Source organism: Monashia sp. NPDC004114, assembly GCF_053603855.1.
In genome coordinates, this window is sequence record NZ_JBSGGK010000015.1 from 1 (window position 1) to 56421 (window position 56421).

Below are 56421 nucleotides of genomic sequence, written 5' to 3' on the forward strand. Positions count from 1 at the left end.
ACCACCCACCGCGACCCCGACATCGGCACCCTCACCTGGACCACCGCCGCCGGACGCACCTACACCACCCACCCCAAAGACTGGCTCGAACACCAACGGGCGACGCACTCAGCTGCCGATCCCGACCTGAGCGACGCGAGTGGAGATCCGGCGCGCGACCCTGCGGTCAAACGGTCATCAAGCCCGCCGGGCGGGCGCCCAGGGAGCGAGCGCCCGCATCACAGTCGAGCGCGCGACGAACCGCCGCCGTTTTAGCCGGGCAGGCCCGCAGGGAGCGAGCCCCAGCATCACAGTCGAGCGCACGACGAACCGCCGCCGTTCTAGCCGCTCCAAGCCGTCCAAGGCGCTCCAAGCCGTTCAAGGCCCGTCCAACACCGTCCAACGCCCGTCCAAGGCCCGGTCCAAGCCGTCCTGGCTCTTGTTCCGAACCTGCCCGTCTGACAACGTCGTCGTCATGGACACCGGCAGCGCCGACCTGCACGGCCGCACAGTTCTCGTCACAGGCGCGACCGGTGGGATCGGCCTCGCCACTGCAACCGGGCTCGCCGCACTCGGCGCGCGGGTCGGGATCGTCGGAAGGTCGTCGACGCGGCTGAGTGACGCCGTCGAATCCATCTCTCGCACAGCGCCATCCGCTCAAGTGGACATCTTCGAGGCCGACCTCTCAGCCCAGTCGGAAGTCCGCGCGCTGGCGGCTCAGGTGCGAGCGGCATACCCCCGACTCGACGTCCTGGTGAACAACGTCGGCGGCTACTGGGCCCACCGGCACGTCACCGCCGACGGTCTGGAGCACACCTTCGCGCTGAACCACCTCGCGCCCTTCCTGCTCACCGACGAGCTGCGCGACCTGCTCGTCGCGAGCGCCCCCTCGCGAGTCGTGAACGTGGCGTCGGCAGCCCAGGCCCTCGGCCGGATCAACTTCGACGACCTGCAGAGCGAGCGCTCCTACCGGGGTCAGCGTGTCTACAACCAGAGCAAGCTGGCCAACGTCCTGTTCACCTACGAGCTCGCCCGCCACCTCGAAGGCACCGGCGTCACGGCGAACGCCCTGCACCCAGGCGTCGTGGCCAGCGGCTACGGACGTGAGGACTCGGGTGTCGTCATGAAGTACCTTCAGCCCCTCGGCGCCCGGTTCCTCAAGTCGCCCGAGCAGGGCGCCGAGACCCCGATCTACCTGGCCAGCTCACCCGAGGTCCAAGGCATCAGCGGACTCTACTTCGTCAACCGCCGGCCGAAGCGGTCCTCCAAGGCCAGCTACGACCGTGACCTCGCGCGCCGGCTCTGGGACGTCAGCACCCAGCTCACGGCTGCTCACCCGTAGCCGCCGATGCCCGGCCAGCCCTTCGTGCTGATGTACCAGACCGCCGACGTCAGGACGACCACGACGAGCAGCGAGAACAACAGCCCGCCCGCGACCGGGAGGAACCACCCCGGGGCTCGCCGCGACCGCACCGCGACCACCTTGACGACGACCGCCCCGAAGACCGCGCAACCGAGCACCCCGTGGACCATGGTCCGCAGAGGAACCGGCGTGCCGTTGTGGAACGAACCCGTCTCCAGACCGAGCGCCCACAGGCAGTCGTAGGCCACGAGGATCGCCAGGACCACGGTGATGGTCCCGATGACGCGATGGGTCGGGCCGACCCACCCCGGCGCCGTGATCCCGAGCTTGCCGTACATGAGCAGAGCGCCGAGGAGCTGCAGCAGCACAAGCACCCCGATCACGCTGGTGAGCACGACCTTCATGTCGATGACGCTGCCGAATCCCAGCGTGATGGCGCCGTCGAGCTTCGGGTTGTGCACCTTCCCGAAGACCCCGAGCAGCAGGGCGAAGACCGCCCCGACCGCAAACGCCGTCAGCGGGACAGCCACGCTCCTGGGCGCATCCGTGTCCGCCATGGGTCCAGGATCCTCCGTGCCGGTTCCGCTCGGAGCCGTTTCGGAACTGGTCGCCGGACTACTCTGGTCAGACATGACCGATATGCCCCCTTCGGAGACCACGAACCTGGACCGCTACGGCGACCCGCCGCTGGACTGGGCCCGCGCCAAGGAGGCGATGTCGGGGCTCGCCTCCCCCGACTTCACCTACTTCCTCGGCACGTCACGGCGTGACGGCACGCCGCACGCGGCAGGCATCGGCGCCCAGTGGCTGGACGGCGACCTGTACTTCACGAGCAACCTGTCCGCCCGCAAGGCCCGCGACATCGCGGAGCGTGCCGAGTGCACGATCTCGGTTCGCCTCCCCGGGATCGACCTCGTGCTCGACGGCGTTGCCGCGCGCGTCGACGACCCGGAGACCCTCGAGCGGGTCGCGGCATGCTTCCGCGAGGGCGGGTGGCCGGCCCAGGTCGAGGCGGACGCCCTGACCGCGCCGTTCAGCGCACCGAGCGCCGGGCCTGCGCCGTGGCACCTCTTCCGGTTCACCTTCCACCAGGTCGTCGGGGTCGCAACCACCGAGCCGTATGGCGCGACGAGATGGCGGTTCCAGCGCTGAGGCCACGGGGCCCGAAGAGCCAGACCGCTCAGACGTCGATCCTCAGGTGCACCGTGACCGAGTCGTCGAGCTCGAGTCGCTCGGCTCGCCGCACGGCATCCTTCACCGGCACGAGAAACCTCCCGTCCTTGGGAAAGAGCGACGTGGTGAACTGCGTCGACCCGATGCGCGCCGTCACCGGGATGACCCCCCACCCGTAGGTCACCAGAGCCTTGAGGTCCTCGATCTGTTCCGACTCCGCATCCGGCACCGCGACGAAATGAAACGGTGACGGCCCCTTCCAGAAGAAGACGTCTCCGTCGAACTCGAAGTCCATCGGCTCAGAATAGGGACCGCGCCACGCCACGTCTCGCCCGATTCCTCGGCCCACGACACCCGCATTACCTACGCTGTGACCATGCTGCGTGGTGCGAGGCGCGCTCGCCCGGTGCGATGAACGCCGGCACGTCGGACACCTCGGGTCGGCCTCGCCTGCGCTCACACCTGCTCGCCCCGCCACCGGGCAGCCCCGGCGTCCCCACGACGCGAGCGCCGGCGGCATACCTGCGGCTCCTGGTCCTGGTCGCGGCCGCCTACTACCTCGGTGCCAGGCTGGGCCTCAACCTCTCGCTCGTCGACCGGAACGTGACGCCGCTGTGGCCGCCTACCGGGGTCGCCGTCGCCGCCTTCCTCATCTTCGGCCGGTCGCTCTGGCCTGCAGTGACTGTCGCTGCCTTCGCGATCAACCTTCCGATCAGCACGAGTGTCCTCGCGGCACTCGTCACGGCCGGAGGCAACACCGCCGCCCCGCTGGTCGCGGTGCTGCTGCTGCACCGTGTCGGCTTCCGGCGGCAGCTCGACACCCTGCGCGACGCCTTGGCGATCGTGTTCCTCGGAGCCCTTGTCAGCATGCTCGTGAGTGCCTCCGTCGGGGCGGCCACGCTGGCCGTGTCCGGCGGGATCGCCACCTCCGCGCTGCCGAGCGCCTTCGCCGTGTGGTGGACCGGCGACGCGATGGGCGTCCTCGTCGTCGCGCCGTTCCTGCTGTCGATCCCGCTGTTCTGGGAGGAGCAGCGCTGGACCATGTCGACCTGGCTCGAGGCCGGAGCCATCCTGGTCATCACGACAGGCGCGAGCCTCTGGGCGGCGACGTCGCATATGACGATCCTCTTCCTCGTCCTGCCCGTCGTCGGCTGGGCCTCGTGGCGGCTCCAGCTGCGCGGCGCGGCCCCCGCCGCCCTCATCGCCTCGCTCGTCGCGACCTGGGCGGCCGCCCACAAGCACGGGCCGTTCGCGGGGCGCACTCTCCTGGAGGAGATGTTCACGCTCCAGGCGTTCAACGCCTGCGTGGCCCTGACCTCGTTCCTCTTCGCTGCACTGGTCAGCCAGCGCATGCGTGCCGCCGCAGACCTCGCCGTGGCAGCGGCAGAGCTGGAGCAGCGCGTCACCGAGCGCACGGCCGAGCTGTCCGCGCTCAACGAGCTCCTGGTGCGTGAGATCAAGGAGCGGTCCGAGGCACAGCATCAGCTGACCCAGGAGGAGGCCCGCGCGCAGCGCGAGCACCAGATAGCCGAGACCCTCCAGCGCAGCCTGCTTCCCGAGCGGATCCCCCGTATGCCGGGTGTCGCCCTCGCGGCCAGGTACGTCCCAGCCTCGGCAGACGTGCAGGTCGGAGGTGACTGGTACGACATCGTGCAGCTGCCCGGGGGTCTCATCGGCCTCGCCATCGGCGACGTGGCCGGCCACGGTCTGGCTGCGGCCGCAACGATGGGTCAGCTCCGGATGGCGCTGCGGGCCTATGCGCTCCAGGACCCGGCGCCGGCGTCGGTCATGAGCGGCGTGCACCAGCTCGCCAGCCAGCTGCCGATGCCCGAGATGGCGACGCTGCTCTACCTCCTCTACGACCCGACCACCCGTCAGCTCCGTTACACGAACGCCGGCCACCCCCCTGCCCTCGTCTTCGACGCGAAGCGCAGCACCTTCCTCAGACGGGCCCTCGGGCCGCCGATCGGGGTCACGGCCGACCCCAGCTATCTGGAGGCCACCTACGACCTGCCCCCCGGCGCGACGGTGCTGCTGTACACCGATGGCCTCGTCGAACGGCGCGGAAAATCCATCTGGGCGGGACTGGCGCGCCTACGCAGCGAGGTCGAACCCACCGCTGCCCCGCAGGACGTCGACGTGCAGGACGCGACGGACCTCGACGCGCTCTGCGACCGGCTGCTCTCGACCATCCTCGACCAGCACCACGTCGCGGACGACGTCGCCCTCGTGGCGATGCGGCCACAGTCGTCCATCGGCGGTCCGTTGCACATCAACCTCCCCGCCGAGGCGCGCATGCTCGCTCACATGCGCGTTGCCATACGACGATGGCTTCGTGAGCTCGACGTCGCCGGATCCGACGTGAACGACATCCTGGTGGCGTGCAGCGAGGCGTGCTCGAACGTCGTCCAGCACGCCTACGGCCCCAAGCCCGGCGACATGGACGTGTCGGCCAGCCTCGACGGCGGGTCGCTCGAGCTGGTCGTGCGCGACACGGGCCGCTGGCGCCCGGCGGCCGGGCGAGGCGGCGGGTGGGGCCTGCAGCTCATGCGGGCCCTGATGGACTCGGTCGAGGTGGAGCAGGCACCCGAAGGCACCGAAGTGAGGATGCGGCGCCGCGTCCAGATCGGAGAGGGCACATGAACGACCTGGCCAGTGTCGAGGCACGCGACGTCGTCGGCGCGCGCCTCGTCCAGATCATCGGCGAGATCGACCTGTCGAACGCCGCCGACGTGATGGATGCCGTCACCCGAGCCATCCCCGACGACACACCGTTGGTCGTACTCGACCTCAGCGGCACCACCTACCTCGACAGCACCGGGATCGAGATGATCTTCCGGCTGGCCGACCGGCTGCGCCTGCGCCGGCAGGACCTGCGCCTCGTCGTGCCACCCCGTGCCCCGATCCGTGCGGTCCTCGAGCTGACCAAGGTCGACCATGCCATCCCCATCCAGGACTCGATCGTCACCTCGACGGACGACTGAGCGCCAAAGCAACCGCCGGATCCGCGGGGTTCAGGCCGCCGACCGTCCGGAACACGCCCTAGCGTGGCGTCATGACCACTACCGAGATCCCGTGGGAACCGCCCGTCGCAGCCACCGAGGCCGAGCAGCTCATCGGCTCGCTCGACCGGCTCCGGACCACCTTCCGCTTCAAGGCCGACGGGCTCGACTCGGCCGGCCTCAACACGACCCTCGCCACGTCGACGTTGACGCTCGGCGGCCTGCTCAAGCACCTCGCCGCGATGGAGGACTACGCCACCACGCACAAGCTGGCGGGCGAGCCGCTCGGAGCGCCGTGGGACGCCTTCGGCTGGGACGGGTCCAACGACTGGGAGTTCGAGTCGGCCGCGGACGACACCCCGCAGCAGCTCTACGAGCTCTACGACGGAGCGGTCGACCGCGCTCGGGCGCGGATGGCCGCGGCCCTGGCCGACGGCGGGCTCGACCACGTCGTCCACGCCTCCGATGACCGGGGGCACGCGAACTTGCGCCGGCTCGTCCTCGATCTGATCGAGGAGTACGGGCGCCACACCGGTCACGCAGATCTCATCCGCGAGGCCGTCGACGGCCGGGTCGGCGAGGACCCTGACCCGGGCTGGCGCCCCCGGTCAGGCCACTTCCGGTTCCACGCCTGACGGCGCCCCGCCCTCCCACACCACAACACGCCGGACCACGCGGCACCACGCCGCACCACACTGCAACACACCGGGCAGTCGCAAACGACGACGGCAACAACCGTCATGGTTGACGGCTACCCGGTGTGTTGTGAGGCAGGCGTGGGACGATGAGGCGGCCACAGCGGCATACCGACGGAGCGAGCACATGGCACAGGACCCGATCGCCCACGGCTTCCTCACCGAGCCGGAGATCACGCCCGAGATCCAGGCGTCCTACGACAGCGACGTGACCGACCACGGCTACGTCATGAACCTCACCCGGGTGTGGGCCCATTCGCCGACCGCGCACGACAAGCTGTTCGGCCTGGTCGCCGACGCGGTCGAGCTCGGCGGCCTGACGTTCCGACAGCGGGGCGTCCTCATCGCCGCGATGGCCTCGACGGTCGGCGACTCCTACTGCTCGCTGGCGTGGGGCAACCGCCTGGCCACGGCCGCCGGCGAGGACGTCGCCGGCGCGGTGCTACGCCACGAGGACGAGCCCCTCGACCCCGCAGACCGCGCCCTTGCGGTGTGGGCTCGCACCGTCGCCCGCGACGCGAACGACACGACCGCCGCCGACCTCGATCCGCTGCGCGAGGCCGGGTTCGACGACCAGCAGATCTTCGCGATCACGCTCTTCGTCGCGCTGCGCCGGGCCTTCTCCATGGTCAACGACGCCCTCGGGCCGCAGCCCGACCGGCAGCTGCGCGACGCCGCCTCCGCGCCCGTCAACGACGGGGTCACCTTCGGGCGGCCGGCCGCCGACACGCTGTCCTGAGGTGGTTCGGCGCGCGTCGCGCCTGGACTGACGAGCGAAGCGAGCGCCAGCGAGCGAGTCGAGGAGGGAAGGCGTGACGTGAAGGCGCGCCGAACCCGGCGAGCGGAGCGAGCCCGTGTAATGGCCGCAGGCTAGATCGTCTGGGTCGCGACGCCTCGCAGCAGGGCGAGGTAGTCGTCGGTGGCGCGCGCACCCGACAGCGCGGCATACCCGTTGGCCAGGACGAACGGTGTCGCCGTGACGCCCATCGACCGCGCGACCTCCTCGTCGGTGCGCACGTCGTCGGCGTACTCGTCCGATGCCAGGACCGCTGCAACCCGCCGCTCGTCGAGCCCGCACTCGGCGCCAAGGCGCTGCAGCACCTCGTGGTCGTCGATGGGCAGCCCCTCGCGGAAGTGCGCCGCGAGGAACCGCTCGGTCGCGGCGGAGCGAAGGTGCGGACCTCCCAGCTCGGCCGCGAGTGCACACAGCCGGTGCGCGTCGAACGTGTTGGCCCGGACCGCCCGGTCCCAGTCGAAGACGATGTCGTCGGCCACCGCCACCTCGCTCGCGTGGGAGTTCATCAGCCGCCCGGCGTCCGCGTCGCCGCCGTGCTTGGCGCCGAGGTGGTCGGCCACCGGCACCGAGCCGCCCACGGGCAGGTCGGGGTCGAGCTCGAACGAGCGCAGCCGCACCGTGACGTCGTGCGGGCGCTCGAACGCGGCGATCGCGTGCTCGACGCGGCGCTTGGCGATCCACGACCACGGGCACACGAGGTCTGCCCAGAACTCCAGCTCGACGAGTGTCGTGGACTCGGCTGCAGGCTGGTCGGTCATCAGATCAGTCAACCACGGCGGCTGGGGAGCCGCCGGACCGCGCCGGCCCGAAAAGCACTGCGCCCCCACCGTTCCCGGTGAGGGCGTGAGCGCATGTGGAGGGGGAGATCAGAATCGGCCGTACCCGGACGGCGTCGTCCAGATGGAGTGGTTGCCGATCGTGGTGCCGGAGTGCTGCGCGTCGATCATGCGGCCCGGGCTCACGTAGATGCCCACGTGGTATGCCGGGTAGCCGAAGAAGACGAGGTCGCCCGGCTGCGGGTTGCTCACCCGGGTGGCGGCGGCCTGCTGCTGCGAGGCGGTGCGGGGGATCGAGATGCCGGCCTGGCGGTAGACGTACGACGTGAAGCCGGAGCAGTCGAAGCCCGACGGGCTCGAGCCGCCGTAGACGTAGGGGATGCCGAAGAGCGACTGCGCGATCCCGACGATGCCGGAAGCGCTCTGCGTCGGGTTGGACAGGGCGGTGCGGGCCGTCGAGCGGCTCGCACGAGCAGCTTCGGCGCGGCGCTCGGCGGCGACCTTGGCGGCCTTCTCGTCAGCGCGGGCCTGCTTGACCTGGATGTCCTCGATGACGACGGGCCTCACGTTGGCCGGCTTGACGCTGACCTTGGCAAAACCGATGGAGGACAAGGCATTCGACGCCGTCAACGTGCCGGTCTGCGGACCGACGGCCGAGGGCGCTGCGACGACACTGCTCGCACCGTCGGCTGCGTTCGCAGGGTTCGCGAACGTTGCGACGAGGCCACCCGAGGCCGCCACGATCGCGGCACCCTTCACGGCGGGCTGAGCAGACTCCTTGGCGATCATCTTGAGCTCGGAGATCGCGTTGAATCGACCGGGTGCGCGGTGGCGACCGGGAACGTTCTGAGCCACGTTTGACCTCTCGACGCCTGCGAGGTGAGCTGTCGGGTTCGGGCTGGAGGTACTGCCCGGCCTTCGCTCGGACCGGTTGGTCCGTTGGAGGGCTTCACCCCAAGGACGTCTCACGACGCCCGGGTAGGTGGGTCCCCCGCTCCTGCCATGCGGTTTCGTGCTGAGCCCCGGATCGATGGCAGGACTAGGCGGTTCGACCCAAGACACTTGCCCGACGGGGAGAGCAAGCGACGCCCACCGTACCCAAGTCCGGAGGGCTTGTCACCCTGTGGCTCACCAAAGTCAAAAGATTTACGAACTGATGCGGACGACACAGCCCAGGACGGCACAATTCACCCGCAGTGATCCGGACATAACATGACGACACCGCCACGGACCGAGGACCCGGGGAATACACCCCCGGACGGCCCGGCACACGGCCCCGCGCTCAGGCGGCCTGGCAGTAGACGTGGACCGCGACGTCCTCAGGCAGCGACACGGCCGTCTCGGCCTCGCTGCCCTCCCGGACGGCCACGACGCGGCCTCCCTCGCGGACCACCTCGACCCGAGCGCCCGGCACCACCCCGGCGCTCGTGAGCAGTGCGAGCGCCTCCGGATCGACCTGCACCGGCTCGCCGATGCGGCGGATCGTCACGATCGCCGGCCGGTCCGTGACCACCAGGGTCAGGGCAGTGAGGCCCGTGAGGAAGTCCTCGTCCTGCTGGAGGCCGAGCTCCTCGAGTCCGGGGATCGGGTTGCCGTAGGGCGACTCCAGGCCCTCGCCGATGAGGCCGAGGATCTTGCGCTCGACCTTCTCGGACATGACGTGCTCCCAGCGACAGGCCTCGTCGTGGGCGTACTCCCACTCGAGCCCGATGACGTCCACGAGCAGCCGCTCGGCCAACCGGTGCTTGCGCATGACCCGCGTGGCGAGCAGCCGGCCGTGGTCGGACAGCTCAAGGTGGCGGTCTCCCGACACGGCCACGAGGCCGTCACGCTCCATCCGGGCCACGGTCTGCGACACCGTGGGGCCGGAGTGGCCGAGGCGCTCAGCGATCCGGGCCCGGAGCGGGACGATGCCCTCCTCCTCGAGCTCGTAGATCGTCCGGAGATACATCTCGGTGGTGTCGATCAGGTCCGTCACGGTCATACCTTCTCAGAATCGTCAGGCGTCAGGGAGCACCCGCAACGGGGCTCCGGGTCGGGTCGTGCCGAGGGACCCACACACGCAGCCACCCTGCCCCGACGAACGCTCCGAGGCCGAGGACGACCGACGAAGCGCCGAGGGACATGATGGCGGTCAGTGCTGACAACGTCAGCGGCCCCGCCGCCCTTCCCAGGTCGGCGAAGAGCCGCCAGCCCCCGAGGAACTGGGACCGTCCCTGGACCGGCGACGCGTCGGCTCCGAGCGTCATGATCAGGCCCGCCCCGAGCCCGTTGCCGATGCCGAGGACGGTGGCGACCGCCGTCACCGCCACCAGCGTCGTCGCGAGCGGCAGCAGGAGCATTCCGGCCCCCAGCACGACCATGCTCGGCACCGCCGCGGCCACTCGGCCGAAGCGGTCCATGAGCCATCCGGACGGGTAGAACAGCACCATGTCGAGAGCGCCGGCGACGCCGAAGACGAGTGACGTCTGGGCGGGTGACAACCCGACCGACTCGGCCCACAGCGGCACGACGGCCTCCCTGATCGCGCGAGCCCCGGCCACCGCCATGGCGCCGGTCCCGAGCGTGAGCAGGACGTGCCGGTGTTCGAGCAGGACCGACATGACCGAGCGGTGCGTCTGCCCCACGGGCAGCCGGTGGGAACCCGACGTGATGTCGGGTGCCACGAGCACGAGGACGAACGCCGCGATGCTCGCAAAACCACCCACGACGTATGCCGCCTCGATCCCCCACCGCGCCACGACGAACGACCCGGCGAACGGGCCGAGGAACGAGCCGATCCGGCTCACGCCGCCGAGAGTCGACAGCGCACGGGCCCGCATCGCGACCGGGACCGCCTCGGTGAGGTAGGTCTGCCGGGCGAGGCCGAAGAGGGACCCGGCCAGGCCGATGATGAGCACGCCGGCGAAGAGCATCGCCAGTCCCCCGGCCAGCGCCGCGACGAGCATGCCGACGGCCTCGACCACTGCCGCGACGAGCAGGGCGCGGCGCTCGCCGATGCGGGCCGCGAGGGCCCCGGACGGGAGGTCGCCGACCAGCTGTCCCACTCCCAGGGCCGCGACGAGCAGGGCCGCGAGGCCGACCGAGGCTCCCAGCCCGCGCGCCGACACCGCGATGATCGGTGCGACCGCGCCGGCTCCGATGGACCCGAGCAGGGTCGGCCCGTACGCCGAGAGGGCGACCGCGCGCAGGCTCTGGCGTCGGTCGCCGGCGCCCGTGCCTCCCCGAATCTCGGTCACGCCACAGGACCCTAACGATTGGGTTTCTGCGGTGGCTGCCCCGACCAGCCGACGAAACCATGGGCACGTGACCTGGATCCAGCGGGCGAGCAGACCGCGGGCGGTGGAGGTGGCGGTGGCAGCAGATGCCCCCGCGACCACCTTCCGGCTGCTCTCCGGGGTCACCGCTCGGCTGCGCGCCGGAGCGGCGCCGATGAGCGGTCAGGAGACCCTCGGACCAGACCATGAGGACGGCTCCGTCGATGGTGCCGACCGCCCACGGACCCTGGCCCTGCTCATGCTGGGCGTGGCGGCCGCGGCCCTGCTGATCTCCCTCGGTGCGCCGATCCCCACCGTCGTCATCGGGTTGGTCCTCTTCGGCGTCCTGCACAGCTTCCTCGAGATCCGCTACCTCACCGGGCGGTTCTCCAGCATCCTCAGCCGGTCCTTCCTCGAGCTGCTTGCGGCCCTCGTGACGTGCGTCGTCATCTGCCGCCTGCTCGTCCCGGTCCTCGGCCGGCCCGCCGAGCTCGCCGAGATCGCGCTCGGCTACACGGTCCTCGCGGTCGGCGCCCAGCGCGGGCTCTCGGGCGGTCGCAAGGTGGCGGTCTGGGTGGCGCTCGTCCCAGCGGCCGTCGCGTCACTGGTCTGGCCGGCATACCACGTCGTCGTCCTTGCCCAGCTGCACGGCCTCGTGCCCCTCGTCTTCCTCTGGGAGTGGGCCACCCGCATCCGGTCGGTGACGCGGCGCCGCCTGTTCCGGGCGGCGCAGGTCGTGTGGGCCGTCGGGGTGCCGCTGGTGATCCTGCTCGGCGCGTTCGACGGCTGGCTGTCGGCCGACCCCGGCATCGTGCGCAGCCTCGTCGGCGACGGCGCCCACGTGGTTGCCGCAACTGCGCCGCCGGGCGAGGTGGGCACGCTCGTGGGCCTGCGACTCGTCACGGTCTTCGCCTTCCTGCAGACGATGCAGTACGTCGTCTGGGTCGCCTTCATGCCGCGCTACGCGCAGGACGCGTCGGCGGCCTTCGAGGCGCGCGTGCCATGGCTCACGGGGGCTCGGCTGTGGGCGGTCGGTTTCATCGTCGCTGCGCTGTTCGCCGTGATCTTCGTCCTCGACTACACCCAGGGACGCACGCTGTATGCCGCCCTGGCGAGCTACAGCGGGTACCTCGAGTTCCCGGTGCTGCTCGCTCTCCTCGTCGGTGGCTACCGGCTGGGCGACGCGGCTGCGAGCGGGGGCGGCGGAAAAGGCCTTGCCGCCCCGTTCGGACTCGACGTACGGTCGAGGGACTGAGCCAAGAAGGGAGGTGGTCCGAGAAGTGATTTCTTCCGGGACGTGTGAGGTGGCCACGCGCTAGTCGCGTCCACCACCCTCACCCAAGGATGAGGCAGGGCAGTCCGGTCTAGAACGGGCTGCCCTGTTCCCTTGCCCACCTCTTTCTGCGAACCGCGCGCAGCGTCCGCGCCCGGTTGGGGTCAGGGCTGCAGGCGTGACCGCGTCCAGGCAGCGGCCTCGGCCAGGTCCCCGTCGCCTGTCCGGCGGAACACGATCCGGTCGTGCAGCCGGTTGGCGCGCCCGGCCCAGAACTCGACCTCGTCGCAGACGACCCGCCATCCTCCCCAGAAGTCCGGCACGGGCACGTCGTCGGCGGACCCCGTGTCCGGGAACCGCGCCATCGCCTCGGCCCACTTGCGCTCGAGCTCAGCCCGGTCCGCCGCCGGCCGCGACTGGTCCGACGCCCACGCGGACAGGCGGGCGCCGTAGGGCCGAGTGGCGAAGTACGCCTCGACCTCGTCGCGCCCGACCGGCACGGCGGCGCCGCGGAAGCGGATCGCGCGGTAGAGCGCCGGCCAGGTCAGCGACGCGGCGATGCGCGGGTTGGCTCGGAGCTCGAGGCTCTTGCTCGACTCCAGGTTCGTGACGAAACCCGGCCCGCGCTCGTCGAAGAAGCGCATGAGCACGGTGCGGACGTTCGGCGCGCCGGAGGCATCGGCCGTGGCCACCGACAACGCCGTCGGCTCGGCCACGTCGTCTCGCTGGGCGGCCTCGGCGATCGCGGTGTCGACCCAGGCCCTCGCCTGGAGGTACGGAGACGCAGCGACCTCCGACTCGGCCAGGCCGTCGCCCGCGTAGTCGTGTCGGGGCAGCAGGGGTCTTCCGGGAGCCGTTCCGTCCATGCGTTCAGACTAGGGTGGAGGCAGCCCGGACGGACGCGGGCCTTAAGGAGTACGACGGATGGCAGGCAAGGGCAAGGCCGCGGTGACGGTCGTCAAGCTCGGCGTCAAGTACGGCCCCCAGATCTGGATCGCCACCCAGGCGCTGCACGGGCCGGCGAAGGAAGCCGTCAACAAGGCCGTCTCGAGCGAGCGCGCCCGGCGCCAGGCGATGGCGCACGCGACGTCGCTGGCCGACGGCAGCATCCTCAAGGTCTACAAGGGCGACCAGGCGCTGTGGGTCGTCTTCAGCGGCGACGAGACCGTCACCGTCTACCCACCCACGGACATGCCGCTCAGCGTTCTCATCGAGCGGGCCGACCTGACCAAGCGGATCCGTCCCGAGGACAAGCTCAAGGCGCGGGACCGCGCCAAGGATGCCGCGACCGCCGCGCTGCGGCGCGCCAAGCCGAACCAGATCAACTGACCTCGCGACCCCCCGGCTAGTCCGCGATCGCAATCCCGAACTCGGCGGCGAGTGCGTCGGCGAGGTCGATGACCTGCGGCCGGCTCAGGGTCGCGCCCTTGAGCCCGGCCAGGCCACGCGGCGCCCGCAGCGTGGCCCCCGACAGGTCCAGACCGGCATACTTCCCTCGGCCGAAGGTGGGCTCGACGAGGGTGCAGCCCTCGAAGGTCAGCCCGGCGACCGTGGCCTCGGTGAGGTCGAGCTCGACCACGACGCAGTCGACGAAGGCGACGTCCTTGAGGCTTGCGCCGCGCAGGTTGAGGAAGTCCACCTTCCCCCCGCGAACGGTGACGTCGCGCCAGGTCGAGGCCCAGGCGGACACGGCGGCCAGGCGGCAGCCGTCGAGGGTCGTCTCGACGAGACTGGCGTCGGACAAGGCCACCCCGACCCCGTGGACGCGCTCCCACTCGCACTCGGACCAGCGCGACCCCTCCAGATGAGCGTCGTCCAGCCGGCAGCCGACCAGCGAGCACTCGAGGAACGCCGCGTTCTCGGCATGTGCTCCGGCGAAGTCGGTCTCCTCGAAGCGGATCGAGTCGTGGTGCTGGTGGCGCGAGGCGTACACCGGCTCGGTGAACGCGGTCTGGTCGGCGGCGGACGGCATACGCCAGAGTCTGTCAGCCGCCGCCGACGCGGCGGGATCACCCGGATGCGACTCCTCGAAGCGACGCACCCAGGTCTTGGCGTCGCTCGCGGCCGGGCGGTCGACGAGTCCAGGCCCGAGTGACGCCGATGAGATGACGCGCGAGATGTGGTTGTCCACACATCGAGCAGCGGTGTCCAAGGGGTGGGCATCTGAGGTTCAATGGGCGCGGTGACAACGGCGTCATCCGCCATCAACACGCCTGCCACATGCTCGTAACGTGGCCGCATTCCCCAAGGTGAAACCCCGTGACCGAAGTCCCGACCGCCACCGTGTCGACGCCCATCACCATCCCCGCTGACCTGCTGCCGGCCGACGGCCGGTTCGGCTCCGGACCCTCGAAGGTCCGGCCCGAGCAGGTCGACTACCTCAGCTCGCTGGGACGCACGGTCCTGGGCACCTCCCACCGCCAGGCCCCCGTCAAGAACCTCGTCGGCGAGGTGCGCAGCGGCCTGCGCGACCTGTTCAGCCTGCCGTCCGACTACGAGATCATCCTCGGCAACGGCGGCTCGACGGCCTTCTGGGACATCGCCGCGTTCGGACTCGTGCGCGACCGCGCCCAGCACCTCGCATTCGGCGAGTTCTCGAGCAAGTTCGGCAACGTCACGAAGGCGGCGCCGTTCCTCGGCGAGCCGACCATCATCAAGGCAGAGCCGGGCACGCTGGCGACGCCGCAGGCCGAGGCAGGCGTCGACGTCTACGCCTGGCCGCACAACGAGACCTCGACGGGTGTCATGGCCCCGGTCAAGCGGGTCGAGGGCGCCGACGACGACGCGCTGGTCCTCGTCGACGCGACGTCCGGCGCCGGCGGCATCCCGGTGGACATCACCGAAGCCGACGTCTACTACTTCGCCCCGCAAAAGTGCTTCGCGTCCGACGGCGGGCTCTGGCTCGCTGCTTTCTCCCCCGCCGCGCTGGCTCGCGTCGAGGAGATCGCCGCGACCGGCCGCTGGGTGCCCGACTTCTTCAGCCTGCCGACCGCGATCGACAACTCGCTGAAGAACCAGACGTACAACACGCCGGCCATCTCGACGCTGGCGCTGCTCAACGCGCAGCTCAGGTGGATCCTCGCCAACGGCGGCCTCGACTGGGCCACGGCACGCACCAAGGACTCCAGCACGCGGCTCTACACGTGGGCCGAGCAGACGGCCTACACGACGCCGTACGTCGCCGACCCGGCCGCCCGCTCGCAGGTCGTCGGCACGATCGACTTCGACGACTCGATCGACGCCGCCGCGGTCGCCAAGGTGCTGCGCGCGAACGGCGTCGTCGACGTCGAGCCCTACCGCAAGCTCGGCCGTAACCAGCTGCGCGTCGCGATGTTCCCGGCCGTGGACCCCGACGACGTGAGCAAGCTGACGCAGGCCATCGACCACGTCGTCTCCGCACTGGCCTGACGAGCGCGCGCTGCCACCAGTCGAGTGGCCCCGTCGTCACACGGGTTTCTGCCCAGCGATGCCCTTCCTGGGTCGGGTGTGACAACGGGGCCACTCGAGCTGAGAAATGGGTGGCGCGCGTGACCTAGCTCCTGCTGCCTCGTTGTGCCTGACGGCCGCCTGCAACGGCGGAAGTCGCCCCACGAGGAGTCTCCATGGTCCGCATCGTCCGCGTGCGCGCCTCGGCGCGCCGTGCCGTCGCAGCCCTGCCCGTCCTCGCCCTGACCACCGCAGGCATCGCCTTCGCGGCGACCTCCGACGCACCGGTCGCCGGGTCGCTCAGCGTCCCCGAGCGCGCCATCACCCAGGCGGGCCGCGGATACCCGGAGGCCGGCCCCGCGCCCGCGCCGATGCAGCTCGCGCCGATCTACGAGACGTACACCCGGGACTGGCCCCGCGTCGACGTGCCCGCCGCAGCTCGGGACGCGCTCCGGGCCCTTGGCTCGCTCGCCCCGGTGCGCCTGGACGCGAACGGCATACCGTCCCTGGCGCTGGCGGCGTACCGTCACGCCGCCGACCTGCTCGGCACCGCCGACCCGGGCTGCGGCGTCGACTGGGCCCTGCTGGGCGCCATCGGACGGGTCGAGAGCAACCACGCGCGGTTCGGGGGCAACCTGCTGGACGCGGCCGGGGTCGCGCAGCCGGGGATCATCGGCATCGCCCTCGACGGAAGCAGGGGCACGGCCAGGATCACCGACACCGACCACGGCACGTACGACCGGGACACGGCCTTTGACCGCGCGGTCGGCCCGATGCAGTTCATCCCGACGACCTGGACGGTCGCCGGGCGCGACGGCGACGGTGACGGGGTCGAGAACCCGCAGAGCCTGAGCGACTCGGTGACGGCGGCCGGAGTCCTGCTGTGCTCCGGCGGCGCACAGCTGCGCGACCCGAGCCAGGCCTACCGCGCCGTGCTGCGCTACAACCACTCCGACGAGTACGCGCGCACCGTCCTGGCCATCGCCGACGCCTACCGTCGCGGCGTCACCGTCCTTCCGAGGAGCGCGCTCCCCGCCGCCCGGCCCGCCTCCGGGTCCGGCACCGCCACGCCCGATGGGTCCGGGTTCGGGTATGCCGGCACGCCGGGTCCCGAGGGCACCGCCGGCTCAGGCGCCCGCCCCGAACCGCGTCCGAGCGACAAGCCGGCGTCGCGACCGGCGTCGCGACCGGCCTCAGCGCCGTCGAGCACCCGACCGACGGAGACCGCGCCCGGCACCGGCCGGACCGGAGGCGGCATACCGGTGCCGTCGGTGCCCGGGCTGCCCCTGCCGACGCCTACGGCTCCCCGGCCCACCGTGCCGGAGACGCCGGTGCTCAGCGCGGAGGTGCGACGGCTGCTTGCCCTGCCCCACCTGCCCCTGCTGCCCGGGGACCCGAGCGACCTGGTGCGCGTGCTCGACCCCCTCAAGGCCGCGGTGGTGTGTGTGCTCGACGGAAAGGTCGTCGCCTGCCCGACCCGGCCCCTCGGCTGATCCCGCTCGTCAGGCTCCCGCGATCGGCGGGGCCGAGGCGTCGACACCCTCGGAGCCACCCTCGCGGCGGAGGTACTCCTCGATGTTCTCGACGTCGCCCTGGTTGCGCTCGACGATGGCCAGCAGGGCGTGCATCGAGCTGACCTCCTCGACCTGCTCCTTGATGAACCACTGCATGAACTGGTCGGAGGCGTAGTCGTGCTCCTCGCGCGCGACGGCCGTCAGGGCGTTGATCTGCTCGCTGACCCGCTTCTCCTGGGCGAGGGCCAGCCGGACGGGAGCCACGATGTCGCCGAAGTCGTTGCGCGGGGCGGCCACGCCGGGGATCTCGACCGTCGAGTCGGTGTCGAGGAGGTACCGGACCATCATCATCGCGTGGTCGCGCTCCTCGAGGGCCTGGCGGTAGAACAGCCCGGCGAGCTGCGGCATGGTCAGGCCGTCGAAGTAGACCGCGATCGCGACGTACTGCTGGTGCGCGGCGAACTCGTGTCCGATCTGCTCGTTGAGCAGGTCGACGAACCTCTTGGCTGCCATGGGGGTCTCCTCCGCGCTCTCGTACGACGCGCCTGCGTCACCGACCCCGTGCGACAGGGCCCGAGACCGGGCGTGCTGACGCCGCCATCTTACGGACGAGCCTCCGGTCAGCGATTGCGGATGGCGGCGATGACGGCGATCACGAGGAACAGGACCAGCGCACCGACGACGATGCGGTTGCGGAACTTGAAGCTCACTTGGCGACCTCGGGCGAGGTGGGCACCTCGGAGGCGAGCTGGATCCGCAGCCGCGGCCGGCGCTGGGTCTGGATGGTCACTGCGACATTCTCCCTGGACGCGAACCACAGGGCCACCGCGACCAGGCTGAGCCCGACCGCGACCGTGCCGATGCCGATCGTCCAGCGCGGCCCGAGCGTGTCGCCGATCCACCCGATCATCGGTGCGCCGATCGGCGTGCCGCCCATGAAGATCGCCATGTAGAGGGCCATGACCCGCCCGCGCATGATCGGGTCCACGCTCACCTGCACCATCGCGTTCGCCGTGGTCAGCGCAGTGAGCGCCGCGAGCCCGGTCGGCACGAGATAGAGGGCGAACAGGGCGTAGCTGGGCGCGGTCGCGAGCAGGGCGGTCGAGAGCGTGAAGCCGACGAGGGCGAGCAGCAGGATCCGCATGCGTGGCCGGGCTCGGCGGGCGGCGAGCAGGGCCGCGGTGAGCGACCCGACGGCCATGATCGAGCCGAGCAGGCCGTACTCGCCCGGACCCTTGTCGAAGACCTTGGTGGCCATCAGGGCCATGGTGACCTGGAAGTTCATCCCGAACGTGCCCAGCACGAAGACGAGCACCATGACGAGGATGATGTCGGGCCGGCCCTTGACGTAGCGCAGCCCTTCGCGCAGCTGGCCCTTGCCACGAGCCCGAGGCGCGGGGGTCAGCTCGGCGGCGTTCATCAGCAGCAGCGCAGCGAGGACGAACACGAACGTCCCGGCATTGACGAACAGGGCCGGGGCGATGCCGAACGCCGCGATGACGAGGCCGGCGACGGCCGGGCCGATGAGCCGGCCGAGGTTGAACGACGCACTGTTGAGCGCGACGGCGTTGGGCAGGTGCGGGGTGTCGACCATCTCGGAGACGAAGGTCTGCCGGGCCGGGTTGTCGACGGCGGTCGCGACGCCCTGGATGAGGGCGAGCGCGTAGACATGCCAGAGCTGGACGACGCCGGTGGCGGTCAGCACCGCGAGCAGCAAGGCCGTCGCGAGCAGGGCCGTCTGGGTGGCGAACAGCAGCTGCCGCTTCGGCAGCCGGTCGACGAGCACTCCGGCGAACGGCGCGAGCAGCAGGAACGGCAGGAACTGCAGGCCGGTGACGATGCCCAGCGCGGTCGCCGAGTGGGGTGTCAGGACGGTGAGGACCAGCCAGTCCTGGGCGACACGCCCCATCCACGTGCCGGTGTTGGAGACGATGGCTCCGGAGGCGTAGATGCGGTAGTTGCGAATGGCGAGCGAGTGGAACGTCGGGCTCATTCGCTGGCCACCTTCGCCAGCACGTCGGCGGCGCGCTGGAGCAGCTCTCGCTCTTCGTCGGTCAGGTGCTCGAAGCGCGACAGCATCCACTCGTCGCGATGCTTGCGGATGCGCTTGATGGCGCGGCGCCCCTCGGTCGAGAGCGACAGGATGACCTGCCGGCCGTCGGTCGGGTCGTCGGCACGGTCGACGTAGCCCCCCTCGACGAGGCTCGTGGTCGTGCGCTTCATGCTCGGCGCGGAGACGCGCTCGATGTCGGCGAGCTCACTGTTGGTGCGCGGCGCGGCCTCGAGGCGGCAGAGCACCGAGAACTGGTGGGGCGGGAGCTCGCCGTCGGACTCGAAGCGGACTCGACGGGAGATCCGCATACAGGCCAGACGGATGTCGTTGGCGAGGGAGACGAGCTCGGAGCGGGTGAGCGACGGGCTCGCAGTCTTGGTACGCATGGGTCGTCCTCAGAAGTGCTGTCGGTGATAGTTACCTTAACTCATTACTTCTGCTAACTATTCCGGTGTCTCACCCAACGACCCCCTGGTATGCCGTCAAGGCCCCACCCGGCGCGCGATGGGGCCTGCACGGCATACGGGATCGAGACCCTAGGCTGTCCACGTGACCGACGAGACGACCCCCGACGACGCTGCGCCGAAGGCTGCGGAGCCGATCGCGCCGCTACCGGTGCCGATGCGCCGGATCGTCGAGATCGGCATGCTCGTGTGGCTCGTGGCCCTTGTCGTCGTCCTGCTCGTGCCCTCGCTGCACGAGGGTGACCGGTCGTGGTGGCCGCAGGTGTGCATCGCCGGCCTCGTGCTCGGCGCGATCGGCTGGGTCTACCTCTGGCGAGGCCGCGGCAACGCCAAGGGCGCCGGCTGAGCCCCGACCGCTCAGCCTGACGGCTGGTGTCAGACGGACTCGGGGTCTGCCTCGGGCTCGCTCGCCGCGGGCTCGCTCACCTCGGGCTCCGTCACGTCGGCCGTGGCCTCCTCGGCCTCAGCCAGAACCGGCTCGAGATCGACGGCGAACTCGTCGACGATCGGGTCGCCGACCGACGACGGCTCCGGAGCCTCGAGATCGGTCTCGGAGTGGGCACCGCACCCGTGGTCCAGGCTGACCACGCGACCATCGGACGGGCTCCACTCGTTGGCGCACACGCCGAATACCGGTCGGAGCGCGCCTGCCATCGGCACGAAGTAGCCACACGTCGAGCACCGGGCCGTGGCCTTGACCGACACCTCGGAGGTCGGACCCCCGTCACCGGCATACCACCGGGTCGCAGCGTCCTCGCGCCCCTCGGCGGACAGCACCCGGGGCCTACCGAGCCCGAGCTCGAAGAAGGCCATCTGGTCGACGTCCTCGTCGCCGGTCGCCTCGAAACCCTGCTCGAGGAACGGGTCGACCGGCCGGTAGGGCAGCACGTCGCCGGCGCCGAGGTCGCCGGGAGCCAGGCGGTCGGCATAGGGGAGCCACTCGGGGGCGAGCAGCGCGTCCGGGCCCGGCAACAGGTTCGTCTCGCAGACGGTCGCGAGCTTGGCGCGCGGGACGCGGGCCACCGACACGCCCCAGCGCCAGCCGCGGTAGCCCGGCGACGTGCACTCGAACCAGTGCATGGCCAGGCGCTCCTCGAGCAGGTCCATGCCGAGGTGTGCGCCGACCGTGCCCGGCTCCGCGACCTCGTCGAGCGCGGTGCGGGCGAGGTCAGTGGCGGCCAGCAGCACGCTGTCCGACTTCGGCGCGGTGGTGGTCATCCGGATCAGCTCTCCAGCTCGTCGGCCAGACCTCGCAGCGCGCGCGCGACGGCAGTGCTCTGCTTGCGGTCCGCGCGGCGGCCCTTGCGAAGGTTGTTGCCGACGGCGTCGAGCAGCTGGACGACGTCCTCGATGATGACGACGAGCTCCTCGGGCGACTTGCGGTCACGCTCGCGACGGTTGGCGGCGACGGACTGGACCGGGTCGAGCACCTTGACCGACAGGGCCTGCGCACCGCGACGGCCTTCGACGATCCCGAACTCGACACGCGCGCCCTTCTTCAGGGTCGTCACGCCCGCGGGGAGGGCGTTCGCGTGCAGGAAGACGTCGGCGCCGTCGTCCTCGGAGATGAATCCGAAGCCCTTGTCCGCGTCGTAGAACCTGACCTTGCCAGTCGGCACTGTCCACCTCGTTGTCGATCGTCGGTCGTCCGGGTGACGGCGCGACTCGATGGCGCTCCTTGCGCTCGGCTCAAGCCTAACGGCTCAGCGCAAGCCGGATTCCCGGTCCCGTGCGGCACGGCACCAAGGACGTAGCGGCGACGCGACAGGCGACCTCACGCGGTCGTGATCCCCCACGTGCCGGTCCACTCCTGCCCGGGCTCGAGCACCACCAGCGAGGTCCCCGAGTTGAAGGCGTCGGCGGGGCACGTCATCGGCTCGACGGCGACGCCCACCTGGCCGAGGCGGCGCTCGGCGATGCCGGTGAACACCTGCAGCCAGCCGAAGGCGGCGTCGGCCCACAGGGTCGCCGAGCGGTCCCCCGCGGCCACCGTGCAGCGCCACATCCCGTCGTCGTCGCGGAGCACGTCGGTGTATGCCGTGTCGAGGCGGCCGTCGCCCACGGCGCGCCGGGTGCGGAAGTCGTAGTCGGTGCCGCCGACCGGCCGGATCGCTCGCGGGAGCGTCCGCTCGTCGACCTCGACGAACGCGTCCGCCGGCACGCGGATGCTCACGTCGGCCAACGGGGCGTCGCCGGTGGCGAGGTAGGGGTGCGCGCCGTACCCGAAGGGCGCGCTCTCGGAGCCGACGTTGCGGGCAGCCGCGGTGACGACGAGCCCGGAGTCGTCGAGGACGTACGTCGTGCGAAGGTCGAGGTGGTGGTCCCAGCCCGGCTGTGGGTGGAGCCGGTAGCCGACGGTGACGGCCTCGTCCTCGATCTCGACCGGCTCCCACAGTGCCCAGCGGACGAGGCCGTGGATGGCGTTGCCGGCAGCGGGCTCGGTGAGCGCCAGCTGGTGGTCCCGGCCCTCGAAGGTGTACTTCCCGTCGCGGATGCGGTTGGGCCACGGCATCAGCTGCTGCCCCCGGCCGGAGACGATCCGCTCGTCGGCGGCATACCCCGCGACGACGTCGACACCGTCGCGCGTCAGGCTCCTCAGCCCGCCGCCGACCTCGACCACGGTCGCCTCGTAGGGGCCGAAGCCGATCGTCCACTGCTGGCCGGTCGGGTATGCGGCGTGTGCGTCTGCCGGTGAGGCGGGCGAGAGCGCGCTCATGGGAACCACGCTAGCGCCAGGACGGGTTCGGCTCGGGCACTAGGTTGGGTAGATGGCCACTTCGAGCCGGAGCCTCGCCGACGACATCCGCGGCCGCAGCGACGCCGAGCTCGTCGACCTCGTCCTCGCGCGACCCGATCTCGCGCGACCCTCGCCGGCCGACCTGACGAGCCTTGCGGCGCGCGCAGGCACTCGCGCCAGCGTGCAGCGCGCAGTGGAGGCGCTCGACCGTGGCCACCTGCAGGTGCTCGAGGCGCTCGTTGTCGCAGGCGATGCGGCTACGCGTGATGCCCTGCTCAGCCTGCTCGGCGCCGACCCCGCAGCCGAGCAGGCCCGCACGGTCGATCTCCTCGTCGACGACCTGTGGCGTTGGGCGCTGCTGTGGCGCAGTGCCGACGGCTCACATGTCGTGCGCACGGTGCCCGAGGTGCTGGGCTCGAGCGTGGCCGGCCTCGGGGCACCGATGCGGGAGCTGCGCTCGTCGCTCGTGCCGCAGCACGCCGACCGCGAAGAAGTGCTGGCCACGATCGAGGCCGCGCCACAGGACTCGCGCGCGATGCTGGAGCGCATGGCGTGGGGGCCACCGTTCGGGGTGCTCCCGACCGCACCCGCGGGGCGCGCGAGCGCGCGATGGCTGCTCGAGCACCACCTGCTCGTTCCGGTCTCCTCCGACCGGGTCGCCCTGCCGCGGGAGATCGGGCTGGCGCTGCGCGGCGGCCGCCTGCACCGCTCGACCCAGCTCACGCCGCCGGCCGTCGAGTCGCGAGCGGTGTCGCTCGTCGACGCTGCCGCGGGCGGTGCCGCCAGCGAGTTCCTCACGCAGGTCGACGAGCTCGCTGCCGCCTGGGGGGCCGACCCGCCACGCGTCCTGCGTGCGGGCGGGCTGTCCGTCCGCGACTTCCGCTCGACGCAGACCGCCCTCGACGTCGACCCGGAGCGCGCCGCGTTCGTCGTCGAGATCGCTTATGCCGCAGGGCTCGTCGCCGACGACGGCGAGGTCGTGCCCGTGTGGGCGCCCACGTCCGAGATCGACGAATGGTCGAGCAGCGAGGCCGGGCACCGATGGGCCTCGCTGGCCGTGGCCTGGCTGGGTTCGACCCGGGCCCCCCACCTCGTCGGGCACCGGACCACCGGGACCGGGCCGGCGAACGCGCTCGGGCCCGACGTCCAGTGGCCGGCCATCCGCGCGGTGCGGCGCGAGGTTCTGGCCGAGCTGTCCGCGCTCGAGACAGGCCATGCTCCGACTGTCGACTCGCTGCGCGAGCGGCTCGCCTGGCGGCGCCCGAACCGCCCCGCCGCCGTGCTCGACGAGGCCGTCGACGCCGTCCTCAGGGAATCGGAGTGGCTCGGCGTGACCGGTCGCGGCGCCCTGTCGAGCCCTGGACGTGCCCTCATCGGATCCAGGACGCCTTCCGCCCCGACGCCCCCCACCCCCTCGAGTGGCCGCCCAGCCACAGCTGCCCCGCCGCTCGACCAGAGGGCGGCGACCCCGTCGAGTGGCCTCGTAGAAACACCGGCGCCGGGAATGCCGCAGGTCGAGGTCGTCGCCGCGGCGATGTCCGAGCATCTCCCGGCGCCCGTCGACCACATACTCGTCCAGGCCGACCTCACCGCCGTCGCGCCCGGCCCGCTCGTCGGCAGCCTCGGGTCGTTCATGCGGCTCGCGGCCGAGGTCGAGTCCCGGGGAGGGGCCACCGTCTACCGGTTCACTCCCGAGTCGGTGCGGCGCGCCCTCGACGCCGGCTGGACGGCGGCCGAGTTCACCGACACGGTGCGCAGGTCCAGCCGGACCCCGGTCCCCCAGCCGCTCGAGTACCTCGTGTCGGACGTCGCTCGCAAGCACGGGCAGACCCGCATCGGCGGCGCAGCGGCATACATCCGCTCCGACGACGAGTCGGTGCTCGACACGATGCTCGCGTCGCGCGACCTCGCCGCCCTGCGCCTGCGGCGGATCGCCCCGACGGTGCTCGTGTCCTCGGCCGACCCGCGGGTCATCGTGGAGGTGCTGCGCGACGCGGGGTTCGCTCCCGTGCACGAGGGCCAGGACGGTGCGGTCGTCCACGCCGAGACGCCGCGGCGCCGGGCAGGAACACGGCGGCGCGGACCGGGCCCCACGGTCACCCCCGTCGACCGCGCCTTCACGCAGTCGCTCGTCACGGGTCTTCGTGCCGCCGAGGCGACGGCGGCCGAGCGGCGTGCGGAGGAGGAGTCACGTCCCGGGCCTCGGATCCAGGCGATGGACCCGGTCGTCACGCTGTCGCTGCTGCGCGAGGCCGTGGCCGACCGGCATGGCGTGTGGATCGGCTACTCCGACGCGCACGGCGCCACAACCCGGCACCTGATCCACCCGAGACAGGTCGACGGGGGCCGGGTGCGCGCCCTCGACGAGTCCGGGCACGAGCGGTCCTACTCCGTGCACCGGATCACCGGCGCCACGCTGGACAGCGGCTCCTGACAGACCCACCCCGCACCCACCCGCAACACCGCTGCGGATCAGGATCCGGCGAGCGCCTTGACGACGTTGCTGGGCGAGGGACGGCCGAGCTGCTCGGCCATCCACCTGCTCGTCGCGACGAGCGACTCGAGGTCGACGCCGGTCCGGACGCCCGCGCCGTGCAGCGCCCAGACCAGGTCCTCCGTGGCGAGGTTGCCGGTCGCCGACTTGGCATACGGGCAGCCACCGAGGCCGCCTGCCGACGAGTCGACGACGGCGACGCCGTCGGCGAGGGCCGCCATCGTGTTGGCCAGGGCCTGGCCGTACGTGTCGTGGAAGTGCACCGCGATGCGCTCGGTGCCGATGCCGCGCCGTCCGAGCGCGTCGAGCAGCCGGTGCACGTGACCCGTGGTGCCGACGCCGATGGTGTCGCCGAGGCTCAGCTGGGCGCAGCCGAGGTCCATCAGGCGCTCGGCGACGTCGACGACCTGCTCGACCGGCACCGGTCCCTCCCACGGGTCGCCGAAGCACATCGAGACGTAGGCGCGCACCCACATGCCGTCGGCGAGCGCCCGCTTCACGACCGGCTCGAACATCGCGTACTGCTCGTCGACGGACCGGTTGAGGTTCTTCTGGGCGAAGGTCTCGGTCGCGGACCCGAAGATGGCGATAGCGCGCAGGCCCAGGGCTTCGGCCCGGTCCAGACCCCGCTCGTTGGGCACCAGGGCGGGACGTGTGGGCCCGACGCCGTCGGGGCCGAGGGCGGCCAGGACCTCCTCGGCGTCACCCATCTGGGGCACCCACGAGGCCGGGACGAACGACGTCGTCTCGAGCGTGCCGAGCCCAGCCTCCTCGAGGCGCCGGATGAACTCGACCTTTGTCGCGGCCGGTACGACGGTCTTCTCGTTCTGCAAGCCGTCGCGCGGACCCACCTCGTAGATCGTCACGCTCTCAGGCAGGCCCGCTGCCACCTCGACCTGTGGGGATCGCATTCGCCCATACTGACAGGCGTGAGCCGACGACCCGTAGGACGTGCGACACAGGGCAGCGGGAATCCGCCGGGCCCGACGACGGTTGGTCGTGAACGATGAACGACGGACCCCTCATTGTCCAGAGCGACAAGACGCTGCTCCTCGAGGTCGACCATGCCCAGGCCGAGCAGGCGCGACGTGCGATCGCCCCGTTCGCCGAGCTCGAGCGCGCGCCCGAGCACGTCCACACCTACCGGATCACGCCGCTCGGCCTCTGGAACGCACGCGCGGCCGGGCACGACGCCGAGCAGGTGGTCGACGCGCTGATGACGTACAGCAGGTATGCCGTCCCGCACTCGTTGCTCGTCGACGTGGCCGACACGATGGATCGCTACGGCCGGCTGACTCTCGAGAAGGAGGGTTTCGCCGACTCGCCGGAGGGCACGCGTCTCGTGCTGCGGACGACTGACCGCCCGGTGCTCGAGGAGGTGCTGCGGCACAAGAAGATCAAGCCGCTCACCGGTGCCCGCATCGACGAGCTCGCCGTCGTGGTCCACCCGAGCGAGCGCGGCACCCTCAAGCAGGAGCTGCTCAAGGTCGGCTGGCCCGCCGAGGACCTCGCCGGCTACGTCGACGGCGAGGCTCATCCGATCGCGCTCGACGAGAGCGGCTGGAGCCTGCGGCCCTACCAGCAGCAGGCCGTCGACGGCTTCTGGCACGGCGGGTCCGGTGTGGTCGTGCTGCCCTGCGGCGCCGGCAAGACGCTCGTCGGCGCCGGCGCCATGGCCGAGGCGAAGTCGACGACGCTGATCCTCGTCACCAACACCGTCAGCGCCCGGCAGTGGAAGGACGAGCTGTTGCGCCGCACGACGCTCACCGAGGAGGAGATCGGCGAGTACTCCGGCGCCCGTAAGGAGATCCGACCGGTCACCATCGCGACCTACCAGGTGCTGACGACGAAGCGCAAGGGCGCCTACGCCCACCTCGACCTGCTCGACGCCCGCGACTGGGGCCTCATCGTCTACGACGAGGTCCACCTGCTGCCCGCGCCGATCTTCCGGATGACCGCAGACCTGCAGGCCCGGCGCCGCCTCGGGCTCACCGCCACTCTCGTGCGCGAGGACGGGCGGGAGGCCGACGTCTTCAGCCTCATCGGCCCCAAGCGGTTCGACGCACCCTGGAAGGACATCGAGTCGCAGGGGTACATCGCGCCCGCCGACTGCGTCGAGGTCCGGGTCAGCCTTCCGGACGGTCAGCGGATGACCTACGCGACCGCCGAGCCGGACGACCGGTACCGGCTCGCGTCGTGCTCGGACGCGAAGCTGCCCGTCGTCGAGAAGCTGGCCACCCGGCATTCGGGTGAGCCGACGCTGGTCATCGGTCAGTACCTCGACCAGCTCCACGAGGTCGCCGAGCTGCTCGGCGCCGACGTCATCACCGGCGAGACGACGGTCCGCGAGCGGCAGCGGCTCTACGACGCGTTCCGGACCGGCGAGATCGACCGGCTGGTCGTGAGCAAGGTGGCGAACTTCTCGATCGACCTGCCCGAGGCGAGCGTCGCGATCCAGATCAGCGGCACCTTCGGCTCCCGTCAGGAGGAGGCTCAGCGGCTCGGCCGGGTGCTGCGGCCCAAGGGCGACGGACGAACCGCGCACTTCTACACGGTCGTGTCGCGCGACACCGTCGACGCCGACTTCGCGGCGCATCGTCAGCGGTTCCTGGCCGAGCAGGGGTACGCCTACCGGATCGTCGACGCCGACGACCTGTGACCGAGGTCACCTGTCTCATCCTGCGACTCAATTAGGCAAGGCAACCCTTACCTACTTACCCTTCCTGGCGTGAGCAAGCTCAAGGCCAAGGACGTGGCGAAGATCAAGCCGAAGTCCACGTGCTGCAAGAAGGACACCCGGTGCCTCAAGTGCCCCGTGGTGGTCCACCGGCTGTGCAAGCAGGACTGCGCCTCGATGTGCAAGCAGGACTTCAAGAAGGCCCTGAAGAAGGCCCGCCGCCGCTGAGCTCGCTGCGACGCCGCTGAGCTCACTGCGGCGCCGCCGTCTCGCCCCCGCCCCCGGACGCCGTCGGGACGGGGGCTTCGTCATACCCCGGACGGGCTGGGCGGCGCCTGAAGAAGCGCTCAGAGGAGACTGTGACGCGGTTTCCAGCAAACTCCCAGCGAACGCGCCGACACTGTTGATGTGGACACCCAGACAGCAACGCTGCCCGAGGCTCGACTGCTCGTGGTCGAGGACGAGCCGAACATCCGTGAGCTGCTCGCGACCTCCCTGCGCTTCGCCGGGTTCGAGGTCGAGACGGCCGGCGACGGCACGACCGCCCTGGCGCTGGCCGAGGAGTCCGAGCCCGATCTCGTCGTGCTCGACGTCATGCTTCCGGACGTCGACGGCTTCGAGGTGACCCGTCGCCTGCGCGACCGCGGGCGGCAGCAGCCGATCGTGTTCGTCACCGCCCGCGATGCCACGGGCGACAAGATCCAGGGCCTCACCGTCGGCGGCGACGACTACGTCACCAAGCCGTTCAGCCTCGAGGAGGTCATCGCCCGCATCCGGGCCGTCCTGCGCCGCACGCGCGGCACCGCCGACGAGGGTGCGACCCTGCGCTTCCACGACCTCGAGCTCAACGAGGACTCCCACGAGGTGCGCCGCGGCGGCCGGGTCATCGACCTGTCGCCCACGGAGTTCAAGCTGCTGCGCTACCTGCTGCTCAACCCGAACCGTGTGCTGTCCAAGCTGCAGATCCTCGACCACGTGTGGGACTACGACTTCCGCGGCGAGTCGGGCATCGTCGAGTCCTACATCTCCTACCTGCGCCGCAAGATCGACGCCGATGGCCCCTCTCTGATCCACACCAAGCGCGGAGTGGGTTACGTTCTTCGAGTGCCTCCTGAGCTCACGACGACCTAGAACGGACCACCGCGTGACCGACTCGACGGGGATCGGCAGGACACCCCGCCGGCTCCGAACGCTTCCGCGCCGCATGCGGGCACTACCGCTGCGCTGGCGCCTGCTCGGCGTCGCGCTCGGGCTCATCCTCGTCGCGCTCGTCACGACCGCCCTCGTCGTGAGCGCGCTGCTGCGCAGCTACCTGCACAACCAGCTGGAGCAGGAGCTCGGGGTCTACGCCAGCAGCCTGTCGGCCATCGACCCCGGTGACCTCGGCGACGGCGGCTCCAACGTGCCCACCGGCTTCATCGGGCGGATCGTCAACATCAAGACCGGCTCCGTCACCGCGCTCGGTCGCTCCGTGCTGGAGCGCGACAGCGCCAAGATCCCGAAGCTGCCGGTCACGGACTCCCACATCAGGGACCGGAAGCCCTTCGAGGTGCCGTCCGTGGGTGGCGAGGGCCAGTGGTTGGCCCTGTCGGAGCTCAACGGGAAGAAGACCGACATCATCTCCGTGGCCCTGCCGCTTCGGCCACTCGACGCCACGGTCAGCCGGTTCCTGCTCTATGCCACCGCCATCGGCGCCGTGGCGCTGCTCGCGAGCGCCGTGCTCGGGTGGTACCTCGTGCGCCGCACCTTCCGGCCGTTGACCACGATCGAGGACACCGCCGCGCAGATCGCCGCGGGCGACCTGACCCGGCGTGTCGAGGTGCCCGCGACCAACGACGAGGTCGCCTCCCTGTCCCGTTCGCTCAACGCGATGCTGTCCCGGATCGAGCAGAGCTTCGCTGTCCGGGAGGCGAACGAGGCCAAGATGCGGCGGTTCATCGCCGACGCCTCGCACGAGCTCCGCACGCCGCTCGCAGCGGTGTCCGGCTACGCCGAGCTGTACCGCCAGGGCGCGCTGCCGACGGCCGACTCCGTGACCGGGGCGATGGGCCGGATCGAGTCCGAGAGCCACCGGATGAGCGGCCTCGTCGAGGACCTGCTCACCCTCGCCCGCCTCGATGGCGAGCGCCCTCTAGAGCTGCAGACCGTCGACCTCGCGGTGCTGGCCGCAGACGCCGCGCAGGACGCCCGGACGATCTCGCCGGCCCGGCACGTGACGGCGACCGGCATCCACGGCCCCATCGAGCCGACCGAGCTGCAGGCCGACGAGCGCCAGCTGCGGCAGGTCGTCACCAACCTCGTCACCAACGCGCGGGTGCACACCCCGGCAGGGAGCCCGGTCGAGATCCTCGTCGGGCGGGTCGACGTCGGACACGTGGCGCTGCACGTCCGCGACCACGGGCACGGAATCCCCGAGAAGGACCGCGACACCGTGTTCGAGCGCTTCTACCGAGCGGACTGGTCACGCAGCCGCGGCAAGGGCGGCGGCAACGGCCTGGGCCTGGCGATCGTGCACGCGATCGTCGAGGCCCACGGCGGCCGGGTGCGCGTGCAGGACACCCCCGGTGGGGGTGCCACCTTCGTCGTCGAGCTGCCGATGCAGCCGTCGACTGCCAACGGCGCCAAGCCGATCTGAGACTCTGAGTCTTCTCTCGGATCGCACAGCCGATTCTTAGGAAGGCCACAACGCCGTCCAAAAGTCGGCCGATGTCATGGCTACCAAGAGACCGAACGAGGAGGAGCCATGACCCTGGCACCGGACCACACCCAGCAGATCCCGCAGGGCAACTACTACAGCCAGTCGGCTCCGCCGACCCCGCCGGCGCCCCCGGTGCCGCCGACCTTCCAGGGCGGCCCCAAGCCTCCCCGCAAGGACCGTCGGATCGGCCAGACCGCGGTCACCGCGCTGCTCGCAGCCGCGCTCGCCAGCGGTGGCACGTATGCCGCCATCCAGCTGAGCGAGCAGAACACCTCCGTCAACACCACCCCCACTGCGACGTCGACGAACAACCAGCAGACGTCGCCGACCGTGAACCAGGGCAGCGCCACGAGCCCTGACTGGACCGCGGTCGCCAAGGCCGTCGGCCCGAGCGTCGTGTCGATCAACGTCACCATGCAGCAGGGCGAGGCCGCCGGCTCAGGTGTCATCTACGACAAGCAGGGCCACATCCTGACGAACAACCACGTCGTCGAGGGCGCGAGCGGCAACGGCGCGATCACCGTCACCCTCGCCGACGGGCGCACCTACAACGCGACCGTCGTGGGCACCGACCCGTCGACCGACCTCGCCGTGATCAAGCTCTCGTCGGTCCCGAGCGACATCACGCCGATCTCCCTCGGCAACTCCGACGGACTCGTCGTCGGCGACCCGGTCATGGCCGTGGGCAACCCGCTCGGCCTGTCCGGCACCGTCACCACGGGCATCGTCAGCGCGCTCGACCGCCCCGTGTCGACGGCCCCGGAGGAGCAGCAGCAACAGCAGGACCCGTTCGGCCAGCAGCAGGGCAGCAACGGCTCGGCCGCTGACACTGTCGTCACCAACGCGATCCAGACCTCGGCCGCGATCAACCCCGGCAACTCCGGTGGCGCGCTCGTCAACGCCAAGGGTGAGCTCATCGGCATCAACAGCTCGATCGCCTCGCTCGGCTCGGGCAGCGGCGGCCAGAGCGGCAACATCGGCATCGGCTTCGCGATCCCGGTCAAGGAGGCCAAGTCGATCGCCGACCAGCTGATCAAGAGCGGCAAGGCCGAGCACGCCTTCCTCGGCGTCTCGACCCGCGACACGGTCGCCCAGGACGGCTCCGCCAAGCGCGCCGGCGCCCAGATCGCCGCCGTGACCTCCGGCACGCCGGCCGCCAACGCCGGTCTGAAGGAGGGCGACGTCGTCATCGCCGTCGACGGCAACCCGGTCGACTCCTCGACCGCGCTCGTCGCCCAGGTCCGCGAGCGCACCGCCGGCGACAAGGTGACCCTGACGGTCCTGCGCGACGGCAAGCGCCAGGAGGTCCAGGTCACTCTCGCGGTCAAGCCCACCACGTCCAACTGACCCGCCGCCTCCTGCCGGAGGCAGCCCGACCCGTATGCCGCGGGGTCACCTCCCGGCCGGCCACACCCTCCCCGGTGGCCGGAGCGCGAGGGACCCGGCGGCATACGTCTGTCTGGACCGTCGGTGCATCGGGCGGCGTATCACCTCCACCCGACGCCGGCGGAATGTGGCGAGCAGGGCGTCGACCCGTACGCTGCTCCGGTGACCCAGCAGCTCCTTCGCGCGACCGACCGCGACGTGCCGACCCTGGACCGGCTCGACCCACGCGACGTCGAGACCGCGCTGCGGGTGCTCGAAGTCGTGCCCGACCTGCCGGATGACGACCCCGACTACGAGACGCTCAAGCGGGCCGCCTCGCTGATGTACAAGCGGCTCAAGAAGAACCGGCGCACCGCGAAGACGTGGGCAGAGCGCAAGGCCGACCGGACGGTCCTGGAGTCGACGGCGACCGGGTCACCGATGCGGATCGACGACGAGACCCGCGGGATTCCCTTGGCGTCCAACGCAACCGGCGCGCACGCTGGGGTGCTCATCAACGCCCGGGGCTGCTACGTGTGCAAGGCGGACTACACCCTGGTCGACGCCTTCTACCACTGGCTGTGCCCGGACTGCGCTGCGCTGTCGCATGCCAAGCGCGACCAGCGGACCGATCTGCGCGGCAGGCGGGCCCTGCTCACCGGCGGGCGCGCGAAGATCGGGATGTACATCGCGTTGCGGCTGCTGCGCGACGGGGCGCACACGACCGTCACGACGCGGTTCCCCAAGGACGCGATGCGGCGGTTCGCGTCGATGGAGGACAGCGCCGAGTGGATCGACCGGCTCAAGATCGTCGGCATCGACCTTCGCGACCCGACTCAGGTGGTGGCCCTCGCGGACGAGGTCGCGGCCGCCGGCCCGCTCGACATACTCGTCAACAACGCCGCGCAGACCGTGCGGCGCTCCCCCGGCGCGTACGGTCACCTCGTGGCGGCCGAGTCGGCGCCGCTGCCCGACGGCATGCGCCTTCCAGAGATGGTCACCTTCGACCGCGTCAGCGAGGCACACCCGGCCGCGATCGCCGGAGCGCTCGAGCACCATGCGGTCGCCCACCACGACGGGGAGTCGGCGCAGGACGCGGCCGCACACTCGGCGGCCTCGATGGCGGCTCTCGCTCTCACCGGCCAGGCCCTGGTCGCGGGGAACGCGAGCCTGGCAGCACACCTCGACGGGTCTGCAGTCGACGCCGGCGGGCTGCTGCCCGACCTCCAGCGCACCAACTCGTGGACCCAGAAGGTCGAGGAGGTCGACCCGCTCGAGCTGCTCGAGGTCCAGCTCTGCAACTCGACGGCGCCGTTCATCCTCATCTCCCGCCTGCGCCCGGCGATGCGCGCCGCCGTCGCGGCCGGAGCGCGGCGCGCCTATGTCGTCAACGTGTCCGCGATGGAGGGCCAGTTCTCCCGCCGCTACAAGGGTCCCGGCCACCCGCACACGAACATGGCCAAGGCGGCGCTCAACATGCTGACCCGAACGAGCGCCGGGGAGATGTTCGATACGGACCGCATCCTCATGACGGCGGTCGACACCGGCTGGATCACCGACGAGCGGCCACACCAGGACAAGCTGCGGATCGCGGCCGAAGGCTGGCACGCACCCCTGGACCTCGTCGACGGCGCAGCCCGCGTCTACGACCCGATCGTGCGCGGCGAGGCGGGCGAGGATCTCTACGGCTGCTTCGTCAAGGACTACGAGCCCAGCCCCTGGTGACGCGCGGCCGAGGCTATCCACAGAGTGCCCGGCACCGGCTAACGTCCAGAGCATGATCACCGCGGTGCACAACCTCATCTACTCCGACGACGCCGCTGCGACCCGCGCCTTCTTCCGCGACGTGCTGCAGTGGCGCTTCGTGAGCGACACCGGGTCCACCGACGAGGGCGCTTCTGGCTCGGACGCGTGGCTCATCTTCCAGACCGGGCCGAGCGAGGTCGGCGTCCACCCGACGCGAGGCCCCGAGGGCTCGGGCTGGAGCTCCCCCCGGCACCACGCGATGTCGCTCGTCTGCGACGATCTCAGCTCGACGATGGCCGAGCTGGCCTCGCGCGGCGCGACATTCACCGACGAACCGGTGGATCGCGGCTTCGGCCTCTGCGTGATGATGGCCGTGCCCAGCGCCGACGACATCATGCTCTACGAGCCGCGGCACACCACGGCATACGACCTCTGACGTCGCGGGCTCGGCCTCCGGCCGCGATGGCCCCGGCGCAGCCCCCGGTCAGCGCAGGCGCTTGGCGTACCAGACCTCGGCATACGGGTCGGCATTGAAGGCGGGAACCTCGCTGTAGCCGTGGCGCAGGTAGAGCGCCCGCGCCTCGGTGAGGTCCAGGCGCGTGTCCAGGCGGATCGAGGTCGCGCCGAGCTCTCGCCCGGCCTGCTCCGCGGCCGCGAGCAGTGCCGGCGCCACACCCGTGCCTCGCGCCTCCGGACGGACGAACATCCGTTTGAGCTCCACGGCCGATCCGCGCGGGGCGAGGCGCGCGGCGAGGCGCACGCCGGCGCACCCGAGCAGCCGACCCGTCGGCCGACGGCCAGCGGGCCCAGCGCCGATCGACCGAGCCACGACGAAGGCGCCCGTCGGCGGCGCGAGGTCGTCGCTGGGCATCTCGGCGAGGCTCTGCTCGATCTCCTCGAGCGTCGAGCGGCGTCCCTCGTGCAGCAGGAACCACCGGTCGCTCACGTCGACGAGGTACTCCCGCAGCAGGGCTTGCGACTCACCCGAGCCCACATCGGAACGCTCGACCCGCCACGCCACGGTCAACCTCCCGAGGCTCGTGGTCATCGCGCGGACGGTGGCCTGAGCGCCACGCGAGAGGCCGTCACGCGACGACCCCGAAGGTGGCCCGTGACGCCAGCGCCTCCCGCAGCTCGGCATCCGCGTCGACGAGCGAGCGGTGCACCGCAGGCGTCAGGTCGTCGCGGGCGATGGTCTCGGCGCTCTGCCGCGCGGTCTCCTCGGTGAACACCTTCGGGAAAGCCACCAGCACGACGCGTGACAGGGCGTCCTCACCCACCCAGCCCGACATGGCCGGCACGTCGCTGAAGTAGCGCGGGACGTAGTCGGCCACGAGGGCGTCGTCGGGGGCCATCCAGAAGCCGCGGCCGAGGTGCACCATCTCGTAGTTGGACCGGCCGGAGCGGCTGGTCAGCTCGGTCCAGGCCCATGCCTTGGCACTGGGGTCGGGCAGGCTCGCCCGGCACATCAGGGCGTTGAGCCCGCCCTGCAGGGTGTCGTCCTTGGCCCGGAAACCGTCGATCCTGGCCGTGTCGATGAGCCCGCGCGTCGCGAGGTTGCGGACCACGATCCACCGGAAGTCACCGTCGTCCTCGAGCCCGACGGGCAGGCCCTCACCATCGGCCCACGCTCGCAGCAGCGCCTCGTCGTCACTCGCACCGGCCACGAGCCGCGCCGCGGCGAGAGACTCGGTGCTGCCCGGCGTCGCGCGGCCGAGCAGCCCGGTCGCCGCAGATGCGAGCCGCGCCTGGGCCGCCGCCTGGGCCGCACGCGGGACGAAGAACGGCACGATCCGGTGCTCTGCGTATGCCGCGACGCGGGTGAGCATCGACGAGTTCGTCTCGTGCGGCCAGGCGGCGTCGAAGACGTCGAGGAAGGCATCAGGCGACACCGTCGCACCGTGGACGCCGTCGATGAGGGCCGACCACACCACCGCACGGGCCTGCACGTCCGGCACGAGCGGGAGCTGCGCGGGCAGGGCCGCGACGGTCTGGTCCGACAGCCGCACCCGGGCCCAGGTCAGGTCGCCGGCGTTCGGCACGAGGACCGCGGGCTCCGGCGTGCCCTCCAGGGCCGCGAGGCGCGTCTGCGCCTGCGTGATCGTCGTGGCGACGCGCCCGACCTCCTGCCCGTCCGTCCAGCCGACCACGTCCAGGGCGTGCGGGCGGTCGGCCGGGCGGTCGGTGGGGGTCTCGCGGAACAACACCGCCGAGTCGACGACGCCGTCCTGCTCGGTCACGTCGACGGAGATCGTGTCCCGGTCGGCGCTGAGCAGCCAGGCGCGCGCCCACAGGTCGAGGTTCTTGCCGCTCGCGTGCTCGATCGCCGACATGAAGTCGGCGAGGGTGCCGTTGGAGTAGGCGTGGTCGGCGAGGTACGTGCGGACACCTGCGATGAACTCGTCGTCCCCGACATAGGCGATGAGCTGGCGCAGCGTCGCGGCTCCCTTGGCGTACGAGATGCCGTCGAAGTTCTGCAGGGCGCTCTGCGCGTCGAGAGCCTGCACACCGGCGACCGGATGAGTCGACGGTGACCGCTCTGCGCCGTAGCCCCACACCTTGCGCACGATGGAGGAGTCGACCCAGGCGTCGGTGTACTCGGTCGCATCGACGAGGCAGCGATGCGACATGTACTCGGCGAACGACTCGTTGAGCCACAGGTCGTCCCACCAGCGCATCGTGACGATGTCACCGAACCACATGTGCGACATCTCGTGGCTGATCGTGTTGGCCCGCCCGAGCAGCTCGTCGCGGGTCGCCGCGCCGCGGAAGAGGTACTGGTCGCGGAGGGTCACGCAGCCGGGGTTCTCCATCGCGCCGGCGTTGAACTCGGGCACGAACACCTGGTGGTACTCCCCGAAGGGGTAACGGATCCCGAACAGACCGTGGAAGTAGTCGAACGACCGGCGGGTGATGTCGAACAGCTCGGTGGCGTGGCGCTCGAGCGGCTCCTCGAGCGAGGCTCGGGCGTGGATCCCGAGCGGTATGCCGTCGTGCTCGTCGCGCACGGACACGTACGGCCCGGCGCACACGGTCACGAAGTACGTGGCAAGCGGCCTGGTGGTCGCCAGCGTCCAGGCGCCCGGCGCGGTCTGGATCGCCGCGCCGTTGCCGATGACGACCCAGTCCGCCGGCGCCCGCACCGTGACGTCGTAGGGCGCCTTGAGGTCAGGCTGGTCGAAGCAGGCGAAGACGGTCGGCGCGGCGTCGAGGAACAGGTGGCCGTAGACGTAGTCCCGCCCGTCGGCGGGGTCGGTCGCGCGGTGCAGGCCCTGGCCGTCCTGGCTGTAGGCCATGGTCGAGGCCACCACGAGCTCGTTGTCGGCGCTCAGGCCGGGCAGGGCGAGCCGGCCGTCGACGACGCTCGCCGGGTCGAGGGCCTCACCGTTGAGCACGACCGACTGGACCGCGGTCGCCCTGAGGTCCGCCCACGAGCCGGCGCCGGGGGTGGCGCAGGCGAACCGCACCCTCGAGACCGAGCCGAAGACCTCCGCGCCCTGGTCGAGGTCGAGCTCGACGGCATACGAGGACACAGACAACAGCGAGGATCGCTCGCTGGCTTCGGCAAGGGTGAGACTGCGCATGCAGGCGAGCCTGCCAGATCGGCGGGCGCGGCGTCGCCGTCCTCCCCAGAGTCCCTGGCCGCGGCAGGCAGGTCAGTAGTGGACCGGGCCTCCGGCCATGCTCTCCAGGCGGGCGATGCGCTGGTCCATCGGCGGGTGCGTCGACAGGAACCGCGTCACGTCCTTGGCCCGGAACGGGTTGGCGATCATCATGTGGCTCGCGTTGACGATGTCCTGCTGGGGCGGGAGCGGGGCCCGCGCGACGCCCGACTCGAGCTTGCGCAGGGCAGACGCCAGGGCCAGGGGGTCGCCGGTGAGGCGTGCGCCGTCCTCGTCGGCGTCGTACTCGCGGGTGCGGCTGATCGCGAGCTGGATCATCATCGCGGCCATCGGTGCGAGGAAGCTCATGGCCAGCAGGGCGATCGGGTTGGGGCGGTCGTCGTCTGACCCGCCGCCGCCGAACATGCTGGTGAACATCAGCATCTGGCCGATGGAGGTGATGACACCGGCGATGGCGGCGGCCACCGAGCTGGTGAGGATGTCACGGTTGTAGACGTGCATCAGCTCGTGGCCGAGCACGCCGCGCAGCTCCCGCTCGTCGAGCAGCTGCAGGATGCCCTCGGTGCAGCAGACCGCGGCGTTCTTCGGGTTGCGGCCGGTGGCGAAGGCGTTGGGCGCCTGCGTGGGCGAGATGTAGAGGCGCGGCATGGGCTTGCCGGCGGCCGTCGAGAGCTCGCGGACGATGCGGTACATCACCGGGGCCTGCGCCTCGGAGACCGGGTAGGCGTGCATGGCGCGGATCGCGAGCTTGTCGCTGTTCCAGTAGCCGTAGGCCGTCGTCGCCACGCCGATGAGTGCGAACAGCCAGATGTACCTGCCGTTCCCGATGAGCGCACCGAGCCCGAGCAGGAGGGCCCAGATGCCGCCGAAGAGGGCAGCGGTCTTGAGCCCGTTGAAGTGGTTGTGCATGCCGGGAGAACGCACAGCCCGGACCCAGCGTTCCCCCGCGGCCAGCGGTCCCTCGCGCGCCGGCGGCGAACGTGATGCGTTGCACAGTTCGTGGATTGGTCAACTACTACGGGTAGTAGTAGTTTCGTCTTTGTCAGGGAAACAAGGACCGGGGCAAGAATCCCGGGATCATCAGGGAGACAAAGACATGCGTAAGACCGTCGACAAGCTCATCTCGTGGACCGGCATCATCATGGCCGCCATCCTCCTCGTTGCGGGAGGTTTGATGACCTACGCGAGCAACTTCATCGACAACCAGGTTTCGGAGCAGCTGACCCAGCAGGACATCACGATGCCCGCTGCCGCCGCCCTGCAGACCCAGGAGCAGAAGGACGCCCTCCTTCAGTACGCCGGCCAGAAGATGACCACTGGCGACCAGGCCAAGGCCTTCGCGGACCACTACATCCTCGTGCACATGAACGCCGCGTCGAACAACCGGACGTACGAAGAGGTCTCGGGTGAGTACCTGACGATGTCCAAGGACGCGAACGCTGACCAGGCCAAGGTCCAGGAGCTCGGCCAGCTGCGCCAGACGCTGTTCATGGGCAACACGCTGCGCGGCCTCCTCCTCAACGCGTACGCGTTCGGCACCATGGGCACCGTCGCCGGTATCGCCGCGGTCGTCGCCTACGTCGGCGCAGGCATCCTGTTCGTCCTCGGCTTCCTCGGCCTGCGGCACTCGAAGAACGCGACCGACGTGGTCGCCCCGGCCGCCACGTCCGAGCCGGTGCCCGCCCGCAGCTGACGCCCTACCCCCAGCGCGCCCCGTCGTCCTCCCGGACCGGCGGGGCGCCCCGCTGTCCCGGCAACACACCGAGCACCTGCACACATCGACGGTAATAACCGCAGGAGTTTGCGGGTGCTCGGTGTGTTGCTGCGGTGTCTCAGGGCGAGTCGCGGCGGTGGCGGCGAGGGTGAAAGGAGACCTGGACCTGCGTCAGGACCTCAGCCGAGGAGCTGGAGGATGAGGTCCGGCTGGACGCAGACCGCGACGAGCACCGCCGCCGACAGCGCAAGACCGAAGATCATCACCGCGCGTCGTCCGCCACGGACCTGCGCGGGCCGGCGATCGGCGCCCGACTCGGTCATGACCGGACGGACCCAGCGCAGGTAGACGGCGACACCCAGCACCGCGTTCGCGGCGGCGACGGCGGCCAGCCACACCCAGCCCTCGGCGACGACGGGACGCAGCGCGGCGATCTTGCCGACGAGGCCGAAGATGCCCGGCGGCAGACCCGCGAGCGAGGTGAGCGCGAGCACGAGAGCGCCGGCGCGCCAGGGGCTGCGTCTCCAGAGCCCTTCGTATGCCGTGAGGCTGCGGCCGTCGGCAGGGCGGTCGTTCAGCGTGACGGCCACGACTGCGAAGGCCACGAGCGTGGCCACGACGTAGGTCAGCAGGTACGTGGCGCTCGCGTTGACCCCGAGCGCCGAGATCGACACGAGGGGCATGACGACCCAGCCGGCCTGGGACACGGTCGACCACGCCAGCAGGCGCACGACGTCGTCCTGGCGCAGCGCCATGATGTTCCCGAGCGTCATCGACAGGACCGCCAGCAGGGCGATGGCCACGAGGGCAGGGGTGCCGAGCGCCGACACGGCGCGCAGGACCACGAGCAGAGCGGCGAGGGCCGCGATCTTGGAGACGGTCGCGAGGAAGGTGGCCACGGGAGTCGACGCACCGGCATACGCGGTCGGGGTCCACGCATGGAACGGCACGAGCGACAGCTTGAAGCCGACACCCGCGAGGAACAGGACGGTGGCGAGCGAGACGACGGCCGCGGAGACCGAGGAGTATGCGACGCCGCCGCCGGCGCCACCGGAGGACAGCACGGCGTCGGGGGTGAGGAATGGGCTCCCGGTCGCCGCGAACCACAGGGCGACCGCGAGGACGAGCAGCGAGAAGGACACGAGCGACGTCACGAGCAGCTGAGTTGCACCGGCGACCGCGCTCCGGCGGCCCGACAGCGCGACGAGGGCGATGACGGGCAGGGTCGCGAGCTCGAGAGCGATGAGCCAGGTGCCGACGTCGCGGCTGGCCGCCACCACGATCGTGCCTGCCAGCGCGGTGAGCAGCAGCACGACCTCGACCGGCTCGCTGGTGCTGTCTGCCGGCCGCCGCCCGAGCACCCGGGGCCAGGCGAGGGTGACACAGACGAACGCGGCGGCGGCAGCCGCCAGCTGAAGGGTGCTGCCCAGCGCGTCAGCCTGCCAGAAGCAGGTCTGGGGAAGTCCCTCCACCGCGGGCGGCGCGCCCGCCGGCTGGGCAGCGGCGGCCTGCGTGAGGCACAGCGTCTCGCGGATGCCGCCTCCGCCAGGCGCAAGACCCGGCACGGTGGCCGCCGCGGCTCCGAGCGATGCGATGCCCGCTACGACCCACGGCGCACGACGCAGACGCGGCGCGACAAGGTCGACGACGAGCACCAGGACCATGCCGGCGATGGGGATGAGGGCCGGCGCCAGGACGACGACATCGAGGGTCAGGTTGCTCACGGCGCCCCCAGGCCCGAGATCAGCTCGGCTGCCGCCGCGTTGGAGACACCGAGCAGCAGCTGGGGCAGCACCCCGAAGACGACCATCGCGACGACGAGCGAGACGACGACGACCCAGCGGGCGCCGCGCGAGTCACGCACCGGCTCCGCCGCGGCCCCGGTCGCGTTCTCACTGCCCTCCCCTGCCCACACGATGCGCGCGACGCGCAGGGCGTATGCCGCCGCGAGCGCGAGCCCGACCGCGCCGACCACCACGCAGGCTCGCATCAGCATGGCGGGGCGGTCCGGTGCCGGGGACCACGCGGCATACAGGGCGAGGAACTCGCCCCAGAAGCTGATCAGGCCCGGCAGCCCGAGGGCCGCGGCGAGACCGAACACGAGCGCCGCGCCGAACCGGGGTGCCTTGTCGCGCAGGGCAGCCCGGGCGACGCGCAGGTCGGATGACCCCCACTGCTCCTTGAGGTCGCCCACGACGAAGAACAGCAGCGCCGCGACGACCCCGTGGGCGATGTTGCCGAAGAGTGCGGCCTGCAGGCCGGTGTCACTGCCCGAGGCGATGGCGAGCGCGACGAAGCCCATGTGCGCGACCGAGCTGTAGGCGATGAGGCGCTTGAGGTCGCGCTCGACGAGACACGCCAGACCTCCCCAGATCACGCCGATCACCCCGACGATGGCCAGCAGCGGGCTGATGGCGGCGACGCCCTGCGGGACGGTGCCGACGGCGAGCCGCACGATGCCGTACGTCCCCATCTTGAGCAGGACCGCCGCCAGCAGCACCGAGCCTGCGGTCGGAGCGATGGTGTGCGCCGGTGGGAGCCACGTGTGCACCGGCCACAGCGGCACCTTGATGCCGAGGCCGACCAGCAGCGTCGCGGCGATCGCGATCTCGAGGGGCCGCGACAGCCCCTCGCCGTGCATCCGGGCCAGCGCCACGAGGTCCGACGTCCCCTGGTGGAAGACGAGGAAGAGGATCCCGACGAGCATCAGCGTGGAGCCGAGGACGGTGAACAGCACGAAGCGCCCGGCGGCATCGGCTTTGGTCTCGTCGGGCACGTGGTCGTCGCCGAACCGTCGGATCAGCACCCACATCGGCACGAGCACGACCTCGAACGCGACGAAGAACAGCACGGCGTCGCGGGCCAGGAACGTCGCGAGCGCCCCCGTCTCGACGACCAGGATGCAGCCGAGGAACGTCGACGCAGTGCCACCCTTGGGGATCGGCCCCGCGAGCGCGTGCGCGACCACGGCGACCGCGAGGAGGGCGGTAAGCAGCACGAGAGCGGCCGAGATGCCGTCGACCCCGAAGTGCCACCGGATGCCGAGTGCGCGGATCCAGGGCACGTCGACCTCGGCGCTCGTCGCGACCACGACGACCGCGAGCGCGGCGGTGACCAGCGTGGCCCCCAGCGCGATGTAACGCTCGATGCGGGTGTCGCCGGGGATCGCGATCAGCGCGATGGCGGCGAGCAGCGGGACGAGCAGCATCACGGTCAGCGCCACGCGGCCACCCCCAGGACAGCGACGACGACGACACCGGTGAGCAGGGCCACGAGCGACAGCGACGGGACCGCGCGATGGCTGCGCTGCCCGGCGCGCCCCGCGGCCCGCGTGACCGCTGCGGCCGCGCGCGGGTAGGCGTCGACGACGTCCCGGTCGAGCACGACCACCAGGCGAGCCACCGCGGTCACCGCGCGCCCCACCGCGACGTATGCCGTGTCGACGCCGAAGCCACGGACAGCGGCGTCACGCACCCGGACCGGGACCGGCTCCACCGCGTCTCGGCGGCCGCGGTGGCTGACGGTCCAGACGGCATACGCGGCTCCGACGATGAGCAGGACCGACAGCAGCGCGCTGAGCAGCCCGATGTGGATGCCGCCGCGCAGGCCGGTGAGGAACAGGGTGCCGACCACGCACAGCGCCGCGAGGGCGGCGACGACGATGGCCGCCGGCAGGGTGATCGGCGTGTGGCCGTGCTCGCGGACCCGCTCGACCTCGGCGTCGTCGGCGGAGACGAGGACAGCGGTCGGCTCGACCTCGGGCGGGACCTCGTTCGCGAGACCGTCGGCGGCGCCGGCGTCGAGCGTGTTGGCGTCGTCGGCAGCGGCGACCGGGGCGCCGACCGGGGTGTCGAGCAGCAGCCAGGCACGGGTGCAGTAGGCCGCGGTGAGCACCACCGTGACGAACAGGGCGACGACCACGATCCACGCCCGGAGCCCGCCGTCATGGGACACGCCCTCGAGGGCGGCGTCGATGACGGTGTCCTTGGTGAAGAAGCCGATGAGCGGCGGCACTCCGGCGAGCGAGGCGAGGCCGATCGCGATCGACCAGCGCAGGTTGCGGGCCGGGTGCAGGCGCCCCCGCATCGCGGACAGCGCCGTGGCTCCGACGAGCACGGACAGCCAGCCGGCAGCGAGGAAGAGCAGGGCCTTGAAGAACGCGTGACCGATGAGGTGTGACACGGCCGGCACCGGACCGACGTCCGCGGGAGCGGCGGCGAGCGCGCTGAGCATGATCGCGATCTGGCTGAGCGTCGAGTACGCGAGCATGCGCTTGAGGTCCGTCTGCGCGAACGCGAGCAGGGCGGCATACACCATCGTCACGGCCGCGAGGATCGCGAGCAGCATCCGCACCCCGTCGTGAGCGGCGTAGAGAAGGAAGAGGCGCGCGATGACGTAGGTGCCCGCGGCGACCATCGTCGCGGCGTGGATGAGCGCGGATGCGGGCGTCGGGCCTTCCATCGCGTCGGGCAGCCAGTCGTGGAAGGGGAAGAGACCCGACTTGCCGGCCACACCGATCACGACACCGACGAGCCCGATGACCAGCGCTGTCTCGTGGCCGGAGGCCGTGAGCACGTCGATGAGGTTGGTCGTGCCGGCGCGCACCGCGAGCGCCACGAGCCCGACGACCATGCCGATATCGGCCACCCGGGTCACGATGAAGGCCTTGTATGCCGCCCGCCTGGCTTCTGGGCGCTCGCTGTCGTGACCGATGAGCAGCCACGAGCACCAGCCCATGATCTCCCAGCCGACGAGGGTCAGCACCAGGTCGGCCGACTGGACGACGAGCAGCATCCCCGCGGCGAAGAGCGACACGGTGGCGGCGAACCGGCCGAAGCGAGCATCGTCACGCAGATACCACGCGGTGAACACCTGGATGCCGAGGACGACCAGGGCGACGACGAACGCGACGAGGCCGGACTGGCGGTCCGAGAGCAGGTGGAGCGGCACCTTCAGGCCGCCGACCGGCAGCGCACCGATGGTCTCGATGTCGGCCGCCCGCACGGGCGCGATCCACTGCGCGAGGGCCATGACGGTCACGACCGCAGACGTCGCGATGGCGACCATCCCGGCGGCGGGACGCCACCGGTGCAGGAGCAGCCCGGCCAGGCCCGCGAGCGCCGGCAGGACGATGATGAGACGGACGACCCAGCTCACGGCGCCACCTCCCCCGCCGTCGCGGGAGCGCGCTCGCCGGACGGGTCGGGCTGGGTCGCAGCCCCCGGGCTGGCCGGCTCGGGGTCGGGCTCGGGGTCGTCGGTGAGGTCCGGAACGGCCGTGAGGTCGATGTGGCCGGCGGTGCGGAACATCACGAGGATGATCGCGAGCGCCACCGTGACCTCGGCCGCGGCGATCGTGATGACGAAGAGCGTGAGCACCGGGCCCGCCGTGAGCGGGGAGCCGGGCCTCGAGCCGGCGGTGACGAGCAGGAGGTTCGCGGCGTTGAGGATCAGCTCGACGCCGACGAGCACGAGGACGGCGTTGCGGCGTGCGACTACCCCGAAGACGCCGATGCCGGCGAGCAGGGCGGCCAGGGCGGCGGGCAGCTGGAGGTGGATCATCGCGCATCCGCCGATCCGGAGGCGCCACCGCTGCCGGCAGCCGGGGAGCGTCCGGCGTCCGCCGGGGAGCTGGCGAGGCCGCGGCGCGCCGGGGCCGCCTCCCGGTGCAGGACGAGGCGCGACACCGCGAACGCGCCGACGAGCGCGACCACGAGCAGCACCGAGAGCAGCTCGAACGGCCATACCCACGTGCCGAAGATCGCCTGGGCGATCTGGGGTGTGGCCGAGGGCCGCGTGTCGAGGTCGACCACCGCTCCGGAGAAGAGCGGCAGCAGCACCGCCGCGAGCAGTGCCGTCGCGGCGGCACCGAGGAGGGCGCCCACGAGACGCTGCCAGAGCGGCGTGTCGATCTGCCGGTGCGGACCGATCGGCGCGCGGGTCAGCATCAGCGCGAAGAGCACGAGCACGACGATGGCCCCGACATAGACGAGCAGCTGCACGAGCCCGACGAGCTCCTGGCCCAGCACGAGATAGCACCCGGCCAGCGCCCCGAGCGACACGAGCAGCCACAGCGCCGAGTGGACGACGTGCTTGGTCGTCACGGCGAGCAGGCCGGAGAGCGCGGTGACCGCCCCGACGGCGACGAAGACGATGTCTCGGGTCGTCACTCGCCGCCCTCCTCGTCGGTGGACACCGTGGGCATCACCTGGGTCGAGTCGCCTTGTGCTGCAGCCGCATCCGCGGCATCGGCCGCGGGCATCCGTTGGGTCGGAGCGACCTCCGCCGGACCATCGCCGGGCAGGTCCTCGACATTGCGCGTGTAGCCGTTGGGACGGGTGCGCGCCGGACGCGGTATGCCGTCGGCGTCCGTCATGCCCGGGCCGCGCGCCGGGCGGCCGGCCGCCGATGCCTCGGCGGGGTCGAGGCTGCCGGGGTCGAGCGCGGGCGGGGCCGGGACGGTCGCCATCCAGGCGCCCAGACGCTCCTTCTCGTGGAGCAGGTCGCGGATGTCCACCTCGGCGTACTCGAACTCCGGGCTCCAGTGGAGCGCGTCGAACGGGCAGGCCTCGATGCAGATGCCGCAGTACATGCACAGCGAGAAGTCGATAGCGAAGCGGTCGAGCACGTTGCGCTGGCGGGCGCGGCCACCGGGCGTCGTCGGGGGCAGCTCCTCCTTGTGGGAGTCGATGTAGATGCACCAGTCCGGGCACTCGCGCGCGCACAGCATGCACGACGTGCAGTTCTCCTCGGTGAGCGCGATGACCCCCCGGGAGCGCGGCGGCAGCTCTGGCGCGACGTCGGGGTACTCCACCGTGTGGCTGCGCCGGGTCATGGTCCGGGCGGTCTGGGCGAGCCCCTTGACCAGGCCCGGAAGGATGCCGTCACTCATCGCGGTCCACACCCCCTGCTCATCCCATCATCACCACGCCCGCCGCGGTGATCGCCAGCTGCAACAGCGCGATCGGCACCAGCCAGACCCAGGCAAGCCGCTGGAGCTGGTCCTCGCGCATCCGGGGCCACGACACCCGCATCCAGATGATGACCACCGCCACGAGGAAGCCCTTGAGCAGGGTCCAGACCCAGCCGAGCCAGCTCTCGAGCGGACCGGCCCAGGCGCCCAGCCAGAGGACGGCGAACAGCAGCGACATGACAACGATGCCGGCGTACTCGGCCAGCAGGAAGAAGGCGAAGCGCAGCCCGGTGTACTCGGTGAACGGGCCGAACACGATCTCGGAGTCGGCCAGCGGCATGTCGAACGGCGGACGCTGGAGCTCGGCCAGAGCACAGACGAGGAAGATGACACCACCCGGCAGCTGCCAGAGCATCCACCACGGCGTCCACGCCTCGGCGATGCCGATGAGCGACAGTGTGCCGGCGGCCAGGGCCACCGACGCGACCGCGAGGACCATCGGCAGCTCGTAGGAGACCAGCTGTGCGCCCGCCCGCATCGCGCCGAGCAGGGAGTATTTGTTCGCCGAGGCCCACCCGGCCATGAGCGTGCCGATGACGCCCACGCCGATCACCGCCAGCACGAGGACCACGCTCGCGTCGACCTTCGCGCCGACCACCGTCGGCGACAGAGGGATGACCGAGAGCGCCACGAGATACGGGATCAGGGCGACGAACGGCGCCACGCGGAACACCCAGCGGTCCGCACGGGCCGGGGTGACGTCCTCCTTCTGGACGAACTTCACCCCGTCGGCGACGAGCTGCGCCCACCCGTGGAAGCCACCGGCATACATCGGCCCGAGCCGCCCCTGCATGTGCGCCATCACCTTGTGCTCGGTCTGGCCCACGAGCAGCGGGAAGACGAGGAAGGCGACGAGGACGGCGAGCGCGCGCAGCACGACCTCGAGCCACGGGGCCAGGTTCAGGGTCATCGCGGACCCCACTCAGGACCGGGTACGCCTGGCGCCTGGACGCGGCGGCGCCCCGGCGCACGCGTCGACTCGTGACCTTCGCCAGGCTCCTTGGCGCCCGGCCACGGCTTGGACGCGCGGGCCGCGAGGACGAACGACTTGCGCAGAGGAGTGCCCTCGAAGCCATCGGGCAGAAGGAGCGGACGCATCCCGAGGCCGCTCCCGTCGTCGAACCCGTCGAACTCGATCCCGAACATCTCGTGGGTCTCCCGCTCGTGCCACGCCGCGCCACGGAAGATCGGCGTCAGCGACGGCACGGCCAGGCCCTCGGGCGCCCTGGTGCGCACCAGGACCGACGCCAGCGCGCCCGGCTCTCGCGGATCGAGCAGGTGGCACACGATGTCGAAGCCGGCGTCGGCCTCCCGGTCGGTCTCGTCGACGGCGGTGAGCCAGTCGAAGTACGTGTAGCCCTGCTCGCGAAGCTCGAGGACCGTGCTGGACCACTCTCCGAAGGGCACGTCGCGCACGACGGTGTCGATCACGGCGCCTCACCCTGGCCCCGCCCCGGGGGCTCGACGAGCGGGCGACGGACGTCACCTGCGCTGCCGACGCGCGAGCCGGCATACCGCCCCCGGATGCGCTGTGCGGACAGGCGCTCGCTCGCGATCTGCTCCTGGAGGCGGATGATGCCGTGCAGCAGCGCCTCGGGGCGCGGCGGGCAGCCCGGGACATAGACGTCGACGGGGACGACCTGGTCGACGCCCTTGGTCACCGAGTAGGAGTCCCAGTACGGGCCGCCAGAGTTGGAGCAGGCGCCGAAGGAGATGACGTACTTCGGCTCCGGCATCTGGTCGTACAGGCGGCGGATCGCCGGCGCCATCTTGTCCGTCACGGTGCCGGACACGACCATGAGGTCGGCCTGCCGCGGACCCGGGGCGAACGGGATGACGCCGAGGCGGATGAAGTCGTGTCGCCCCATCGAGGCGGCGATGAACTCGATCGCGCAGCATGCCAGCCCGAAGTTGAACACCCAGAGCGAGTAGCGACGGCCCCAGTTGAGCACGACCTTGATCGGCCGCGGTGCGTGCGCCCCAACGGCCCCGACCTTGACCGAGTCGAGCCCGTTGGACGGGCCGACGGTCGGCATCGGCAGGCTGACCGGCTGCGAGCCCATCACACCCACCTCAGCAGGCCGCGGCGTGCGGCGTGGGCGAGACCGAGCACGATGATGCCGATGAACACACCCATCTCAACGAGGCTGTCGCGGCCGAGGTTCGCGTCACGGATCACGTGCGCCCAGGGAAAGAGGTAGACGGCGTCGACGGCGAAGATCACGTAGAGGAACGAGAAGACGAAGTAGCGGACCTTCGTCTGGGCCCAGTCGACCCCGACCGGGTCGACACCGGACTCGTAGGTGGTCAGCTTGGCGGGCAACGGGGCGCGCGGGGCCAGCAGACGGCGCGCCAACATCGCGGCCGTCACGAGCAGCACGCCCGCGCCCAGCACGGCTGCGACGGCCACGTACCCGGACATGGCGGCCAGCCTAGTCAGATGCGAGCCCCGCCGGTGGGTCGGGGCATCAGCCTCTCACTGGGTGGCTGCGGCCGCCCGTGGCCGTGCCGCAGCCGAACCTTGATGTCCATGTGATGGCAACCTCCCCAAAGTTGAATTGAGCACGAACTAGAGTGGGAATTGCCCGCCGCATACGGCCCCGGGCAGTGAATCGTATGGAAGTTCGAGGACGTCGCAGAGCATGAGCACCAAACTGGTCCAAAAGCTCGATCGCGTAGTCATCCGATTCGCCGGGGACTCCGGCGACGGCATGCAGCTGACCGGAGACCGCTTCACATCCCAGACAGCGCTGCTCGGCAACGACTTGTCGACGCTGCCGAACTTCCCGGCGGAGATTCGAGCGCCTCAGGGCACGCTGCCCGGTGTCTCGAGCTTCCAGCTGCACTTCGCCGACCACAACGTCCTCACACCGGGCGACGCCCCCGATGTGCTCGTGGCGATGAACCCGGCGGCGCTCAAGGCCAACATCGGCGACCTGCCCCGCGGCGCGACGATCATCGTCAACACCGACGAGTTCACCAAGCGCAACCTCTCCAAGGTCGGGTACGCCGAGAGCCCGCTCGAGGACGGCTCGCTCGAGTCGTGGCACGTCCATCCCGTCGGGCTGACCTCGATCACGGTCGAGGCACTCGCGTCGTTCGCGGTGCTGACGCGCAAGGAGAAGGAGCGCGCGAAGAACATGTTCGCGCTCGGGCTCCTGTCCTGGCTGTACACCCGCCCGATGGAGGGCACGGAGGCGTTCCTCAAGGCCAAGTTCGCCGAGAAGCCCGACATCCTCGAGGCCAACCTCGCCGCCCTGCGCGCCGGCTACCACTACGGCGAGACGACCGAGGACTTCGCGGTGTCCTACGAGGTGGCGCCGGCCGTGATGGAGCCGGGGACCTACCGCAACGTCACCGGCAACGTCGCGCTCTCCCTGGGCCTGGTCGCCGCGGCCCACCGCGCCGGTCTGCCGCTGTTCCTCGGGTCGTACCCGATCACCCCGGCGTCCGACATCCTGCACACGCTCGCCGGGCTCAAGCGCTACGGCGTCGCGACGATGCAGGCCGAGGACGAGATCGCCGGCGTCGGGGCAGCCCTCGGGGCGAGCTTCGGCGGCGCGCTCGGCGTGACCACGACCTCCGGGCCGGGTCTCGCGCTCAAGGCGGAGACGATCGGGCTGGCCGTGTCCCTCGAGCTTCCGCTCATCGTGTGCGACATCCAGCGCGGCGGTCCCTCGACCGGCCTGCCGACCAAGACCGAGCAGGCCGACCTGCTCCAGGCTCTCTTCGGCCGCAACGGCGAGTCGCCGGTGGCCGTCGTGGCCCCCTCGACGCCCGCGGACTGCTTCGACATCGCCATCGAGGCCGTGCGCATCGCGACGACGTACCGCACGCCGGTCATCGTCCTGTCCGACGGCTACCTCGCGAACGGGTCCGAGCCCTGGCGCCTGCCGCAGACCGCCGAGCTGCCCGACCTGCGCGTCGAGTTCGCCACCGAGCCGAACGCCGTGGACGAGGCCGGTCAGCCGGTCTTCCACCCGTACCTTCGCGACCCCGAGACGCTCGCCCGCCCGTGGGCGATCCCGGGCACGCCTGGCCTCGAGCACCGCGTGGGTGGCATCGAGAAGGCCGACGTCACCGGCAACATCTCGTACGAACCCGACAACCACGACCACATGACCCGCCTGCGCCGGGCGAAGATCGACGGCATCGCCGACACGATCGCCCCGCTCGAGGTCGAGGACCCGACCGGCGACGCCGAGGTGCTCGTCCTGGGCTGGGGGTCGACCTACGGCCCCATCGCCGCCGCGGTCCGCCTCGCACGCAACACCGGCACGCGCGTGGCCCAGGCCCACCTGCGCCACCTCAACCCGTTCCCGGCCAACACCGGCGAGGTGCTGCGGCGCTACCAGCGGGTCATCGTGCCCGAGATGAACCTCGGCCAGCTCGCGCTGCTGCTGCGGGCCAAGTACCTCGTCGACGTCGAGTCGCACACAGCCGTGCGCGGGCTGCCGTTCCCCGCGACCGAGCTCGCCGACGTCATCACCGCGGCGGTCGCCGCCGTGTCGGGCGGCGCACGTGTGAAGGAGACCGCGAAGTGACCACCGACCTGGGTATGCCGCTCGGCTCGCCGGGTGCCTCGGGCACCTTCGGCGTCCCCCGACTCGATGACGGACAGGCGCTGACGAAGAAGGACTTCACCTCGGACCAGGAGGTCCGCTGGTGCCCCGGCTGCGGCGACTACGCCATCCTCGCCGCGGTGCAGGGCTTCCTGCCCGAGCTGGGCCTGCGACGCGAGAACATCGTCTTCGTCTCCGGCATCGGCTGCTCGTCCCGCTTCCCGTACTACCTCGACACGTACGGCATGCACTCGATCCACGGCCGCGCGCCGGCCATCGCGACCGGCCTGGCCGCCACGCGCGCCGACCTGTCGGTGTGGGTCGTCACCGGCGACGGCGACGCGCTGTCGATCGGCGGCAACCACCTCATCCACGCGCTGAGGCGCAACGTCAACCTCAAGATCCTGCTGTTCAACAACGAGATCTACGGCCTGACCAAGGGGCAGTACTCCCCCACATCGCGCCTCGGGCAGGTGACCAAGTCCACCCCGCTCGGCTCGCTCGACACGCCGTTCAACCCCGTGTCGCTCGCGCTCGGCGCCGAGGCGAGCTTCGTCGCGCGCACGATGGACTCCGACCGTGCCCACCTGACCTCGGTGCTGCGGGCCGCGGCCGAGCACCGCGGGTCGGCGTTCGTCGAGATCTACCAGAACTGCCCGATCTTCAACGACGGCGTCTTCGACCTGCTCAAGGACCGCACCGAGGCCTCCGCCCGCATCCTGCACCTGGCCGACGGCCAGCAGGTCGCGGCCGGAGACAACGTCGTGGTCCGGGACGACCAGGGCGTCATGACGGTCGTGCCACGGGCCGAGGCCGAGCCGGCGCGGATCGTCGTGCACGACTCCGGAGCCGCGAACCCCGCGGCGGCGTTCGCCCTGTCGCGGCTCGACTCTGCCGACCTGGCCCACGTGCCGATGGGCATCTTCCGCAACGTGTCCCGCCCGACCTACGACGACGCGCTGCGCGACCAGATCACCTCGGCCCGCACGGCCGACACGATCACCGACGCCGACATCGACGCCCTGCTCGCCGGGCGTGACACGTGGACCGTCGGGGCCGCGCGCGGAGCGTGACCTCGCCACACGGCGGCGGCGCCCGCCCGGAGTTCGCTGCTGCACGCCCCGACCTCGGCCCCTCCTCAGGGCCCGGATCTCGGTCGAGTGAGCGCTCGGCCTCAGGCGTCACACCGGCCCCACACGGGGAGGTCGGCAAGGGCACACTCCTGGCCTTCACGGCATACGGGCTCTGGGGGCTGTTCCCGCTCTACTTCGACGCGCTCAAGCCGGCGGGCGCCTGGGAGATCCTGGCCCACCGGATCCTGTGGACCCTGCTGCTGTGCGTGGTCGTCCTGCTCGTCATGCGCGACGGGTCCTGGGTCCGGCCGCTGCTGGGGCGGCCCCGACTGGTCGGCGGGCTGGCGATCGCCGCCGTGCTCATCGCCGGCAACTGGGTGCTCTACGTCGGCGCCGTCACCGCGGGGCACGCGAGCGAGGCCGCACTCGGCTACTTCCTCAACCCGCTCGTCACCGTCGCGCTCGGCGTCCTCGTGCTGGGCGAGCGGCTGCGCCTGCTCCAGTGGGTGGCCGTGGGCATCGGAGTGCTGGCGGCGGCATATCTCGCCGTCGCGGGGGGCTCGGTCCCCTGGGTGGCGCTGGCGCTCGCCATGACCTTCGCGCTCTACAGCCTGACCAAGAAGAAGATCGGGGCGAGCCTCGCGGCGCTGCACGGACTGACCGTCGAGACCCTGCTGCTCGCGCCCATCGCCGCCCTGCTGCTCGTCGTGATCGGCGCTCAGGGCGGGCTGGAGTTCGGCAAGCACGGCGCGTGGCACACCACGCTCCTGGTGATGTCCGGCGTCGTCACCGCGCTGCCGCTGCTGTGCTTCGCCGCGGCCGCCCGCCGCATCCCGCTCGTGTCGATCGGCCTGATCCAGTTCATCACGCCGGTGCTGCAGCTGCTCTGCGCGGTGCTTCTCCTCGGCGAGCACATGCCCGTCCAGCGCTGGGTCGGCTTCGGGATCGTCTGGGTGGCCCTGGTCGTCCTGTCCGTCGACTCGCTCCTCAGCCTGCACGCCGCTCGCCGTCGGGTCGTCCCCGCCGACGACTGCCCCCGCTGAGGCTGCCGGGGTCGCCGGCTCGCGAGGCCCCACCCCCTCAACCGTCGAGTGGCCTCCCCGTCACACCCGCCACCGCCCCCTCAACCGTCGAGTGGCCTCCCCGTAACAGCCGTCGCTGTTACCGCGAGGCCACTCGAGTGGGCGAGGCGGTCTGACCTCCATGACAGACTGCGTTGGTGACCGCGATCGCCATGCGCTCCCGCACCGGACGTTTCGTGATCGCCGCCGCGGTGCTCGGCTCCGGGATGGCGATGCTCGACGGCACCGTCGTCAACGTCGCCCTCGTGCGCCTCGGCGAGGACCTCCACGCCGGCATGTCCGACCTGCAGTGGATCACCAACGGGTATCTGCTCGCCCTCGCCTCGCTCATCCTGCTGGGCGGTTCGCTCGGTGACCGCTACGGCCGACGCCGGATCTTCGTCATCGGCGTCATCTGGTTCACGGCGGCCTCGGCGGCGTGCGGCCTCGCACAGTCGTCAGGTCAGCTCATCGTGGCGCGCGTGCTCCAGGGGATCGGCGGGGCGCTGCTGACGCCGGGCAGCCTCGCGATGATCCAGTCGACCTTCCGCCCCGAGGACCGCGGCAGGGCCATCGGCGCCTGGTCGGGCCTCGGCGGCGTCGCCTCGGCCATCGGCCCGTTCCTCGGCGGCTGGCTCGTGCAGTACGCCAGCTGGCGATGGGCGTTCCTGCTCAACGTCCCCGTCGGGGCCGCCACGGTGTGGATCGCGCAGGCGACCGTGCCCGAGACGAAGGACGAATCGGCCGCGCCGGGCTTCGACGTCATCGGCGCCGTGCTCGCCTCGCTCGCCCTCGGGGTCACGACGTTCGCACTGATCCAGTCCGAGGCCCTTGGCGCCGCGATGACCGTCGTCGTCGCTGTCGTCGGGGTCGCGCTCGCCGTGGCCTTCGTGCTCGTCGAGCGCTCGAGCCGGCACCCCATGGTGCCGCCGTCGCTGTTCACGTCGCGTCAGTTCAGCGCGGCGAACGGCATGACCCTGCTGGTGTATGCCGCTCTCGGCGCGGTGTTCTTCTTCCTCACTCTCCAGCTGCAGATCGTGCTCGGCTACGGGCCGCTGCAGGCGGGCATCGCCTCCCTGCCGGTCACCATCCTCATGCTCTTCCTCGCAGCCAAGGGTGGGGAGCTCGGGGCCCGGATCGGGCCCCGCATCCCGATGACGGTCGGCCCGATCGTGTGCGCGGTCGGCGTCGCGCTGCTCGCGACCGTCCAGGCGGGCTCGTCCTACTGGACCGGCGTGCTCCCCGGCATCACGATCTTCGGCCTCGGGCTCTGCCTGCTCGTCGCACCGCTCACCGCCACCGTGCTCGGCGCCGCTCCCGACCGGTATGCCGGTGTGGCCAGTGGGGTCAACAACGCCGTCGCGCGTGCCGGCTCGCTGCTGGCCGTGGCCGCACTCCCCGCCGTCGTGGGGCTGGCCGGCACGGACTACACGCACCCACCGGCGTTCTCGGCGGCATACCGGACGGCGATGATGATCTGCACGGGGATGCTCGTGGCAGGCGGCGTCATCTCCTGGCTGCTCATCCGCAACCCGCGGGCCGAGCTGATCGCTCCGGATCGGCCGCGGCCGAGGGCCACCGCTCCGGCCGGCTGGTCGTGCGCGGGCTCCGAGGGCTGCCCGGGTGCCAGCCACCACGATCACGACCATTCGGCGGGCGCGAGCGACAAGGTCTGACGCGGAGCCGCACCGCGAGCGGACCGACCACTCGACCGGGTGCTCCCGGTCGAGTGGTCGGCTCGATATCCGCTACCTCATCTCGTGGTCACGTTCACGGGTCCTGCCTGAGCGTGGCCACACGACCTGGCGTCACGGTGTGGGATCGGCCACCTTCGCGCCACGGATGTCGCTGTTGCCGAAGGTGGGATGCGGCTGAGGCAGGCACGATCCGAGCACGTTCGGCGCGCCGGTCGGGCTCGACGTGTACAACGACGCTCGGTAGGCGTCGATCGCCGGGCAGTCGGCCGCGTTGGAGGCGTCGTTCCAGACACCCACGGCGCCCGCGTTCGTTGCCGCGGCATACACGTAGTCGCCGAGGAACTCGGCCGTCAACCCGTTCTGCGACGTGCCTCGCGGGTCGCCTCCGTTGCTGCGGACCAGGGGTGTCCAACCGCCGGGTACGCCGGCCGTGACGTCCGCATGCAGCACCTCACCGACCATCCCGCGCGGTGACGAGGTGTTGTCCCGGTAGGGAGTCGTGAAGGCGTTGGCCACGACGTAGAGATCGGAGCCGTTCGGCGACACGGCCGGGGCGGTGTAGAACGGGCGGTCGCCCTCGCGGAGCGGGACCGCCGTCGGCGTGGCCCAGGTGGCACCGCCGTTGCTCGACCTCGTCAGCAGGAGCTTCTCGTTGTTGAGCCCGGCACCACCGTCGGACCAGGTCATGAAGATCTCGTTCGTGGCACCTGCGCCCGTGGGAGCGCCGTTGGCGATGTCGACGCTCGGCGCGAACGCGAGGTCGGTGCGAGCGCCGGCGATGCCGTCCATGTTCGGTCGGCCGAGCACCGGGTCGAACTTGCCGGGCGAGGTCACGGGCGCGACGAGCGACGGGCCGGTGAAGTGTGCGCCGCCGTCGGTCGACTTGTACATCATCTGGAAGCTCTGGCCGCCACGCGTACCGATGCCGAAGACATAGGTGTTCCCATGGCTGTCGGTGCGGATGGTGCACCCGTCGGGCTGGGTGTTGATGCCGTTGTCACTCGCCGGGCCGACCTGGTTCGTCGTCCAGGTGCGGCCGCCGTCACTCGAGCGCGACACGTTGAGCGGCGTGGGGAACGCCTGGCCCCTGCTGTTGCTGCGGAACGAAGCCCAGCAGACGTAGACCTGTCCGAAGAACGGGCTGCTCGAGGCGTTGTCCGCCCAGATCTGCTCCTTGTCCGAGAACGTCGTCGACGACTGCTTGGAGATGAGGACCGGGTTGGTCCAGGCACCGGCGTCGTTGGCGGCCGCTGCCGTCAGGTTGTCCGCAGTGGAGACCGCGATGGCTTCGAAGCCCTTGAACGGCGCAGCTCCGGGGAAGGCCGACGTGAGGTTCGCGTAGTAGAGCCGCGAGCCGTTGCTCCACGAGAAACGGCCATCCGAGCCCCGGCGCGGGCCGAACGCCACGGCCGGGTCGCCGTCAGACGTGAGGCCGTTCTCGAAGTAGTGCGGAAGAGTCCCGATCGGTCCGACGTGGGGCTGGCACGCTGCCGGCCCGTTGCAGTCACGTGCCGACCAGCCCTGGTAGGTGGGCTGGGTCCAGGTGCCACCACCGTCGAACGAGAAGTACACGCCAGACACGCCGATGCCGTCGGTGAATGGGCAGGTCGTGGGATCGCCTGCGGCACAGGACTCCTCGTCGATCTCGTCGTTGGAGCCAGCGACGACCACATTCGGGTTGTGCGCGTCGATCGCCACGGTGGGCTCGTTCTGCTTGTTCTGCGAGAACGGGCTCGGCGGACTGCCGTTCGAGACGAGCGTGTCACCTGCCGGGGAGGCCACAGCGACGGCGGCCCCGAGCAGAGCTGTAGCAGCGGAGACGATGCTCGCTACGAGAAATCGGCGGTGTTGCATGACCTCTCCTGACGTTGTCCGGTAGAAGATTCGCGTCGGCGCCCGCACCCACCAGCGTGCGCCTGCCGGGGACGGTCGGCAAGAGATGATGAGTCCATGAGCGAGCAACTCCGGACCAGGACAGAGCACGACTCGATGGGTGAGGTGCAGGTGCCGGCCGATGCGCTGTGGGGTGCGCAGACGGCGCGCGCCGTGGACAACTTCCCGATCAGCGGGCAGCCGGTGCCGCCGGGGGTGGTCCATGCGCTGGCCCTGCTCAAGGCGGCCGCGGCCGACGTCAACGCCGAGCTCGGCGTGCTCGACACCGACCGGGCCGAGGCGATCGCCCGGGCAGCCGGCGAGGTCGCCGACGGTGACTACGACGACCACTTCCCGAT

At 71.1% G+C, this 56421-nt stretch carries 54 protein-coding genes, 1 pseudogene and 1 riboswitch (1 of these 56 only partly in view); of the genes and pseudogenes, 26 read left to right on the top strand and 29 right to left on the bottom strand.

The features are described 5' to 3' along the window. Positions 1-255, top strand: a pseudogene (locus tag ACWEOW_RS17795) (hypothetical protein); the annotation flags it as partial. Between the two features lie 199 nt (positions 256-454). Next, a complete protein-coding gene (locus tag ACWEOW_RS17800; RefSeq protein ID WP_452270564.1) occupies positions 455-1321 on the top strand; it encodes an SDR family oxidoreductase in 867 nt (288 codons plus the stop codon). On the opposite strand, the gene ACWEOW_RS17805 is transcribed toward ACWEOW_RS17800, so the two are convergent. Continuing rightward, on the bottom strand, positions 1312-1899 hold the full coding sequence (locus ACWEOW_RS17805) for a DUF6529 family protein (protein ID WP_452270565.1): 588 nt from the start codon (positions 1897-1899) through the stop codon (positions 1312-1314). The two genes, ACWEOW_RS17800 and ACWEOW_RS17805, sit on opposite strands and share 10 nt — an antisense overlap. Before the next feature lie 73 nt (positions 1900-1972). Here ACWEOW_RS17805 and ACWEOW_RS17810 point away from each other — a divergent pair, with 73 nt between their 5' ends. Continuing rightward, positions 1973-2494, top strand: a complete 522-nt coding sequence (locus ACWEOW_RS17810; RefSeq protein WP_452270566.1) for a pyridoxamine 5'-phosphate oxidase family protein — start codon at positions 1973-1975, stop codon at positions 2492-2494. 28 nt (positions 2495-2522) lie between these two features. Here the strand turns inward: ACWEOW_RS17810 and ACWEOW_RS17815 are convergent, their stop codons facing one another. Further along, the gene (locus ACWEOW_RS17815) at positions 2523-2810 is read right to left on the bottom strand and encodes a DUF1905 domain-containing protein (RefSeq protein ID WP_452270567.1); all 288 of its coding nucleotides are present in this window, start codon (positions 2808-2810) and stop codon (positions 2523-2525) included. Positions 2811-2926: 116 nt separating this feature from the next. On the opposite strand from ACWEOW_RS17815, the gene ACWEOW_RS17820 reads away from it, so the two are divergent. The 4 genes from ACWEOW_RS17820 to ACWEOW_RS17835 all read left to right on the top strand — a co-directional run bounded on the left by ACWEOW_RS17820 (position 2927) and on the right by ACWEOW_RS17835 (position 6951). Continuing rightward, positions 2927-5158 carry a SpoIIE family protein phosphatase gene (locus ACWEOW_RS17820; RefSeq protein ID WP_452270568.1) on the top strand — a complete coding sequence of 744 codons (2232 nt, stop codon included), beginning with the start codon at positions 2927-2929 and terminating at the stop codon, positions 5156-5158. Then, complete coding sequence (locus ACWEOW_RS17825) at positions 5155-5499, top strand: STAS domain-containing protein (RefSeq protein ID WP_452270569.1); 345 nt, start codon at positions 5155-5157, stop codon at positions 5497-5499. The genes ACWEOW_RS17820 and ACWEOW_RS17825 overlap by 4 nt, the downstream gene beginning before the upstream one ends. Before the next feature lie 71 nt (positions 5500-5570). After that, a complete protein-coding gene (locus ACWEOW_RS17830; RefSeq protein ID WP_452270570.1) occupies positions 5571-6152 on the top strand; it encodes a mycothiol transferase in 582 nt (193 codons plus the stop codon). Positions 6153-6339: 187 nt separating this feature from the next. After that, positions 6340-6951, top strand: a complete 612-nt coding sequence (locus ACWEOW_RS17835; RefSeq protein ID WP_452270571.1) for a carboxymuconolactone decarboxylase family protein — start codon at positions 6340-6342, stop codon at positions 6949-6951. 131 nt (positions 6952-7082) lie between these two features. Here the strand turns inward: ACWEOW_RS17835 and ACWEOW_RS17840 are convergent, their stop codons facing one another. From ACWEOW_RS17840 to ACWEOW_RS17855, 4 genes are all read right to left on the bottom strand, one after another. Next, complete coding sequence (locus tag ACWEOW_RS17840) at positions 7083-7766, bottom strand: DsbA family oxidoreductase (RefSeq protein WP_452270572.1); 684 nt, start codon at positions 7764-7766, stop codon at positions 7083-7085. Positions 7767-7874: 108 nt separating this feature from the next. After that, entirely contained in the window at positions 7875-8639 is a 765-nt protein-coding gene (locus ACWEOW_RS17845) for a C40 family peptidase (RefSeq protein WP_452270573.1), read from the bottom strand. A gap of 2 nt (positions 8640-8641) precedes the next feature. Further along, positions 8642-8803: riboswitch (cyclic di-AMP (ydaO/yuaA leader) on the bottom strand. Positions 8804-9066: 263 nt separating this feature from the next. Then, positions 9067-9762 (bottom strand): iron dependent repressor, metal binding and dimerization domain protein, encoded by a 696-nt coding sequence (locus ACWEOW_RS17850; protein ID WP_452270574.1) that lies wholly within the window; start codon positions 9760-9762, stop codon positions 9067-9069. A gap of 28 nt (positions 9763-9790) precedes the next feature. After that, positions 9791-11023 (bottom strand): MFS transporter, encoded by a 1233-nt coding sequence (locus tag ACWEOW_RS17855; RefSeq protein ID WP_452270575.1) that lies wholly within the window; start codon positions 11021-11023, stop codon positions 9791-9793. Between the two features lie 115 nt (positions 11024-11138). On the opposite strand from ACWEOW_RS17855, the gene ACWEOW_RS17860 reads away from it, so the two are divergent. Beyond that, positions 11139-12296 carry a hypothetical protein gene (locus ACWEOW_RS17860; protein WP_452270576.1) on the top strand — a complete coding sequence of 386 codons (1158 nt, stop codon included), beginning with the start codon at positions 11139-11141 and terminating at the stop codon, positions 12294-12296. Between the two features lie 182 nt (positions 12297-12478). Here the strand turns inward: ACWEOW_RS17860 and pdxH are convergent, their stop codons facing one another. Further along, complete coding sequence (gene pdxH, locus ACWEOW_RS17865) at positions 12479-13180, bottom strand: pyridoxamine 5'-phosphate oxidase (protein ID WP_452270577.1); 702 nt, start codon at positions 13178-13180, stop codon at positions 12479-12481. Between the two features lie 58 nt (positions 13181-13238). Between pdxH and ACWEOW_RS17870 the strand changes: the two genes are divergently transcribed. Beyond that, positions 13239-13643, top strand: coding sequence for a hypothetical protein (locus tag ACWEOW_RS17870; RefSeq protein ID WP_452270578.1), 405 nt, complete (start codon positions 13239-13241; stop codon positions 13641-13643). Between the two features lie 16 nt (positions 13644-13659). Here ACWEOW_RS17870 and ACWEOW_RS17875 read toward each other — a convergent pair whose 3' ends face one another. Next, the gene (locus ACWEOW_RS17875) at positions 13660-14445 is read right to left on the bottom strand and encodes a pentapeptide repeat-containing protein (RefSeq protein ID WP_452270579.1); all 786 of its coding nucleotides are present in this window, start codon (positions 14443-14445) and stop codon (positions 13660-13662) included. 152 nt (positions 14446-14597) lie between these two features. On the opposite strand from ACWEOW_RS17875, the gene serC reads away from it, so the two are divergent. Further along, positions 14598-15722, top strand: a complete 1125-nt coding sequence (gene serC / locus ACWEOW_RS17880) for a phosphoserine transaminase (RefSeq protein ID WP_452270703.1) — start codon at positions 14598-14600, stop codon at positions 15720-15722. 194 nt (positions 15723-15916) lie between these two features. Beyond that, positions 15917-17233 carry a hypothetical protein gene (locus tag ACWEOW_RS17885; protein WP_452270580.1) on the top strand — a complete coding sequence of 439 codons (1317 nt, stop codon included), beginning with the start codon at positions 15917-15919 and terminating at the stop codon, positions 17231-17233. 9 nt (positions 17234-17242) lie between these two features. Here ACWEOW_RS17885 and ACWEOW_RS17890 read toward each other — a convergent pair whose 3' ends face one another. The 3 genes from ACWEOW_RS17890 to ACWEOW_RS17900 all read right to left on the bottom strand — a co-directional run bounded on the left by ACWEOW_RS17890 (position 17243) and on the right by ACWEOW_RS17900 (position 19693). Then, positions 17243-17767, bottom strand: a complete 525-nt coding sequence (locus ACWEOW_RS17890) for a ferritin (protein ID WP_452270581.1) — start codon at positions 17765-17767, stop codon at positions 17243-17245. A gap of 193 nt (positions 17768-17960) precedes the next feature. Then, complete coding sequence (locus tag ACWEOW_RS17895; RefSeq protein WP_452270582.1) at positions 17961-19247, bottom strand: MFS transporter; 1287 nt, start codon at positions 19245-19247, stop codon at positions 17961-17963. After that, a complete protein-coding gene (locus ACWEOW_RS17900) occupies positions 19244-19693 on the bottom strand; it encodes a MarR family winged helix-turn-helix transcriptional regulator (RefSeq protein WP_452270583.1) in 450 nt (149 codons plus the stop codon). The genes ACWEOW_RS17895 and ACWEOW_RS17900 overlap by 4 nt, the downstream gene beginning before the upstream one ends. A 163-nt stretch (positions 19694-19856) precedes the next feature. Here ACWEOW_RS17900 and ACWEOW_RS17905 point away from each other — a divergent pair, with 163 nt between their 5' ends. Beyond that, entirely contained in the window at positions 19857-20117 is a 261-nt protein-coding gene (locus ACWEOW_RS17905) for a DUF2530 domain-containing protein (protein ID WP_452270584.1), read from the top strand. A gap of 29 nt (positions 20118-20146) precedes the next feature. Here ACWEOW_RS17905 and ACWEOW_RS17910 read toward each other — a convergent pair whose 3' ends face one another. The 3 genes from ACWEOW_RS17910 to ACWEOW_RS17920 form a co-directional block, all read right to left on the bottom strand. Next, on the bottom strand, positions 20147-20989 hold the full coding sequence (locus ACWEOW_RS17910) for a DUF3027 domain-containing protein (protein WP_452270585.1): 843 nt from the start codon (positions 20987-20989) through the stop codon (positions 20147-20149). A 5-nt stretch (positions 20990-20994) separates the two neighbouring features. Continuing rightward, positions 20995-21390: a cold-shock protein gene (locus ACWEOW_RS17915; RefSeq protein ID WP_452270586.1), complete on the bottom strand. Its 396-nt coding sequence runs from the start codon at positions 21388-21390 to the stop codon at positions 20995-20997. 155 nt (positions 21391-21545) lie between these two features. Next, positions 21546-22487, bottom strand: a complete 942-nt coding sequence (locus tag ACWEOW_RS17920) for an aldose 1-epimerase family protein (RefSeq protein WP_452270587.1) — start codon at positions 22485-22487, stop codon at positions 21546-21548. A 52-nt stretch (positions 22488-22539) separates the two neighbouring features. Between ACWEOW_RS17920 and ACWEOW_RS17925 the strand changes: the two genes are divergently transcribed. Next, positions 22540-24942 carry a helicase-associated domain-containing protein gene (locus tag ACWEOW_RS17925; RefSeq protein WP_452270588.1) on the top strand — a complete coding sequence of 801 codons (2403 nt, stop codon included), beginning with the start codon at positions 22540-22542 and terminating at the stop codon, positions 24940-24942. 38 nt (positions 24943-24980) lie between these two features. Here ACWEOW_RS17925 and ACWEOW_RS17930 read toward each other — a convergent pair whose 3' ends face one another. Further along, positions 24981-25913, bottom strand: coding sequence for a hydroxymethylglutaryl-CoA lyase (locus ACWEOW_RS17930; RefSeq protein WP_452270589.1), 933 nt, complete (start codon positions 25911-25913; stop codon positions 24981-24983). Positions 25914-26008: 95 nt separating this feature from the next. Here ACWEOW_RS17930 and ACWEOW_RS17935 point away from each other — a divergent pair, with 95 nt between their 5' ends. The 7 genes from ACWEOW_RS17935 (at position 26009) to ACWEOW_RS17965 (ending at position 33924) form a co-directional block, all read left to right on the top strand. Further along, entirely contained in the window at positions 26009-27661 is a 1653-nt protein-coding gene (locus ACWEOW_RS17935; RefSeq protein WP_452270590.1) for a DNA repair helicase XPB, read from the top strand. A 69-nt stretch (positions 27662-27730) separates the two neighbouring features. Further along, a complete protein-coding gene (locus tag ACWEOW_RS17940; protein WP_452270591.1) occupies positions 27731-27907 on the top strand; it encodes a hypothetical protein in 177 nt (58 codons plus the stop codon). 180 nt (positions 27908-28087) lie between these two features. Continuing rightward, the gene (locus tag ACWEOW_RS17945) at positions 28088-28810 is read left to right on the top strand and encodes a response regulator transcription factor (RefSeq protein WP_452270592.1); all 723 of its coding nucleotides are present in this window, start codon (positions 28088-28090) and stop codon (positions 28808-28810) included. Between the two features lie 13 nt (positions 28811-28823). After that, the gene (locus tag ACWEOW_RS17950) at positions 28824-30314 is read left to right on the top strand and encodes a sensor histidine kinase (RefSeq protein WP_452270593.1); all 1491 of its coding nucleotides are present in this window, start codon (positions 28824-28826) and stop codon (positions 30312-30314) included. Positions 30315-30422: 108 nt separating this feature from the next. Then, on the top strand, positions 30423-31724 hold the full coding sequence (locus ACWEOW_RS17955) for a S1C family serine protease (protein ID WP_452270594.1): 1302 nt from the start codon (positions 30423-30425) through the stop codon (positions 31722-31724). A 201-nt stretch (positions 31725-31925) separates the two neighbouring features. Further along, the gene (locus ACWEOW_RS17960; RefSeq protein WP_452270595.1) at positions 31926-33467 is read left to right on the top strand and encodes an SDR family NAD(P)-dependent oxidoreductase; all 1542 of its coding nucleotides are present in this window, start codon (positions 31926-31928) and stop codon (positions 33465-33467) included. A 52-nt stretch (positions 33468-33519) separates the two neighbouring features. Then, on the top strand, positions 33520-33924 hold the full coding sequence (locus ACWEOW_RS17965) for a VOC family protein (protein ID WP_452270596.1): 405 nt from the start codon (positions 33520-33522) through the stop codon (positions 33922-33924). Between the two features lie 48 nt (positions 33925-33972). Here ACWEOW_RS17965 and ACWEOW_RS17970 read toward each other — a convergent pair whose 3' ends face one another. From ACWEOW_RS17970 to htpX, 3 genes are all read right to left on the bottom strand, one after another. Next, complete coding sequence (locus ACWEOW_RS17970) at positions 33973-34536, bottom strand: GNAT family N-acetyltransferase (RefSeq protein ID WP_452270597.1); 564 nt, start codon at positions 34534-34536, stop codon at positions 33973-33975. A gap of 37 nt (positions 34537-34573) precedes the next feature. Continuing rightward, positions 34574-37072: an aminopeptidase N gene (gene pepN / locus ACWEOW_RS17975; protein WP_452270598.1), complete on the bottom strand. Its 2499-nt coding sequence runs from the start codon at positions 37070-37072 to the stop codon at positions 34574-34576. Positions 37073-37144: 72 nt separating this feature from the next. Further along, complete coding sequence (htpX, locus tag ACWEOW_RS17980) at positions 37145-38020, bottom strand: zinc metalloprotease HtpX (RefSeq protein ID WP_452270599.1); 876 nt, start codon at positions 38018-38020, stop codon at positions 37145-37147. 187 nt (positions 38021-38207) lie between these two features. On the opposite strand from htpX, the gene ACWEOW_RS17985 reads away from it, so the two are divergent. Next, positions 38208-38804 carry a hypothetical protein gene (locus tag ACWEOW_RS17985; RefSeq protein ID WP_452270600.1) on the top strand — a complete coding sequence of 199 codons (597 nt, stop codon included), beginning with the start codon at positions 38208-38210 and terminating at the stop codon, positions 38802-38804. A gap of 200 nt (positions 38805-39004) precedes the next feature. On the opposite strand, the gene ACWEOW_RS17990 is transcribed toward ACWEOW_RS17985, so the two are convergent. From ACWEOW_RS17990 to ACWEOW_RS18035, 10 genes are read right to left on the bottom strand one after another with little or no spacing between them, the layout of a single operon-like run. Next, positions 39005-40549, bottom strand: a complete 1545-nt coding sequence (locus tag ACWEOW_RS17990; protein ID WP_452270601.1) for an NADH-quinone oxidoreductase subunit N — start codon at positions 40547-40549, stop codon at positions 39005-39007. Beyond that, on the bottom strand, positions 40546-42048 hold the full coding sequence (locus tag ACWEOW_RS17995; RefSeq protein WP_452270602.1) for a complex I subunit 4 family protein: 1503 nt from the start codon (positions 42046-42048) through the stop codon (positions 40546-40548). The genes ACWEOW_RS17990 and ACWEOW_RS17995 overlap by 4 nt, the downstream gene beginning before the upstream one ends. Beyond that, positions 42039-43982: an NADH-quinone oxidoreductase subunit 5 family protein gene (locus tag ACWEOW_RS18000; RefSeq protein WP_452270603.1), complete on the bottom strand. Its 1944-nt coding sequence runs from the start codon at positions 43980-43982 to the stop codon at positions 42039-42041. The genes ACWEOW_RS17995 and ACWEOW_RS18000 overlap by 10 nt, the downstream gene beginning before the upstream one ends. Then, the gene (nuoK, locus tag ACWEOW_RS18005) at positions 43979-44386 is read right to left on the bottom strand and encodes an NADH-quinone oxidoreductase subunit NuoK (protein WP_452270604.1); all 408 of its coding nucleotides are present in this window, start codon (positions 44384-44386) and stop codon (positions 43979-43981) included. Before nuoK ends, ACWEOW_RS18000 begins: the two co-directional genes overlap by 4 nt. Beyond that, positions 44383-44994 carry an NADH-quinone oxidoreductase subunit J family protein gene (locus tag ACWEOW_RS18010; protein WP_452270605.1) on the bottom strand — a complete coding sequence of 204 codons (612 nt, stop codon included), beginning with the start codon at positions 44992-44994 and terminating at the stop codon, positions 44383-44385. Before ACWEOW_RS18010 ends, nuoK begins: the two co-directional genes overlap by 4 nt. Next, entirely contained in the window at positions 44991-45716 is a 726-nt protein-coding gene (locus ACWEOW_RS18015; protein WP_452270606.1) for a NuoI/complex I 23 kDa subunit family protein, read from the bottom strand. Before ACWEOW_RS18015 ends, ACWEOW_RS18010 begins: the two co-directional genes overlap by 4 nt. Positions 45717-45735: 19 nt before the next feature. Next, complete coding sequence (locus ACWEOW_RS18020) at positions 45736-46707, bottom strand: complex I subunit 1/NuoH family protein (RefSeq protein ID WP_452270607.1); 972 nt, start codon at positions 46705-46707, stop codon at positions 45736-45738. Further along, the gene (locus tag ACWEOW_RS18025) at positions 46704-47228 is read right to left on the bottom strand and encodes an NADH-quinone oxidoreductase subunit C (RefSeq protein ID WP_452270608.1); all 525 of its coding nucleotides are present in this window, start codon (positions 47226-47228) and stop codon (positions 46704-46706) included. Before ACWEOW_RS18025 ends, ACWEOW_RS18020 begins: the two co-directional genes overlap by 4 nt. Further along, positions 47225-47860, bottom strand: a complete 636-nt coding sequence (locus tag ACWEOW_RS18030) for an NADH-quinone oxidoreductase subunit B (RefSeq protein ID WP_452270609.1) — start codon at positions 47858-47860, stop codon at positions 47225-47227. Before ACWEOW_RS18030 ends, ACWEOW_RS18025 begins: the two co-directional genes overlap by 4 nt. After that, complete coding sequence (locus ACWEOW_RS18035; protein WP_452270610.1) at positions 47860-48219, bottom strand: NADH-quinone oxidoreductase subunit A; 360 nt, start codon at positions 48217-48219, stop codon at positions 47860-47862. Before ACWEOW_RS18035 ends, ACWEOW_RS18030 begins: the two co-directional genes overlap by 1 nt. Positions 48220-48439: 220 nt before the next feature. On the opposite strand from ACWEOW_RS18035, the gene ACWEOW_RS18040 reads away from it, so the two are divergent. The 4 genes from ACWEOW_RS18040 (at position 48440) to ACWEOW_RS18055 (ending at position 54169) form a co-directional block, all read left to right on the top strand. After that, on the top strand, positions 48440-50341 hold the full coding sequence (locus ACWEOW_RS18040) for a 2-oxoacid:acceptor oxidoreductase subunit alpha (protein WP_452270611.1): 1902 nt from the start codon (positions 48440-48442) through the stop codon (positions 50339-50341). Continuing rightward, positions 50338-51432, top strand: coding sequence for a 2-oxoacid:ferredoxin oxidoreductase subunit beta (locus ACWEOW_RS18045; RefSeq protein ID WP_452270612.1), 1095 nt, complete (start codon positions 50338-50340; stop codon positions 51430-51432). The genes ACWEOW_RS18040 and ACWEOW_RS18045 overlap by 4 nt, the downstream gene beginning before the upstream one ends. Continuing rightward, positions 51429-52475 (top strand): EamA family transporter RarD, encoded by a 1047-nt coding sequence (gene rarD, locus ACWEOW_RS18050; protein WP_452270613.1) that lies wholly within the window; start codon positions 51429-51431, stop codon positions 52473-52475. Before ACWEOW_RS18045 ends, rarD begins: the two co-directional genes overlap by 4 nt. 176 nt (positions 52476-52651) lie before the next feature. Further along, positions 52652-54169 (top strand): MFS transporter, encoded by a 1518-nt coding sequence (locus tag ACWEOW_RS18055; RefSeq protein ID WP_452270614.1) that lies wholly within the window; start codon positions 52652-52654, stop codon positions 54167-54169. A gap of 132 nt (positions 54170-54301) precedes the next feature. Here ACWEOW_RS18055 and ACWEOW_RS18060 read toward each other — a convergent pair whose 3' ends face one another. Beyond that, complete coding sequence (locus tag ACWEOW_RS18060; protein WP_452270615.1) at positions 54302-56044, bottom strand: sialidase family protein; 1743 nt, start codon at positions 56042-56044, stop codon at positions 54302-54304. A 96-nt stretch (positions 56045-56140) separates the two neighbouring features. Between ACWEOW_RS18060 and ACWEOW_RS18065 the strand changes: the two genes are divergently transcribed. Then, positions 56141-56421 carry the 5' portion of a class II fumarate hydratase gene (locus ACWEOW_RS18065; RefSeq protein WP_452270616.1) on the top strand. Its footprint extends 1120 nt past the window's final position, so only the first 281 of its 1401 coding nucleotides appear in the window; the start codon lies at positions 56141-56143; the stop codon falls past the right edge of the window.

Bases quoted from the DNA above. Each gene is read 5' to 3' on its own strand.
- ACWEOW_RS18035 (WP_452270610.1), bottom strand. From the start codon at position 48,219: ATGTCCGGGTACGTGGCCGTCGCAGCCGTGCTGGGCGCGGGCGTGCTG.
- ACWEOW_RS17830 (WP_452270570.1), top strand. From the start codon at position 5,571: ATGACCACTACCGAGATCCCGTGGGAACCGCCCGTCGCAGCCACCGAG.
- ACWEOW_RS17885 (WP_452270580.1), top strand. From the start codon at position 15,917: ATGGTCCGCATCGTCCGCGTGCGCGCCTCGGCGCGCCGTGCCGTCGCA.
- ACWEOW_RS17985 (WP_452270600.1), top strand. From the start codon at position 38,208: ATGCGTAAGACCGTCGACAAGCTCATCTCGTGGACCGGCATCATCATG.
- nuoK (WP_452270604.1), bottom strand. From the start codon at position 44,386: ATGATCCACCTCCAGCTGCCCGCCGCCCTGGCCGCCCTGCTCGCCGGC.
- ACWEOW_RS17930 (WP_452270589.1), bottom strand. From the start codon at position 25,913: ATGCGATCCCCACAGGTCGAGGTGGCAGCGGGCCTGCCTGAGAGCGTG.
- ACWEOW_RS17965 (WP_452270596.1), top strand. From the start codon at position 33,520: ATGATCACCGCGGTGCACAACCTCATCTACTCCGACGACGCCGCTGCG.
- ACWEOW_RS17810 (WP_452270566.1), top strand. From the start codon at position 1,973: ATGACCGATATGCCCCCTTCGGAGACCACGAACCTGGACCGCTACGGC.
- ACWEOW_RS18015 (WP_452270606.1), bottom strand. From the start codon at position 45,716: ATGAGTGACGGCATCCTTCCGGGCCTGGTCAAGGGGCTCGCCCAGACC.
- ACWEOW_RS17820 (WP_452270568.1), top strand. From the start codon at position 2,927: ATGAACGCCGGCACGTCGGACACCTCGGGTCGGCCTCGCCTGCGCTCA.
- ACWEOW_RS17835 (WP_452270571.1), top strand. From the start codon at position 6,340: ATGGCACAGGACCCGATCGCCCACGGCTTCCTCACCGAGCCGGAGATC.
- pdxH (WP_452270577.1), bottom strand. From the start codon at position 13,180: ATGGACGGAACGGCTCCCGGAAGACCCCTGCTGCCCCGACACGACTAC.
- ACWEOW_RS18020 (WP_452270607.1), bottom strand. From the start codon at position 46,707: ATGACCCTGAACCTGGCCCCGTGGCTCGAGGTCGTGCTGCGCGCGCTC.
- ACWEOW_RS17925 (WP_452270588.1), top strand. From the start codon at position 22,540: ATGGCCACTTCGAGCCGGAGCCTCGCCGACGACATCCGCGGCCGCAGC.
- ACWEOW_RS17935 (WP_452270590.1), top strand. From the start codon at position 26,009: ATGAACGACGGACCCCTCATTGTCCAGAGCGACAAGACGCTGCTCCTC.
- ACWEOW_RS17900 (WP_452270583.1), bottom strand. From the start codon at position 19,693: ATGCGTACCAAGACTGCGAGCCCGTCGCTCACCCGCTCCGAGCTCGTC.
- ACWEOW_RS18030 (WP_452270609.1), bottom strand. From the start codon at position 47,860: ATGGGCTCGCAGCCGGTCAGCCTGCCGATGCCGACCGTCGGCCCGTCC.
- ACWEOW_RS17970 (WP_452270597.1), bottom strand. From the start codon at position 34,536: ATGACCACGAGCCTCGGGAGGTTGACCGTGGCGTGGCGGGTCGAGCGT.
- ACWEOW_RS17800 (WP_452270564.1), top strand. From the start codon at position 455: ATGGACACCGGCAGCGCCGACCTGCACGGCCGCACAGTTCTCGTCACA.
- ACWEOW_RS17955 (WP_452270594.1), top strand. From the start codon at position 30,423: ATGACCCTGGCACCGGACCACACCCAGCAGATCCCGCAGGGCAACTAC.
- ACWEOW_RS17895 (WP_452270582.1), bottom strand. From the start codon at position 19,247: ATGAGCCCGACGTTCCACTCGCTCGCCATTCGCAACTACCGCATCTAC.
- ACWEOW_RS17910 (WP_452270585.1), bottom strand. From the start codon at position 20,989: ATGACCACCACCGCGCCGAAGTCGGACAGCGTGCTGCTGGCCGCCACT.
- ACWEOW_RS18060 (WP_452270615.1), bottom strand. From the start codon at position 56,044: ATGCAACACCGCCGATTTCTCGTAGCGAGCATCGTCTCCGCTGCTACA.
- ACWEOW_RS17840 (WP_452270572.1), bottom strand. From the start codon at position 7,766: ATGACCGACCAGCCTGCAGCCGAGTCCACGACACTCGTCGAGCTGGAG.
- pepN (WP_452270598.1), bottom strand. From the start codon at position 37,072: ATGCGCAGTCTCACCCTTGCCGAAGCCAGCGAGCGATCCTCGCTGTTG.
- ACWEOW_RS17890 (WP_452270581.1), bottom strand. From the start codon at position 17,767: ATGGCAGCCAAGAGGTTCGTCGACCTGCTCAACGAGCAGATCGGACAC.
- ACWEOW_RS18040 (WP_452270611.1), top strand. From the start codon at position 48,440: ATGAGCACCAAACTGGTCCAAAAGCTCGATCGCGTAGTCATCCGATTC.
- ACWEOW_RS17920 (WP_452270587.1), bottom strand. From the start codon at position 22,487: ATGAGCGCGCTCTCGCCCGCCTCACCGGCAGACGCACACGCCGCATAC.
- htpX (WP_452270599.1), bottom strand. From the start codon at position 38,020: ATGCACAACCACTTCAACGGGCTCAAGACCGCTGCCCTCTTCGGCGGC.
- ACWEOW_RS17825 (WP_452270569.1), top strand. From the start codon at position 5,155: ATGAACGACCTGGCCAGTGTCGAGGCACGCGACGTCGTCGGCGCGCGC.
- ACWEOW_RS17805 (WP_452270565.1), bottom strand. From the start codon at position 1,899: ATGGCGGACACGGATGCGCCCAGGAGCGTGGCTGTCCCGCTGACGGCG.
- ACWEOW_RS17870 (WP_452270578.1), top strand. From the start codon at position 13,239: ATGGCAGGCAAGGGCAAGGCCGCGGTGACGGTCGTCAAGCTCGGCGTC.
- ACWEOW_RS17815 (WP_452270567.1), bottom strand. From the start codon at position 2,810: ATGGACTTCGAGTTCGACGGAGACGTCTTCTTCTGGAAGGGGCCGTCA.